General features: G+C 67.0%; 45 protein-coding genes and 1 pseudogene. 35 read left to right on the forward strand and 11 right to left on the reverse strand.

Annotation, left to right across the window (positions count from 1 at the left end):
* From C1876_RS18020 to C1876_RS13745, 5 genes and pseudogenes are all read left to right on the forward strand, one after another.
* A pseudogene (locus tag C1876_RS18020) lies at positions 1–143 on the forward strand (electron transfer flavoprotein subunit alpha/FixB family protein); the annotation flags it as partial.
* Positions 144–155: 12 nt separating this feature from the next.
* On the forward strand, positions 156–1451 hold the full coding sequence (locus tag C1876_RS13730; protein WP_114547292.1) for an FAD-dependent oxidoreductase: 1296 nt from the start codon (positions 156–158) through the stop codon (positions 1449–1451).
* A complete protein-coding gene (locus tag C1876_RS13735; RefSeq protein WP_114547293.1) occupies positions 1448–1744 on the forward strand; it encodes a ferredoxin family protein in 297 nt (98 codons plus the stop codon). The genes C1876_RS13730 and C1876_RS13735 overlap by 4 nt, the downstream gene beginning before the upstream one ends.
* A 176-nt stretch (positions 1745–1920) precedes the next feature.
* A complete protein-coding gene (locus tag C1876_RS13740; protein WP_114547294.1) occupies positions 1921–2409 on the forward strand; it encodes a DUF1269 domain-containing protein in 489 nt (162 codons plus the stop codon).
* Positions 2410–2651: 242 nt separating this feature from the next.
* Positions 2652–4358, forward strand: coding sequence for an FAD-dependent oxidoreductase (locus C1876_RS13745; RefSeq protein WP_114547295.1), 1707 nt, complete (start codon positions 2652–2654; stop codon positions 4356–4358).
* Between the two features lie 18 nt (positions 4359–4376).
* On the opposite strand, the gene C1876_RS13750 is transcribed toward C1876_RS13745, so the two are convergent.
* Positions 4377–4667, reverse strand: coding sequence for a hypothetical protein (locus C1876_RS13750; RefSeq protein WP_114547296.1), 291 nt, complete (start codon positions 4665–4667; stop codon positions 4377–4379).
* A 45-nt stretch (positions 4668–4712) separates the two neighbouring features.
* Positions 4713–5288, reverse strand: coding sequence for a LysR family transcriptional regulator (locus C1876_RS13755; RefSeq protein WP_114547297.1), 576 nt, complete (start codon positions 5286–5288; stop codon positions 4713–4715).
* Between the two features lie 202 nt (positions 5289–5490).
* Between C1876_RS13755 and C1876_RS13760 the strand changes: the two genes are divergently transcribed.
* The 4 genes from C1876_RS13760 to C1876_RS13775 all read left to right on the forward strand — a co-directional run bounded on the left by C1876_RS13760 (position 5491) and on the right by C1876_RS13775 (position 8558).
* Complete coding sequence (locus tag C1876_RS13760) at positions 5491–6066, forward strand: helix-turn-helix domain-containing protein (protein ID WP_114547298.1); 576 nt, start codon at positions 5491–5493, stop codon at positions 6064–6066.
* Between the two features lie 11 nt (positions 6067–6077).
* Entirely contained in the window at positions 6078–7823 is a 1746-nt protein-coding gene (locus C1876_RS13765) for an AMP-binding protein (protein WP_244910159.1), read from the forward strand.
* A gap of 101 nt (positions 7824–7924) precedes the next feature.
* Entirely contained in the window at positions 7925–8215 is a 291-nt protein-coding gene (locus C1876_RS13770; RefSeq protein WP_114547299.1) for a type II toxin-antitoxin system RelB/DinJ family antitoxin, read from the forward strand.
* Positions 8199–8558, forward strand: a complete 360-nt coding sequence (locus C1876_RS13775) for a PIN domain-containing protein (RefSeq protein WP_158544698.1) — start codon at positions 8199–8201, stop codon at positions 8556–8558. The genes C1876_RS13770 and C1876_RS13775 overlap by 17 nt, the downstream gene beginning before the upstream one ends.
* A 16-nt stretch (positions 8559–8574) precedes the next feature.
* Here the strand turns inward: C1876_RS13775 and C1876_RS13780 are convergent, their stop codons facing one another.
* Positions 8575–9357 (reverse strand): EFR1 family ferrodoxin, encoded by a 783-nt coding sequence (locus C1876_RS13780; RefSeq protein WP_114547301.1) that lies wholly within the window; start codon positions 9355–9357, stop codon positions 8575–8577.
* A 110-nt stretch (positions 9358–9467) separates the two neighbouring features.
* Between C1876_RS13780 and C1876_RS13785 the strand changes: the two genes are divergently transcribed.
* The 3 genes from C1876_RS13785 (at position 9468) to C1876_RS13795 (ending at position 16249) form a co-directional block, all read left to right on the forward strand.
* Complete coding sequence (locus C1876_RS13785) at positions 9468–10001, forward strand: TetR/AcrR family transcriptional regulator (protein WP_114547302.1); 534 nt, start codon at positions 9468–9470, stop codon at positions 9999–10001.
* An 87-nt stretch (positions 10002–10088) separates the two neighbouring features.
* Positions 10089–15356: a discoidin domain-containing protein gene (locus C1876_RS13790; RefSeq protein ID WP_114547303.1), complete on the forward strand. Its 5268-nt coding sequence runs from the start codon at positions 10089–10091 to the stop codon at positions 15354–15356.
* Positions 15357–15412: 56 nt separating this feature from the next.
* Entirely contained in the window at positions 15413–16249 is an 837-nt protein-coding gene (locus C1876_RS13795; RefSeq protein ID WP_114547304.1) for a hypothetical protein, read from the forward strand.
* Between the two features lie 3 nt (positions 16250–16252).
* Here the strand turns inward: C1876_RS13795 and C1876_RS13800 are convergent, their stop codons facing one another.
* Positions 16253–17314: a hypothetical protein gene (locus tag C1876_RS13800; RefSeq protein WP_114547305.1), complete on the reverse strand. Its 1062-nt coding sequence runs from the start codon at positions 17312–17314 to the stop codon at positions 16253–16255.
* Positions 17315–17345: 31 nt separating this feature from the next.
* On the opposite strand from C1876_RS13800, the gene C1876_RS13805 reads away from it, so the two are divergent.
* Entirely contained in the window at positions 17346–19184 is a 1839-nt protein-coding gene (locus C1876_RS13805) for a GHKL domain-containing protein (protein WP_114547306.1), read from the forward strand.
* Between the two features lie 70 nt (positions 19185–19254).
* Here the strand turns inward: C1876_RS13805 and C1876_RS13810 are convergent, their stop codons facing one another.
* From C1876_RS13810 to C1876_RS13825, 4 genes are all read right to left on the reverse strand, one after another.
* Positions 19255–19812, reverse strand: coding sequence for a hypothetical protein (locus C1876_RS13810; protein ID WP_148044542.1), 558 nt, complete (start codon positions 19810–19812; stop codon positions 19255–19257).
* Between the two features lie 135 nt (positions 19813–19947).
* Positions 19948–20838 carry an NrfD/PsrC family molybdoenzyme membrane anchor subunit gene (nrfD, locus tag C1876_RS13815; protein WP_114547308.1) on the reverse strand — a complete coding sequence of 297 codons (891 nt, stop codon included), beginning with the start codon at positions 20836–20838 and terminating at the stop codon, positions 19948–19950.
* A gap of 5 nt (positions 20839–20843) precedes the next feature.
* Positions 20844–21467: a 4Fe-4S dicluster domain-containing protein gene (locus C1876_RS13820; protein ID WP_114547309.1), complete on the reverse strand. Its 624-nt coding sequence runs from the start codon at positions 21465–21467 to the stop codon at positions 20844–20846.
* Between the two features lie 11 nt (positions 21468–21478).
* On the reverse strand, positions 21479–24607 hold the full coding sequence (locus C1876_RS13825; protein ID WP_148044543.1) for a molybdopterin dinucleotide binding domain-containing protein: 3129 nt from the start codon (positions 24605–24607) through the stop codon (positions 21479–21481).
* A 235-nt stretch (positions 24608–24842) separates the two neighbouring features.
* On the opposite strand from C1876_RS13825, the gene C1876_RS13830 reads away from it, so the two are divergent.
* The 9 genes from C1876_RS13830 to ribF all read left to right on the forward strand — a co-directional run bounded on the left by C1876_RS13830 (position 24843) and on the right by ribF (position 35061).
* Positions 24843–26477 (forward strand): helix-turn-helix transcriptional regulator, encoded by a 1635-nt coding sequence (locus C1876_RS13830; RefSeq protein ID WP_158544699.1) that lies wholly within the window; start codon positions 24843–24845, stop codon positions 26475–26477.
* A gap of 280 nt (positions 26478–26757) precedes the next feature.
* The gene (locus C1876_RS13835) at positions 26758–27237 is read left to right on the forward strand and encodes a ribosome maturation factor RimP (protein ID WP_114547312.1); all 480 of its coding nucleotides are present in this window, start codon (positions 26758–26760) and stop codon (positions 27235–27237) included.
* 17 nt (positions 27238–27254) lie between these two features.
* On the forward strand, positions 27255–28472 hold the full coding sequence (gene nusA, locus C1876_RS13840; RefSeq protein ID WP_114547313.1) for a transcription termination factor NusA: 1218 nt from the start codon (positions 27255–27257) through the stop codon (positions 28470–28472).
* 35 nt (positions 28473–28507) lie between these two features.
* Positions 28508–28783, forward strand: coding sequence for an RNase P modulator RnpM (gene rnpM / locus C1876_RS13845; protein ID WP_114547314.1), 276 nt, complete (start codon positions 28508–28510; stop codon positions 28781–28783).
* 17 nt (positions 28784–28800) lie between these two features.
* On the forward strand, positions 28801–31572 hold the full coding sequence (infB, locus tag C1876_RS18155; protein ID WP_114547315.1) for a translation initiation factor IF-2: 2772 nt from the start codon (positions 28801–28803) through the stop codon (positions 31570–31572).
* A 108-nt stretch (positions 31573–31680) separates the two neighbouring features.
* Complete coding sequence (rbfA, locus tag C1876_RS13855) at positions 31681–32121, forward strand: 30S ribosome-binding factor RbfA (protein WP_114547316.1); 441 nt, start codon at positions 31681–31683, stop codon at positions 32119–32121.
* A gap of 9 nt (positions 32122–32130) precedes the next feature.
* Positions 32131–33144 (forward strand): DHH family phosphoesterase, encoded by a 1014-nt coding sequence (locus C1876_RS13860; protein ID WP_114547317.1) that lies wholly within the window; start codon positions 32131–32133, stop codon positions 33142–33144.
* Complete coding sequence (gene truB, locus C1876_RS13865; RefSeq protein WP_114547318.1) at positions 33132–34154, forward strand: tRNA pseudouridine(55) synthase TruB; 1023 nt, start codon at positions 33132–33134, stop codon at positions 34152–34154. The genes C1876_RS13860 and truB overlap by 13 nt, the downstream gene beginning before the upstream one ends.
* Entirely contained in the window at positions 34138–35061 is a 924-nt protein-coding gene (gene ribF, locus C1876_RS13870) for a riboflavin biosynthesis protein RibF (RefSeq protein WP_114547319.1), read from the forward strand. Before truB ends, ribF begins: the two co-directional genes overlap by 17 nt.
* A 211-nt stretch (positions 35062–35272) precedes the next feature.
* Here ribF and C1876_RS13875 read toward each other — a convergent pair whose 3' ends face one another.
* Positions 35273–37345, reverse strand: coding sequence for an LTA synthase family protein (locus C1876_RS13875; RefSeq protein ID WP_114547320.1), 2073 nt, complete (start codon positions 37343–37345; stop codon positions 35273–35275).
* Between the two features lie 300 nt (positions 37346–37645).
* Here C1876_RS13875 and C1876_RS13880 point away from each other — a divergent pair, with 300 nt between their 5' ends.
* From C1876_RS13880 to C1876_RS13890, 3 genes are all read left to right on the forward strand, one after another.
* Entirely contained in the window at positions 37646–39745 is a 2100-nt protein-coding gene (locus C1876_RS13880; protein ID WP_211309553.1) for a sodium-translocating pyrophosphatase, read from the forward strand.
* Positions 39746–40052: 307 nt separating this feature from the next.
* The gene (locus C1876_RS13885; protein WP_244910161.1) at positions 40053–41543 is read left to right on the forward strand and encodes a diguanylate cyclase domain-containing protein; all 1491 of its coding nucleotides are present in this window, start codon (positions 40053–40055) and stop codon (positions 41541–41543) included.
* Entirely contained in the window at positions 41540–42844 is a 1305-nt protein-coding gene (locus C1876_RS13890) for a GGDEF domain-containing protein (protein WP_114547323.1), read from the forward strand. The genes C1876_RS13885 and C1876_RS13890 overlap by 4 nt, the downstream gene beginning before the upstream one ends.
* 72 nt (positions 42845–42916) lie before the next feature.
* On the opposite strand, the gene gdhA is transcribed toward C1876_RS13890, so the two are convergent.
* Positions 42917–44248, reverse strand: a complete 1332-nt coding sequence (gene gdhA / locus C1876_RS13895; protein WP_114547324.1) for an NADP-specific glutamate dehydrogenase — start codon at positions 44246–44248, stop codon at positions 42917–42919.
* A gap of 210 nt (positions 44249–44458) precedes the next feature.
* Between gdhA and C1876_RS13900 the strand changes: the two genes are divergently transcribed.
* The 3 genes from C1876_RS13900 to C1876_RS13910 are packed head-to-tail and all read left to right on the forward strand — an operon-like array spanning position 44459 to position 47991.
* A complete protein-coding gene (locus C1876_RS13900; protein WP_114547325.1) occupies positions 44459–45805 on the forward strand; it encodes a DUF2130 domain-containing protein in 1347 nt (448 codons plus the stop codon).
* A complete protein-coding gene (locus C1876_RS13905; protein WP_114547326.1) occupies positions 45798–47543 on the forward strand; it encodes a hypothetical protein in 1746 nt (581 codons plus the stop codon). The genes C1876_RS13900 and C1876_RS13905 overlap by 8 nt, the downstream gene beginning before the upstream one ends.
* A gap of 10 nt (positions 47544–47553) precedes the next feature.
* On the forward strand, positions 47554–47991 hold the full coding sequence (locus tag C1876_RS13910; RefSeq protein ID WP_114547327.1) for a hypothetical protein: 438 nt from the start codon (positions 47554–47556) through the stop codon (positions 47989–47991).
* 12 nt (positions 47992–48003) lie between these two features.
* Here C1876_RS13910 and C1876_RS13915 read toward each other — a convergent pair whose 3' ends face one another.
* Positions 48004–48498: a YaiI/YqxD family protein gene (locus C1876_RS13915; protein WP_114547328.1), complete on the reverse strand. Its 495-nt coding sequence runs from the start codon at positions 48496–48498 to the stop codon at positions 48004–48006.
* 227 nt (positions 48499–48725) lie between these two features.
* Between C1876_RS13915 and dltA the strand changes: the two genes are divergently transcribed.
* From dltA to C1876_RS13945, 7 genes are all read left to right on the forward strand, one after another.
* The gene (dltA, locus tag C1876_RS13920; RefSeq protein ID WP_114547329.1) at positions 48726–50273 is read left to right on the forward strand and encodes a D-alanine--poly(phosphoribitol) ligase subunit DltA; all 1548 of its coding nucleotides are present in this window, start codon (positions 48726–48728) and stop codon (positions 50271–50273) included.
* Positions 50274–50289: 16 nt separating this feature from the next.
* Entirely contained in the window at positions 50290–51462 is a 1173-nt protein-coding gene (gene dltB, locus C1876_RS13925; protein WP_114547330.1) for a D-alanyl-lipoteichoic acid biosynthesis protein DltB, read from the forward strand.
* The gene (gene dltC / locus C1876_RS13930) at positions 51455–51709 is read left to right on the forward strand and encodes a D-alanine--poly(phosphoribitol) ligase subunit DltC (RefSeq protein WP_114547331.1); all 255 of its coding nucleotides are present in this window, start codon (positions 51455–51457) and stop codon (positions 51707–51709) included. Before dltB ends, dltC begins: the two co-directional genes overlap by 8 nt.
* 1 nt (position 51710) lies before the next feature.
* Positions 51711–52991, forward strand: coding sequence for a D-alanyl-lipoteichoic acid biosynthesis protein DltD (gene dltD / locus C1876_RS13935; protein WP_114547332.1), 1281 nt, complete (start codon positions 51711–51713; stop codon positions 52989–52991).
* Positions 52988–53164 carry a hypothetical protein gene (locus tag C1876_RS17650; protein WP_158544700.1) on the forward strand — a complete coding sequence of 59 codons (177 nt, stop codon included), beginning with the start codon at positions 52988–52990 and terminating at the stop codon, positions 53162–53164. The genes dltD and C1876_RS17650 overlap by 4 nt, the downstream gene beginning before the upstream one ends.
* Positions 53164–54804, forward strand: coding sequence for a serine hydrolase domain-containing protein (locus tag C1876_RS13940; RefSeq protein ID WP_114547333.1), 1641 nt, complete (start codon positions 53164–53166; stop codon positions 54802–54804). Before C1876_RS17650 ends, C1876_RS13940 begins: the two co-directional genes overlap by 1 nt.
* Before the next feature lie 66 nt (positions 54805–54870).
* Entirely contained in the window at positions 54871–55818 is a 948-nt protein-coding gene (locus C1876_RS13945) for a LysO family transporter (RefSeq protein ID WP_114547334.1), read from the forward strand.
* Positions 55819–55877: the final 59 nt, after the last annotated feature.

Below are 55877 nucleotides of genomic sequence, written 5' to 3' on the forward strand. Positions count from 1 at the left end.
TGCAGCACATGGTGGGCTGCAACCGTTCTGGCATGGTTTTTGCTATCAACAAGGACAAGAACGCCCCGGTGTTCAAGCAGTGCGACTACGGCCTGATCGGCGACGTCAAGGATGTCTTGCCGGCGCTCGTCGCGGCGCTGTAGGGGAGGGGACGCATGGCGGACTTCGATGCGATCGTCGTCGGCTCGGGCTGCGCGGGCTCCGTGGCCGCCTACGAGCTGGCGCGCGCCGGCAAGAGCGTGCTCGTCGTCGAGCGCGGCACCTTCGCCGGAGCCAAGAACATGACGGGCGGGCGCATCTACTCACACGCGCTCAAGGAGGTGTTTCCGAACTTCGAGCAGGAGGCCCCGCTCGAGCGCAAGATCACCCACGAGCGCATCTCAATGATCTCCGAGGATGCGAACTTCACCGTGGACTTCACATCCGAAGACATGAAGAAGGAGTCCCAGGACTCCTACGCGGTGCTGCGCGCTCCCTTCGACCAGTGGCTGGCCGAGAAGGCCGAGGACGCCGGCGCCGAGTACATCTGCGGCATCGCCGTGGAGAAGCTTCTGAAGGACGAAGCTGGCAAGGTCTGCGGCGTATGTGCAGGACAGGACGAGATCACGGCCGACGTCGTGCTGCTGTGCGACGGCGTGAACTCGCTTTTGACGGAACAGGCCGTGGGAGCGAAAAGGCCTCCCGCATCCGCCATTGCCGTCGGCATCAAGCAGACGATCGAGCTGCCTGCCTCCGTCATCACTGACCGTGTGCTTGCGAACTCCGACGATGAGGGTGCCGCCTGGCTTTTCAGCGGATACTCCACGCAGGGCACCTTTGGCGGTGGCTTCATGTACACGAACAAAGAATCCGTCTCGCTCGGCATCGTAGCGGGCATCGAGGCCACCATGAATCATGGCAAAGTGCCCGTGTACCAGATGCTCGAGGACTTGAAAGCGCATCCGGCCGTCGCTCCCTTGATCAGAGGAGGTAAGGTCGTGGAGCATTCGGGCCACATGGTGCCGGAAGGCGGCCTGAACATCATGCCGGAGCTCGTTGGCGACGGTGTGCTGCTTGCCGGGGAAAGCGCCATGATGTGCGTGAACCTCGGCTACCAGGTGCGCGGCATGGACTACGCCGTGGCGGCTGGGCAGATGGCGGGCCGGTCCGCAGCTAAGGCGCTCGATACCGGCGACACTACGAAAGCGGGCCTTCAGGGTTATGTCGCAGCACTCGAGAACAGTTTCGTCCTTAAAGACCTGAGGCGGTTCCAGAAGGTGCCGGCATTCATGGAAGGCTTCTCCCGCATGTTCGATGGCTATCCGGAGATGGTGCGCGACATGATGAACGCGATGTTCGTGGTCGACGGCAGCCCCGTTCAGCCTATGAAGAAAAGCATGATGCCTATCGTAAAGCAGATTGGCGTGTTAAACCTGCTTAAAGATGCGAGAGGAGCGATGAAGGCCCTATGAACGAGACGAAGATCACGGTCAGCGTCGACGAGTTCCTGGCGCTCGACAAGTACGAGGTGGACGAGGAGAACGCCCACATCGAGCTGGTGGAGGACCCCGACGACGAGGAGTTCCTCAAGCTCGTGCGCGTGTGCCCGGCGGCCCTGTACAAGATCGACGAGGACGGAAAGAAGTCCTTCGACTACGCGGGCTGCCTCGAGTGCGGCACCTGCCGCATCGCCTGCGAGGGCACCATCGTCAAGAAGTGGGAGAACCCCCAGCCCACCATGGGCGTGGAGTACCGCTTCGGCTAAGCCGCAACCCCCTGAAGCGCCCCGGCACCCCGGGGCGCTTTTGCGTGCGCGACTGCTCGACAACCGGGGGCTTACGCGACGGTGTCGGGCGGGAGCCAGATGCGGGCTGCTCTCCCCGGTGCTCCTGAGGGAGGCTAAGGTGGGTTCTTGACGAAACCATCCGAAAGGAGCACTGCATGAGTACGCTCGTTGTGCTCGGGTATCCGAGCGAAGAGGAAGCGACATCCGCTTACCAGAAGATTCTGGACCTCGACAAGAACCTGATCGTGAGCCTGCAATCCATCGCCGTCGTGGCGAAGCGCGCCGACGGCAAGTACGACGTCGTCACGCCTGGCTCGAGAGTGGGCAGCTCGACCGTGTGGGGCCTGTTCTGGGGCGTCCTGTTCGGCCTGCTGTTCTTCATCCCGGTCATCGGCGCGGCGCTCGGCGCCGGCATCGGCGCGCTGACGGGCGTCATCGTCAAGCACGGCGTTGACAAGGACTTCCAGGATCGCGTGCGCGACCTGCTCAACGGCAAGGACGACGCGGCCGTGTTCATGGTCATCGACGAGATGACCACCGACAAGTTCGTCGACGCCATCCGTCCCTTCGGCGGCGACGTGCTGCAGACCTCGCTGTCCATCAAGGACGAGGACGAGCTCAAGCACGAGCTGTTCAAGGGCTAACAACCCGCCCGCAAGGCACCGCCCCTGCGAAGGCCACCGAGGCCACCCCTGCGAAGGCCACCGAGGCCACCCCTGCGAAGCCGCCGAGAGGCGGCTTCGCTTTTCCGCGCCCGAGGTATCGCCGATCCTTATACCCCTATCGCGTTCGGGCATGCGGGGCTGGGAACTTCCGATTTCCGGTATCGTTCGCGCGCGTCCTATACTCGTGACCCGTAGGCAGTTCGATCGAAGGAGGGGTTGGTATGAACAGGGGAGACGAAACGATGGGGACGGGCAGCGCTCTGCCGCTGAGCAGGCGCGACGCGTTGAAGGGCGCCGCCGTCATGGGTCTGGGTCTGCTGGGGGCCTCCGCGCTTTCCGGCTGCGCGCCGAGCGCGGGCGGCGGAGACGCCGCCGTCGGCTCGACCGAGGCGGCCGTGCAGTGGGACAAGGAGGTGCAGGTGCTCGTGGCGGGTTCGGGCACGGCCGTGCATGCGGCCATCGCGTGCGCCGAGCGCGGGGCCAAATCGGTGCTCGTCGTGGAGAAGGACCCGGCCATGTTCGGCGGCACGTCCGCCACGTCCGGCGGCGGCTATGCGCTCGCGCTGCTCGACTTCAACGCCGACGAGGGCATCGACGACTCGCGGGAGAAGGTGCTCGAGTACATGAAGCAGGTGGGCGACGGTCGCATGGACGAGAACGTGCAGGAGGCCTTCGTCGACAACGCGAACGAGTTCTGCGAGTTCGTGCTGGCCACGCACGGCTGGTCGAAGTGGGGCCACACGAGCAAGGCCTTCGGCGATTACTACGAGCTGTACGCGGGATCGCTCGACGACGCGTACGGCCGCGGCAGCTGGTACCCCTTCGACGCGACGGGCGCGCCGCTCATGGCGCCTGCGCAGTGGGAAGCCTACCGCGCCTACGTCGACGCCCATGACAACGTCGAGCTTGCGATGGGCACGGCGGTCGAGTCGCTCGTCACCGACGAGGCCGGCGCCGTGGTGGGCGCGAAGCTGTCCGACGGCACGGCCGTCAAGGCGAACGCCGTCATCTTGGGAACGGGCGGCTTCGAGCACAACGAGGACATGCGCCGCTTCTACCTGCCGTTTCCGTACTACCGCTCCAACGGCAGCGCGAACAACACGGGCGATGCGCAGCGCATGGGCGCCCGCATCGGCGCGCAGCTGGCCTACATGGACACGACGTTCGGCAACCCCTACTTCGACACGCATAAGGAGTGGGAGCCCGGCGCTTTCCGCTACGACAAGGCGGGCAGCGACGCCTTCGCCCCGCGCGGCTTCCCGCACAGCGTCATGGTGAACCGCAAGGGCCGGCGCTTCTGCGACGAGTCCACCATGTACGACACCATGAACCGCGCGTTCGGCACCTATGACACGGGCACGCTCGAGTACGTGAACATTCCGGGCTATTGGATCTGCGACGCGACGCACACCGAGACGTTCCTGCTGCCGGGCTACAAGACGCCCGCCGAGCTGCCCGAGTTCGTGTTCAAGTTCGATACGCTCGACGAGCTGGCCGACGGCATGGGCATCGACAAGGCGTCCCTCGCCGAGGAGCTGGCCGCGTTCAACGAGCACGCTGCGCAGGGAGAGGACCCCGTATGGCACCGCGGCGAGAAGGCCGTGAGCGCGAACACGCTCGCCATGATGGCCCCGCTCATGTCGCTGCCCGACGCAACACCGCCCACGAGCGTGCTGGGAACCGTTGACACGCCGCCGTACTACTGCTGCCGCTACGTGCCCGGCATGATGGGCGGCACGCGGGGCGGCCTGCACATCGACGAGCACGCGCAGGTGCTCGATGTGGACGGGAAGGCCGTGCCGGGGCTGTACGCCACGGGAAACTGCTCGTCGGGCGTGGCGGGCTACTGGGCCGGCGGCGCCACGCTCGGCCAGGGCAGCGTGATGGGCTACGTGGCCGCGAAGCACATCATGGACGCCGCACAGTAGGCGAAGGGGAACGCGCCGCTACGCCGAGCGCAGGCGCTCCAAGAACGCGTCGATGAAGCGGCGCACGGGGCCGTCTTCATGCTTGTCCTCCGTTCGGCACACGAGCGCGATGGGCAGCGTGAGGGCGGCCCCGTCTATCCGGTCGAACAGCACCACGTCGTCGCGCTGAGCGAGCAGCGCCTGGGATGCCTTGTCGCCGCAGATGTAGAGCGAAGTCCCCAGGTCGACGAACGACAGGTTGCTGATGCTGTTGAGCGCGTTCATGCGGAACCCCAGCTTGATATCGTCGCCCAGCAGCTGCTGCACCATCTTGCTCCATCGGTCGAAGTGAAAGCCGCTGTTGATGATGACCGTTTAGCCGTCGAGGTCGCGGCGGGCGAGGCGCTTCCTCGACGCGAGCGGGTGGTCGGCCATGAGGGCGATGAAGCAGGTGTCCTCGCCGATGCGCTCGTAGGAGATGCCGATCTCGTCGCCCTCGGCGCGCAGCGCTTCCACGGCCGAGTAATCGGACTCGACCGCGAGGTCGATGAGGTCCTGCTGCAACGCGTCGATGGCCGTGGTGTTCAGGCCGAGGTCCACGAAGGAGTAGGGCAGCGCCTCGTATTCGGGAAGGGCGCCGCGGTAGGGCGACGTCGGGGGCAGGGCCGCCACCTTCACCGACGGCGACAGCCGCGCGGCGCGTGCGCTTTTCGCGAGCGCCTCGTCGTACAGCTCGATGATGCGCTGCGCGTAGTCGAGCAGCACGGTGCCGGCCGGCGTGAGCGCGATGCGGTTGCGCGAACGGTCGAGCACCGGGTAGCCCAGTTCCTTCTCAAGCGCGCTCATGCGGCCGCTCAGCGACGGTTGCGACAGATACAGCTCCTGCGCCGCTCGCGTGATGTTCAGATGCTTCGCCACCATCACGAACTCGCGCATCGTTTCGAGTTTCATACGCCCTCCTTATCCCCTGGTCATCAATTATATACGCTCGCGTCCGCGCGCGTGGGTGCAACGCGGGATTGAGGGTGGATCGGCGTCGGGGCGGCGGCCGTGCGGAATGGTGCCGCTGGCGCGAATTCCGAACGAAACGCTTGCAAACCGGAGATAATGATGCGTATGGCATTTTCGGCAACGAGCACGAGGAGCTGGCATCATGACGCAGGAAAACAAGCTGGGGAACAAGATCGTCACGCTCCGCACGGCCCACCATCTATCGAGCCAAGATCTGGCGGATCGCTGCGGATGCGACGTTTCGGTCATCGAGGGGCTCGAGGCCGGCGAGCTACCGCCCTCGCTCGCGCCGCTCATCAAGATCACGCGCGCCCTCGGCGTGCGCCTCGGCACGCTCATGGACGACGACGAGAACCTGGGGCCCGCCTACATCGACCAGGAGCAGATGCAGGAAGTGGCCAAGGTCAAAACGCTCGAAACCACCTCGGGCGGCGACCTGAGCTACTTCAGCCTGGCCGCGGGCCGTCCCTCGCGCCACATGGACCCGTTCGTCATCACGGTCGACCCGACGGGCGAGACCGACCACGAGCTGGTCAGCCACGAGGGCGAGGAATGGCTCTACGGCATGGAAGGCTGCATCGAGATCGAGTACGGCAAGGACCTCTACGTCCTCCATCCCGGCGAGAGCATCTACTACGATTCCATCGTGCCGCATCAAGTGCGCGCCCACGACGGCCAGACCGCGAAGTTCTTGGCCGTGGTGTACACGCCTATTTAGGGGGAGCTGCCATGACTTGTCGTCATCCTGAGCGAAGCGCGCAGCGCGAAGTCGAAGGATCCCGTGCGGCGTCAGCCGCCTCGGCCGGCCCCGTCCCGGGCTCGCCCGACTACCCGCTCCACTCCGAGAAGACCATCGGGCGCTACTTCCGCGATCAGGTGGCCATCGATCCCGATCACGAGTTCGTCGTGTATCCCGACCGCGCGCTGCGCTGGACGTACCGCGACTTCGACGAGCGCACCGACAACCTGGCGCGCGGCCTGCTGGCCATCGGCATGCGCCCCGGCGACCACCTGGGCGTGTGGGCGCGCAACATCCCCGACTGGCTCACGTTCATGTACGCCACGGCCAAGATCGGCGTGGTCATGGTCACGGTGAACCCCGTGTACAAGAGCCATGAGCTGGACTACGTACTCAAGCAGTCGGACATGAAGGCACTCTGCGTCATCGACGCCTACCGCGACGTGGACTACCTGCAGATCATCCGCGACCTCGTGCCCGAGACGCTCACCCAGCAGCGCGGCCATCTGGAAACCGAGAACTACCCGTTCCTCAAGCACATCATCTACATGGGGCCGGAGAAGCATCGCGGCTGCTACAGCGTGCCCGAGCTCATCCTGCTCGGCAGCCACATGCCCGAAGACGCGCTCGCGGAAGCGGAGACGCACTTCGACAACAACAGCGTGGTCATGATGCAGTACACGTCCGGCACGACGGGCTTCCCGAAGGGCGTCATGCTCACGCACCGCAACATCCTCAACAACGGCTTCTACATCGGCGAGGGTCAGAAGCTGGGACCCGACGACCGCGTCACGCTGCCGGTGCCGTTCTTCCACTGCTTCGGCTGCGTGCTGGGCGTCATGGCGAACCTCACGCACCGCTCCACCATGATCATCGTGGAGGATTTCGACGCGGGCCTCGTGCTGCAGGCCATCCACAAGGAGCGCGCCACCAGCGTCTACGGCGTGCCCACCATGTTCATCGCCGAGCTCAACCACCCCGATTTCGCCACGTTCGACCTGTCCAGCCTGCGCACGGGCATCATGGCCGGAAGCCCCTGCCCGCCGGCGGCCATGCGCGAGGTCATGGACAAGATGTTCATGAAGGAGATCACCATCTGCTACGGCCTCACCGAGACGAGCCCCGTGTTCACGCAGACGAGTGCCGACGACGACATCGAGCACAAGTGCGAGACGGTGGGGCGCAAGCACCCGCCCGTGGACGTGCGCGTCATCGACCCGTCCGACGGGCATATCTGCGGAGTGGGGGAGCCCGGCGAGCTGTGCTGCAAGGGCTACAACGTGATGAAGGGCTACTACAAGATGCCCGAGGAGACGGCGAAGGCCATCGACGCCGACGGCTACCTGCATTCGGGCGACCTCGGCACGGTGGACGAGGACGGCTACTACCGCGTGACCGGGCGCATCAAGGACATGATCATCCGCGGCGGCGAGAACGTGTACCCGCTTGAGGTGGAGAACTTCCTGCTGAGCATGCCCGGCGTGCTCGACGCGCAGGTGGTGGGCATCCCCGACGAGAAGCTCGGCGAGCTCGTGGGCGCGTTCATCCGCACGCGGCCCGGCCACGAGGACATGACCGAAGCCGACGTGCGCGCCTACGCCATCCCGCGCATCGCGCGCTACAAGGTGCCCAAGCGCGTGTTCTTCGTGGACGACTTCCCCATGACGCCGTCCATGAAGATCCAGAAGTTCAAGCTGCGCGAGATGGCCGAAGAGCTGGTCAAAGCCGGGAAGTAGGGCGCTGCAGACGTTTTCGCATGCTTGGCTGCCGTGGCTTTCGCGGTTCTGGGAATTGTAGTACAATGTACTACAATTCCCGGTGCAAAGGAGGATCGGCCGTGGCGAAAGAAGCGGTTTTGCAGGTGCGCATGGAGCACGCGCTGAAGGATCGCGCGGAGGAGCTGTACCGTGCACACGGGACGACGCTTTCGGAAGCGGTTCGCCTGTTCGTTCGGGAAAGCGTCGAGCGCAACGCGTTTCCGTTGCCGACCCGTCGTGCGCCGTCAACGGTGCCCGACGGGCTGCACGCGGCGGGAATTCTCGCGCATAGAACCGATCCGGCCCTGCGTGCGCAGGAATCGAATGCGTGGAAAAAGGCTGCGGAGGCGAAGCATGCTGAGCGCGCTTGACGCCAATGCGGCGCTGCGTTATCTGCTTTGGGGTGTCGAAGATCAGGCGGAACAGGTACGCGAAGCCGTTCTCGAGGGGGCGTCGATCGACGTCGTCGTGCTTGCGGAAGTGGTGTACGTGCTAGCGGGAGTGTATCGGTTCTCCCGCACCGAGATCGATATGGCGCTGGAGAACCTGATCGACGACGTGTCGATGTTCGACGAGCATATCGTCCGCAGCGCTTTGCGGATGTATGCCATGAGCAGGCTTGATTTCGTCGATTGCTGGCTGATAGCGCGCAACGTTCTGACAGGCGAACACGTGCTGACGTTCGACAAGGCGATGCTGAAGCTGCTACGATGAGCAGCTCATGCAGGCTTCATCGGCTGCGCCCTCCGTCCGTCCGGCACCGGGCGTCGTCCATGATGTAGTGGCGATGGAGGCCCTGCGAGGCCTGCTTGTACTCGATCGCCTCGGCGGGGCAGCCGGAGATGCAGGCCATGCAGTGGGTGCACGTCCCGTTCCACGTGGGCTTCCCGTCCACGAGGCGCACGTTGTTCAGCGGGCAGCGCGCCGCGCACATGCCGCACGACGTGCACCGCTCCGACACGGCGAAGCCCTTGTCGCTCACGCAGAACGCGTAGAACAGAGGATTCAGCGGCCCGCTGTGCAGCTTGTCGTCGAGCGTCGCCGGTTGCTCGGACAGCTGCTCGCGCGCCCGTATGCGCGCGGCGATGCGGTCGATGCGCGGCAGGGCGGCGTCGATGAGGGGCTGGCATTCCTCCGCGGGGGAGGTGGGTCCCATGGCCAGGTAGTTCTTCGTCATCACCACGTCGGCCGCGCCGCGAAAGACGAGTCCCGTGCGCTCGCACAGCCGCTTGACGTACGCGCCGGCGTTGCGCGAGCAGCCGCCGCACGTGAACACGAAGTAGGCGTCGCGGCCACCCTCGAACGTGCTCCCCTCGATCCACCGCTCCACCACCGGCGGCAGGCGCCAGGCGTAGACGGGCGCCACGAACACCCACGGCTCCGCGGCGGAGAACGAGCCGGTTTCGCCGGCTTTGAGGTAGCGGTTGATGGAGACGGCCTCGTCTCCCAGCTGCTCGGCTATGCGATGGGCGGCCAGCTGGCTGTTGCCCGTGCCGCTGAAGTAGAAAATCATGCATCTCTCGCTTTGCTCGTATCCGGATGATCCAATGTGAGACATAATGTATCATGTTGGAGCGGGCGCCGGAACCCGGCAACGTGAGACAAAAGGGAGCGAACTGTATCATGGACAAGCGCAAAGAGGCGAACCAGCAGGTGAAGGACCGCCTGCTCGACGCGTTGCTGGAATTCGCGGGCGAGAAGGACTTCTCGCAGCTCAAGGTGACCGAGCTCGTCGAGCGCTCGGGCGTGGCGCGCGCGTCGTTCTACCGCAACTTCGATTCCGTGGAGGACATCGTCGACTACGGCATCAAGCGCATGGCCCGGCTCTACCACGAGGGCATGCCCGCCGCCTGCGGCGACGCGCACAGCCGCGAGGCCATGCGCCACAAGTTCCGCTTCTACCGCGACCACGCCGCCATCGTGCTCGCGTTCCATCGCGCGCACCTGTCCACCACGCTGCTCGACGTCATCACCGATTGCGAGATCAGCGAGGGCGGTGACATGCCGGCAAGCTCCATCGCGCGCTTCGAGCTGTACTACTATGCGGGCGCGTTCTACAACATGCTCGTCTGCTGGCTTGAGGGCGGCATGCGCGAAACCCCCGAGGCCCTGGCCGACGAGTTCCTGCGCATCGCGCGGGGAGAAACGAGAACATGAGGGAGTTTCCCCTCTGCTGCATACCCTTGTTTTATGCTATAGTTTCACTCACAAATAAGGGGTACCTTCATAGGAGCGAACACGAACATGAATCACAGCACTCGTCTTCTTTCGACGGCGCTCGCCGTCGTCCTGGCATCCTCGCTGTTCGGCATTCCGGCATTCGCTGCGGAAGCCGACGATGCGGGCGCGCCGACCGAACCGCGAACCGAGCCGATGGACGAACCTGCAGCGGTCGTCCCGGCAGTCGAAGACTCGTCCGAATCGCCGGAAGCGCCTGAGGCGCCGGAAGCGCATGCGCCGCTTGCCGACGCCGATGATGCGGCTATGCGGCAGGACGCCGCGGCTCCTGCGGCTGCGGGAGCGGTGCGCGTGACGCTGACCGAGGGCCGGCCCGACGCCGTCGGCTCCTCCTACGACGTGTCCCTTGCGGGCCCCGACGGCTTCGCCGCGCGCGATGCGCTCTCCCTGTCCGCCGAGCACGCAACCGGCACCGTCCGGTTCGACGGTCTGGCCGACGGCACCTACGTGCTGACGGTCTCGACGCCCGGCGTTGCCGCGTACGCGCAGCAGCTCGACGTGCACGGCGATGCGAGCACCCTCGAACTGGTCACGGGCGATGCAGCCGTCGATACATCCCTCGCGCATCCGGGCGTGCTCGTGTCGGGCGATGCGACCGCCGACGGCGTGGTGAACGACGACGACGCGCAGGCCATCATCGACGCGCTCGAGCTCGGGCTGTCCGGCTCCGACGCGCCGGCCTGCGACATCGATGGCGACGGTGCCATCTCGCTCGCCGACCTGCAAACGGCGGTCGCGAACTTCGGCGCGACGCAGGTCGATGCCACGGTGGCGCGCACGGTTTCCGCTGCGGCCGTCAAGGCCACGGTGGAGGGCGGCACGGTGGAGGGCGACCTTGCGGCCCTCGTGGGCGGCGGCTCGGCGGTGACGCTCGAGGCCGCGGACACGATTTCGGACGCCAAACCCGTGGAAGTGGGCTTCGACCTCGCAGCATCCTCCGCCGAGGCTCCGGTCATCGGCGGCCTCACCATCCAGTCGCCGCAGGGCGATAGCGCCATCGCCGCGGGCGCGGTGACGGTCGAGCTCGTCGACGGCGACCCGCTCGTCATCCCGCTCGGCACGTCCGACGCGGCTCCGGCAAGCTTCTTCCGCGCGGCTTCGACGTCTCCCACGGCCGTCGTCGACGCCGACGGCACCATCGTGATCGACCTGCAGGGCCAGGTGGCGGTGAAGAAGGTCACGCTGCGCATCACGAAGACGGCGGGCAACACGAGCCTCGCCGAGATATCCCAGGTGGAGTTCCTGGGCGACATGGCAAGCCGCATCCCCGAGCCGGAGATGAACGTGCCGCAGAACCTTGCCGCCACGCCGGGCAGCAAGACGTTCGACGTGTCGTGGGACGTCGCGCGCAACGTGACGGGCTACGAGCTTTCCATCAGCGCGAACGGCGTCGAGGAAATCACGCGCACCACGGCCACCAAGCTCACCGTGTCGTCCTTCAAGGGTAAGAAGATCGAGAACGGCACCGTGTTCACCGTGAAGGTGCAGTCCACGAACGGCGCATGGCGCAGCGGCTGGTCCGACCCCGTGGAAGCGCGTCCGAAGGCCGACAAGGTTCCCGACGCGCCCGAGGGCGTCACGGTGAAGGGCCTCTACCGCGGCCTTGCCGTCAGCTGGAAGAACATGAAGGACACCGATTCCTACAACCTGTTCTACCGTGCGAAGGGCGACGAGGGTGCTGCGTATGCGAAAGTGGAGGGCATCTCCGCGACGTCGTACGAGGTGAGCGGCCTTCAGGACGATACCGACTACCAGGTGTACCTAACCGGCGTGAACGAGCTGGGCGAAGGCGGTCCGTCGCTCGTGGCCGTGGGGCGCACCGTGAACGTGAAGCCGGCGCAGCTGCCGGGCTATCAGCTGGTCAACACGAAGAACGCCGACGGGGCCTACCTCGACCACATCGTGGCGGCATCCTACGGCCGTGGTTCCATGACGGACAGCCCGCTCGACGCGGCAAGCGGCATCGCGAAGAGCGCGCTCGGCCTGTTCGACGGCAGCTACGGCTCGTATTTGCAGGTGAACGACTGGGACGAAGGCGGGGCCTATCCCGGGCCGGGCAAGGGCGTTACCGTGGAGTTCGACGAGCCGCAGACGTTCGGCATGATCACGTTCGCCGAGGTGCAGAACGGTGCCGCCTTCGGCCATTCGAACGTCACGTATCGCGACGAGAGCGGCGCGTGGAAAACGGTGGCTTCGTCCGTGCAAATGCGCACGGGCGAGAACGGGCGCACGTACGCGCTCGTGAAGCTTGCCGCGCCCATCACCGCGTCCACGGTGAAGCTGGGCGTCGGCCGCGCGTACTGGGCGCCCACCGTCGTCATCGCCGAGATGCGCTTCCACGCCTACGACAGCATCGAAGACGACATCATGGCGCTGTACGCCGACGACCTGCACCTCGAGCTGCGCGACACCGTGGACGCCGCAATCGTCGACGCGCTGCAGCGGCGTCTCGACACCCCCGACGCGGCAAGCGGGGAGTACCACCCGCTACGCGCCGCGCTTCAGCGCGAGCTCGACAACGCGCGCGGCCTGTTGGAGGCGACGGGCCTCGACGACACGGTGCGCGTGCATAACGGCATGTCCGCCGCGCGCGACGATCGCAACCTCGGCATCGGCGGCCTGAACGCCTGGCAGCCGCTTGGCGCGGTGGCCGGTGCGGGCGACCAGATCGTCGTCTACGTGGGCGCGCCCGGCAAGACGACAGGTTCGAGCGCGCCGCTGCGTTTGGTGGTGTCCCAGCAGCACCCCGAATCGAGCGCGGTGGCCAAGGTGGCAACCTCCCTCAAGGTGGGCCGCAACGAGATCACCATCCCGTCGCTCACCTCGTCCGACGTCGAGCATGGCGGCCAGCTGTACGTGGAGTACACCGGCTCGAACGACGCCGACGCATGGGGCGTGCGCGTGAGCGGCGCCCAAGCTGTGCCGTCGCTCGACCTGTACCAGGTGACCGATCCCGCCGAGCGCCTTGCGCGCACGACGGCTTACGTGGAGGCGCTCGAGTCCTTCGTGCCCGAGCTGAACGCGTCGCACGAGACGCTGCACGCGCAGGGCGACAATCGGGCGCTTGCGTACGCCTACGACGAGAGGAACTGCATCGGCAACGCCACCGACGTCATGCTCGACCAGATGCTGTACTCGGCGCCTGCCCAGCAGCTGCTTGCGGCCGCGGGGTCGGGTTCCACCGCCGAGCGCGCGACGAAGCTGTTGGCCGCCCTCGACGGCATGGATCAGATGATGGAGCTGTTCTACCAGCACAAGGGCCTGACGAGCACCTTCGACGAGGGCACCGACGCCGCCGTGGTGAAGGCGAACACGCTGCCGTCGCGCCACCTCAACATCCGCTACACGAGGATGTTCGCCGGCGCGTTCATGTACGCCGCAGGCAACCATATCGGCATCGAGTGGGGTTCGGTGCCCGGTTTGGGCAACGCGACGCCCGTCGTGGTGGACGAGAACGGCGCGCGCGTGTCGGGCGGCTACTTCGGTTGGGGCATCGCCCACGAGATCGGCCACAACATCAACCAGTCCCAGTACGCCTACGCCGAGGTGACGAACAACTACTTCGCGCAGTTGACCCGCACCGACGAGACGAGCGCATCGGCGCGCTTCTCCTACGACGACGTGTACGATCGCGTGACCTCGGGCGAGATGGGCCGCACGCGCAGCGTGTTCGTGCAGTTGGCCATGTACTGGCAGCTGCGCCTTGCCTACGACGCGGGCGGCGCCTATGAGCTGTACGGCACCTACCAGGAAGCGTTCGCGAACCGCTTCTTCGCCCGCGTGGACAGCTACGCCCGCGCGCCGCAGACGGCGCCCGCGCCCGGCGGCACGGCGCTCACGCTGGGAGGCGGGGAGAGCCAGACCGTCATGCGCCTGGCCAGCGCGGCGGCCGAGCGCGACCTGACGGACTTCTTCGCACGGTGGGGCATGGTGCCCGATGAGACCACGGCCGCCTATCTCAAGCAGTTCAGCCCCGAGACGCGGGCGCTGTGCTACGCCAACGACGATGCGCGCGCCTATGCGCGCACCCATGCCGACAGCGGCGCGGTGGCGGGCAAAGACGTGGTGCGCGCGAGCGCCGCGGCGCAGGGCAGCCAGGTGACGCTCACGTTGGGGGCTGACGTTTCGACGGGCGACTCCGTGCTGGGCTACGAGGTCACGCGCGTGACCGTGGCCGACGGCCAGCCTCAGCGCGAGGTGGTGGGCTTCTCCACGAGCGGCACGTACGTGGACAACGCTTCCGCCCTTGGCAACCGCACGGTGAGCTACGACGTGGTTGCCGTCGACAAGTTCCTCAACCGCTCCGCCGTGCGCACGGTGAGCCCGCTGAAGCTCGACGGCGACGGGATGCAGGACAAAGACGGCTGGACGGTGAGCACGAACATGGTCTCGCCGCAGGATACGGTACCGGACGCCACGGAGGACGACCCCGACGCTCCCGCGCCCCAGTCGGCCGCGGCGCGCATCGTCGACGGCGACGCGGCCACCGCGTTCACCGGCACAGCGGACGCAGGCGACCCGTACATCACCATCGACCTGGGCACGCCCACCGAGGTGACCGCCGTGCGCTACGTGCTGGCGGACGCGAGCGAGGGCGCGGCGTTCGGGGCCTACCGCATCGAGACGAGCCTCGACGGCGCGACGTTCACCCCGATCAAAGAGGGAGAGCTCGCACTGTCCGACGGCGCGGCCACCCTGTACTTCGACAACGGCAAAGACCCATGGATCTGCACCTACGATGCGCGCTACCTGCGCATCACGGCGCCGGGCCAGGCGGGTCGGTCCCTCTCGATCGGCGAGATCGACGTGTTCGGCCCCTCGGGCGACGACGTCAGCTTGCTGGCGGACGGCGTCGGCCTGCTCAAGAGCGATTTCACCTTCCAGCAGGGCGAGGGCCAGGATCGTCAGTTCGTGCCGCAGGGCTCGCTCGTGTTCACGGGCGCGTACAAGGGCAATCCGGCATACAACGTGGTGGTGCTCTACGATGCCGAAGGCAACGTCGTGGGCGGTGTGGACGATGACGGCGCCATCGTGGCCCGTCAGGTGATCTTCGCCCCCGATCCGGGCGACGCGATGCTCGGCGAAACGTCCGAAGGCACGTGGCTGTACTGGATCGAACCCGCGGAGCTTGCGAAGATGGAACTGCCTTCCAGCGTGCGCGCCGAGCTCTATCGCGTGGACAACGCGCTGACGAACGAGGGGCAGCGCCTGGTGAGCGACTCGCTGCTCATCTCGCTGCCCGATGCGCTGCCCGAGATAGAGCTGCACCGATGAGCGCCCGCATCCGCGTAGGACGAACGATACGAGCCGAGAGGGAAACGGTTTTTGCCATGAGCATGACGATGAAGAAGGTTTTGGCCGCAACGATGGGCGCGCTCGCGCTGTGCCTGGCGCTCGCGCCGGGCGTCGCCTGGGGTGCGACGGACCCCGACGTGGTGTTGACGCCGGTTGACGGGGTGAGCGACGTGGCCGTGGCCATCGAGTTGCCCGAAGGCGCGCGCGACGACGTGCGCACCCTGCGCCTCACGCTCGAGGTGACCGCCGACGATCTGGATGCGGTGAACGTGGGCTTCGCGTTCGGCGACGGGGCGGGCGCGTCCGCCGTCAAGGAGGCGCGGTATCGCGTGCAGGATGATGGCACGGGCCGACTCAACCTGTATCTCGCCGGCAACGACAACCTGTTCGAGAGCGACGTGCTCGCGCTCGGCCGCGTCACCGCGGTGCCGGCCGACGGTTCCGACGGTGCGGTGCGGGTCACCGTGGCCGTGGCCGCCGACGGCTTGTCGGTGGTGAACGCCGCGCATACGGCTTCCGCGCTTGCGGCGACCTCGTCCGACCCGGTGACGGTGGAGGTGGGGAAGGGCTCGACGCCGAACCCGCCGACGCCTCCCGACGGCTCGGACGACGGCAACGATGACGGCAACGGCTTGGGCAATGGCGACGGCGACGGCAATGGCAATGGGTCCGGTGCGGGCGGCGGTACCGGGGACGGTGCCGTTAAGGATCTCGGCACGAACACGAGTCCCGGGGCGCCCTTCGGCATGGATCGCTCGCTCGTCTCCACCGGCGACGTTCTCGTGCCGGTCGTGGGCGTGCTCGCCGCTCTCGTTGCGGCCGCTGCGATCGTCCTTGCGGTGGTTGTCGTACGACGCCGGTCCCGTCGCTAAGCGCTAGCGCCTTGCGCGGCGCGCGAGCGCGATGACGAGGCCGAGGCCCACCACCGCGCATGCGGTGACGCCCGCCGCCCAGAGGAAGCCGGGAACCTGCTCCTCGGCCACGGTCGGCTGCGCCGACGACGCGTCCGCGGACGCGTCGTCGTGCGCGACGCCGTCGTGCGCGGCCGCAGCCGACGCCGACGCCGACGCCTGCGTGCCTTCCTCGCCCTCCGCCCCGTCCGCGGCCTTGCCGTCGGTCGCTCCGTCTGCGGCCTCGTTGCCGTTCGACGAGCCCGATCCCCCGCCCGCTTCGGAGCCCTCGATCGCGTAGGCGACGTCGGGCGCGGAGGGCAGGGGGCGCACCGTGCCCTCGGGGTCGATGCGCTCGCTCTCGCCCTGTCCGACGCCGCCGCGGTTGCCGTCGTTGTCGCCGGCATCGACCTCGGGCGGGTTCACGACGTTCGGGGGCTCGGGATTCGGCTCGTCGGGGTCGGGCGAAGGGCTGGGAAGCCATTCCTCTTCGTATTTGAAAAGCGCCGGCTCGAACGCGGTGGTCGTCAGGACGCCGTCCTCGAGCGTCACCGCGGTTGCGCGCAGGTAGAAGTCGCGATAGTCGACGGTGGGCGAGGAGTAGCTCACCGTGCAGTACAGGATGGTCTGATCCTCGTAGTTGTCGTCGTAGACGGGCCGGATGCTGTCGATGTCGAACGCGTACTCCTGCCAATCCTCGACCCATTCGAACGTGCCCCAGCGTTCCCACTCGCCGGGCTCGTCCGCGTATGCGCGGTCGACGTAGAGAACCTGCAAGGCAGGATGCCCGGATTCCCCGTCGCGGTGGTACGGGTCGACCGGCAGCGAGGGCAGGAACAGCAGCGCGCTCATGCCGCGGTCGGGAATGATGCGAACGATCTGCCCGAACGGCTTGTCCACGTGGTCGATGGCGTCTTCGCCTCCCATGCTTCCGCCGCCGACGAACGCGAACGCTGCGCCGCCCGGCAGGGCAAGCGCGGCTGCAAGGGCGAATCCGAGCGAGCATGCGAGCGTGCGACGGGCGTGTTTTCTGGTACGATGCAACACGGAGGCTCCTTGTCGTCGCGGAAGGCGGTTCATGTCGGTTCGTGCTCTGTATCGCGCCGTTGCGCCCGCGGTGGCCATCTTCCTGGTGGCGGGGTGCGTGTTCGCGCTCGCGTACTACCATGATAGCAAATACCTTGCCGGCCCGCCCTACGGCGCGCACGGCTCGCTCGCGCTCGTCGACGCCGATTTCGACCACCCCATCCCGCTCGTGGACGGATGGCGGCTCTCCGTGGAGGGCGGCGACGAGATCGACACGTTCATCGGCCAATACTCCGATTTCTCCTACGCGCCGGGCGATGCGCGCGCCTTCGGCAGCGCCACGTACCGGCTCGCGCTGCACTACGACGGCGCCGAGGCCGAGCGGGCCGTGGTCCTGCTCATCCCCGAGGTGTTCACCGACTACACCCTGTACGTGAACGGTCGCGCCGTGTCGGCGCAAGGCGACGGCGCCGAAGTGGCGTTCACGGTGGGCGCCGACACCCAGCTCGTGTTCGAGGTGGAGAACCGCACGCACTACTACGGCGGGCTCGTGTACCCGCCCGTGCTCGGCTCGGCCGAGGCCATCGCCGACGTGGACCTCGCCAACACGTTCGCCACGAGCGTGCTCGTGCTCGTGCCCGCGGCGGCGGCCCTGTTCGCGCTCGCCGTGCGCCGGCGCGGCGACGGCGATGCGCTCGTGCGCGATTTCGGCGTGCTGTGCGCCGCGCTCGCGGTGGCGGGCTTCCACGCGTTCGCATGGCGGCTCGGCTGGACGGGGCCGTGGTGGTACGCGGTGGAGGACGCCGCGTGGGCCCTCGTGCTCGTGTGCGCCCTCGCGCTCGCCGCGCGGGCGGCGGGCGCACTTCGCCAGCGCGCGCTGCGCATGGCCCTGCGCGCGCTCGTGATCGTGCCCGTCGTGCTGTTCGTCTGGGTGGCGCTCGTCATCCCCGCGGCTCCCGCCACCATCCAGGCGTACGGGGCCTTCCAGAGCGTCTTCCGCGTGGCGTGCTGGTCGCTGTTCGTCGCGTGCGCGGCCCTCGGCCTGATCAACCGCAGCGCCGAGGCGCGCTTCGTGCTGTACGGCTGCGCGGTGCTCGGGGCGTCGCTCATCGCGAACCTCTTGGACAACAACGTGTACGAGCCGTTGTACGGCCTGTGGCAGAACGAGTACGCGGCGCTGTTCCTCGTGGCCGTCTTCGGCTGGATGCTCGTCGAGCGCGTGCGCCGGCTGCGCGCGGCGAGCGAGCAGGTGCGCGACCTCGAGGTGCAGGTGCGCGCGGCCGAGACGAGCCTCACGCACGTGCGCCGCGGCGAGGAGGCCACGCGCGCCGCGCGCCACGACCTGCGCCATCACGTGGGCGCGCTGCGCCAGATGGCCGATGCGGGGGAGTGGGACCGCTGCCGCGCCTACCTCGACGAGCTGAGCGAGCAGCAGCAGGCCGAGGCGCCGCTGCGCTACGCCGACAACCTCGAGGTGAACGCCGTCATGGCGGCCTACCTGTCGCCGGCGCAGGCGGCGGGCGTCCGCGTGTCGTGGGACGTGCAGGTGCCCGCCGCGCTCAACATCAAGAGCACCGAGCTCGTCGTGCTCCTGTCGAACCTCCTGTCGAACGCCGTGGAGGCCTGCGAGCGCGCCCGCGCCGCAACCGGCGATGCGCCCGCGCTGACGTTGTCCATGCACGAGCGCGCCGGCCGCCTGGCCATCCGCTGCGAGAACACCGTGGCCCCCGACGCCGCGTTCGGCGCCACCACCAAACCCGACGCCGAGCACCACGGCCTCGGCCTGCCCACGATGCGCCAGGTGGCGGAGCGCCACCACGGCGCGCTCTACGCCGACATCGAGGAAAACCGCGCCATCGTGCGCATCGTGCTCATGCTCGATTCCCTCTGAGGGGGCGCCCGTGGGAACCGAGAGCAACCGGGGGCGTTCCTCGTCGGAGCCGTCGTGGCGGCACCGTCGCTCACGTCCGGCAGCCCGCATGCGCCGCGATCGTTGTCTCGCGGTCGGCGGCGAGGATCTGCGCGGCAAGGCGCACGAGGCGTGCGTAGAAGTCGTCGTCCTGGCCCTCCATGATGGAAGCGGCCTTTTCAACCCAGGCGGTATGGCGGTCGAGCAGGACGGCGGCGAATCTCTCGTATGCGCACGAACCCGTGGCGAACCGCATCCTCAGGAAGGCGAGGAAGGCGAGCTCCGCGGCGAGCGAGTCGCTCGAAAGGCGTTGAACCGCCGAATCGAAACCCTCAAGGGCGCGGAAATCGAATCCCGTTTGCCCGCAGAGCGCCTCCACGTGCCTGCTCGCCTCCGTGGCCGTGGGGCCGAAAGAGCGTTTTCCGCCGATGATGCGGCACCCTTCGATGCGGCTTTCTGACAGCGGGACGAAAACCGGGCTGATCGGTATGAAAAAGCGATCGTAGAAACGCTGTTCGAGCTGAGCGGAGGCACCGATGCCCTCGAAGGCATCGGTGCCGAACAAGCGCGCGACCTGGCGCACGTCCCCGACGATGGAGGCGCTCGGCACGTTGATGAGCGCTTCGCATAGGACCTCGTAGACGGTGCTCAGCCCGAGGGCTGTTTCTGCGGACGTCCCTCGGGGGGCGTAGACGGCTTTGCTGATAGGCAAGGTGCTCCTCCTTTCGTGAACGATGACATCCGCTCAGGCTGCTGCGCCGACGGCGACCGCCGCCATGACCACGAGGTAGCGGAGCGTGAATCCTCCTATGAGAACGCCTACTTCGCCCGCCAGCGCCAACGGCCGGCGTTTCGCCGCCGAGCCGTCCTCGGGCGCCGCTGCAACGCGATGCGAACCAAGCTCGATGCCCAAGGGCAGCACGAGCCCCACGACCACCAGGCATATCCAGAACGCGGGGGCGTACGAGCCGGACAAAAGCGCCTCGACCGAAGCCGATCCCGCCACGGCGGCCGATCCTTCCGCATGCGCCGTGACGATGAGCAGCACCGCGATGAGCACGGCCTCCAGCACCGGCAGGACGATACCCGCTTTGGAGGCAAGCGGGTATGCCCTCGTCTCCTCGGGGGCGACGAGGCCCGTTGCCAGCAGCACGGCGGCGAAGCCGGTGGAGGCCGCCGAAACGACGAACAGGGCGGGCAAGACGGCCATGTTCCAGAGGGGGAATGCGATATCGGCGTCTCCGAGCAGCACGCCTGTGTACGCCGCGACGCACAGGGCCAGCACCATGCCGACGACGTCGAGCGCCTTCGGCGTGCTCTTCTTCGCAAGCAAGAGGATGAGGCTCGCGCTGCTTACGATAATGAACAGGGACAATATGATGACGCCCCAAGCCATGACCGAAGAGAGGTTCGAGACGAGGTGCAGGAATCGCAGCGGGGCATGCAACCCCGCCCTCGCATCCACCACCAGCAGCAGCGTGCCCACGATCACCGCAACGGGCGCGATGAGGTACGCGGCTTTCTTCAGGTGGGGCTTCGACGTCTTCGACCATGAGCTCAGCGCGCCGAGCACGAACGCCCCGGCTCCGAGTCCCGCCAGGAACAAATAGCATGCGATCAGTTCATCCCAAACCATCGTTATCACCCCTCGTAGCGTTTGTAAACGTTGCCGCCGCGATGGATGGCGGACAAAACGGGCATCTTCTCAAGGTCGGAGAGACCGACGTAGCCGAGCGCGGGATCCAAGCCGAGATCGGGGTAGAGCGTCTCGTGTCCTTCCCGGGCTATGCTCTTCGCGATATCGCTTTCGGGGTCGTTCATATCTCCGAACAGGCGGGCCTTGGTGACGCAGGTTCCGACGCAAGCCGGCATGAGTCCCTTCTCCACGCGATGGTGGCAGAACGTGCATTTCTCCACCTCGCCGGTATCGAGCTGGTAGCGTACCTGGTAGGGGCAGGCCGCCATGCAGTACTTGCAGCCGATGCACGTGTCGGGGTCCACCATCACCACTCCGTCGTCCAGCTTGTGGCTCGCGCCGGTTGGACAGACCTTCACGCAGGGCGCATCGCTGCAGTGGTTGCACTGCTTGGGCACGTTCGCGCGCCGGATGCGCCCGGCGGATTCCACGTCGAAGCTCTCGATCCAGGTGTTGAAACGCTCGCGCGGGGTGCCGTTCTCCAGCTTGCAGGCGACCGTGCAGGCGTTGCAGCCGATGCACAGGGACAGGTCGACGAGCATGCCGTAGCGGGTTCTCGGTTCTTCCATAGCAGGCCTCCTCACATCTTCTCGATCTTGTACATGCCGCCGTTGCGGCCGGGCGAGGACCACTCCAGGTCCGCGACGGGGAAGGAGGCTTCTTTGACCACGATGTCGTCCATCACCTCGACGGCCACGCCGCTTCCGCAACGCGGGTTCCCCGGCCGCTTTCCCACGCCCTCTATCTCGACGTCTTGGGCGCCGTAGGCCCGGTGCCCGTAGCCGAAGGCCAGCGCGAACGTGCCGCGCGCAACGCCGGCGCGCACCATGGCCTCGCCGGTCATGGGCGTTCCCGTGGGGGCGCTGATCCGTATGCGGTCGCCGTCCTCGATGCCGAGGGAGCGGGCGTCCTCGAGGTTGATCTCCAGGAAGTTGTGATCGCATATATCCTGCATGATGGGGCTGTTCGCCAGCATCGACACCGAACGGAAGCGCGGCTTGTAGTTCGTCAGCTTGAAGGGGTACTCCTCTTCCGGGTAATGGTTGGAGTAGGGCGTGCCGTCGACGAACGTCTGCGGGGTGGTTCTCACCACGGGGGAAGCATGCGCTCCCGTGTAGAAGTTGGTGGAGAGGTAGCGCGGCTCGCTGTAGACGTAGGATTGCATCTCCATCGTCGAGACGCTTCGCCCGTCCTCGCCGCGCATCGCCTCGAGCGGCAGGTATCGGCCGCCGCGCGAGAGGACTTTGAGGACTTTGGGCCACTCCTCGGCGGTGACGGCCTTCTTCCATTCCTCGGGCAGCTCGTCGAGGCGCTGCATCTTGATTTCGGCTTCGTCGATATCGGCAACGGGTTCCTGGTCGTAGGCGATGTTGGCCACCGCCTTCAAGAAGTAGTCGGGCGCGTCGTTGAACGGGAGGGCCGTGCCGTCGGCGGACACGATGGCGCCCTCGCCGAAGCCCGGCATGCCGCACGCCTTCGCCACGTCCACCACGAACGCCTCGTAGCTGGCATAGCGGCCGTCGTCGAGCCTTAAGCTCTCGGGCGTTTTCACGCGCCAGCGCACGGTGGTGCCGAAACCGCTCCAAATGCCGGGATCGCCGGTGCATCCGAAGCTCTCGAACGGGTTCGTGTCGGGGACGATGTAGTCTGCCAGGTGCGCATGTTCTCCAACCACCACGTCGCAGGCTATGTGCAGGGGCACGATGTCGGGGTCTTTCAATCGGTCGCGCAGCTCGTCGCGAAAGGCGCCCGGCGTTGCCTGGAGGGTGTTCGCCATCCAAGAGACGAGGATCTTCGCCTGGTAGGGATAGGCGTGCAGGATGGAGATGAGCGCCTGGTTGTCGGACCTGTTCGAGGCCTGGAACCAGGGAAGTTTCGGCTGCGGGTCCTTCTCCCCGGCAGCCACGCGGTTCGCGTACTCGTCGGTGGCGTCGAAGGCCTTCCCGGTGCGGCAGATGGGGGTGGCGTTCTCGGCGGTGACGTCGGGCAGCCCTTCGACGGTTCCCAGGAGGTAGCGCTCGCCGTCGTAGTCGGCGGTGAAGGAACCGCCGATGGCGTTGCAGCCTCCGATCATCTGGTGAGACCCCACCAGGGCGTTGATCATGCGCATGCCGAAGGCGGTGTCCACTCCGTTGGACATGACGGTGGAGCCGTTGCCGTACATGGCGACTTTGGTGCCGTGCGAGGTGAACTCGCGCGCCATGCGCTCAATCTCGCTCGCCGGCACAGAGGTGATCTGCTCGTACTCGTCCATCGTGTGCTCGAAGGCGCTGTCTTCCAGGAACAGCAGCGACGAGCGCACCTTGACGCCGTTCACGGTGCCCTCGAAATCCGTCTTTGCCGAAGGGCAGAGCGTGTTGACCGTCGGCTCGCCGGTTGCCGCGTCGACGACGGCGTAGTATTCGGGAGCGGGCAGCCCCTCTTCCGTAGCTGCTGCGGCGGCGTCGGCGGCGCCCGGCGGGTCCTCGAGCCCCGCATCGCCCGCGCGCAGGAGCGTCCCGTAGCCCGGGTGGTCCTCGTCGTCTATGACGAGGAAGCCCGCATTGGTGTAGCAGCCGAAGCCCTTCGCGTAAGCCGCATCCCAGTTGGGAATCGAAAGGTAGTCGGGATCGAGCGCATCGTTTTCGAACATCCAGCGAATCATGCCGAGGATGACCGACGAGGTGCTGGCGGTTTTGAGGGGGACCCAGTTGATGCCGTCCATGGTGGGGGTGATGCATCCGTTCAAAAGAGCGGGGTCGAGAACGTCCACCGAGCACGCGCCGCGCTTGAGGCGCTCGGCAACCCGCTTGCCGATGCCCTGGAAGTTGAACCCGTTTCCGCCGGGGAAGTACCCTGAGAAGATGACGTACTCGCAGTCGTCGAGGTCGGGGGCGGTCCAGCCCATGAAGCTCTCGCACAGCGAACTCGCTGCAGCGGTGCCGCCGCAAGAAGAGCTGTGGTAGTAGAAGTTGAGGGTGCCGAAGCAGTTCGTGAAGCGGCTCGATATGTTCGTGCGTCCGTCGCTGCGCCCTCCGAGCGCAACGAGCTGGTTGGAGACGGGCCCGAGGCTCGGCTCGCGGGGGTTCAGGGGCGTTTCCGTGTCATGCAGCGCCTTGAAGCCTTCGATCTCGCGATCTTCCCCGATGTCGGCGAACAGCCTCCCGCCCTCGGTCACTTCTTCGATGAGGGCATCCCAGCCGATGGGCTTCCATTTCCCCTCCCCCCGAGCGCCGGCCCGTTTGAGCGGCGTGGTTATGCGATCCGGCTGCGTGTAGCCGTCCAACGAGGCGTTGCCGCGACCGCACACGGACCCGCGGAGCATATTGCCCTTGCCGTTGGCGAAGCTCAGCGAGCGGTATTCCTCTTCAAGGGGAGCGTCGAAATCGAGGTAGGGATAGGCGCAGCTCGGATGGTAGGGGTTCCCTCCTGTCGTCAAAATGCGGCTGCCGTCCTTCGTAAGCCTCACGCGGTTTCCGCACGAACTGTAGCACCCGAGGCACGCGCTGTTGCGCACGATCACCTCGTCGTTCACCTCCACCTCCCCGGTTTTCGGGTCGACCGTCGCCTCGACGGGCAGGGTGTGCGCCCCGTCGGGCGCCGCGGGACTTGCATCGTCGGCGAGCGCTGCGGCCTGCTGGCCGGGCAGCCCCACGCCCACCACCGAAAGCGCGCTCGCACATCCGGCGGCTGCGAGAAAGCTGCGCCTGCTGATGTTCTCTGGTGCCATGAATCCTCCTTTTGACCTTGCCTTGGTGCACCTTCGGGCACAGTGTGATGGCGCGCGGTGCCTGACGCATCGCCACAACGCGGGGAGGATCGTCGGGTGCCTCGGCATCGTGCCTGATCGCATCTACCTACGATGTGGGTATTTTTCCGAGCGGTCGCGAACGCCCCTGCCGGCTTCCCCGCCCGACGGGTGCGGTGTGGTATCCTGCGACCCGATAGGGAGGTGGCCGGATCGAATGCCGTATCTGAAGAACATGCTTCGCTGCTGGGAAGAGGACGGGTGCTTGTCGACGGCCGGTTCCCGCCTCAAGACGACTCGACAGAAGGCCAAGCTCCTCGGCTTCACCTTCTTCATGGCGTGGTGCTACCACACCCTGTTCCTCTCTGCCTTTGGAATAGCGCGCGAGCCTCTTTGGTGCGCGGCCTGGGTATGGGCTTGCCTCGAAGGGCCTCTCGCGGTTGCGGGCATCGCCTCTGCGCTGCTGCTGGGCCGCTTCCCCCGACTCGGGGGCGCTCCTGCGGGCGTGGCGGCCGGCTTGTGCGCAACCGTCGGTTCGGCGCTCGTGGGGGTGGGCCATCTCTTCGGCGAAGGGCTCTCTGCGTTCACCGCCATCGGCGAGGCGTTGTGCGGCGTGGCCATCGCCGTCATGACGGCGACGTGGGGAGCTTGGATCAGCGCCCGCGAGGAAGACGAGTCCGAAGCGACGATGGTGGTCTCGTTCGGGTTGGCGTCGGTCGTGTGCGTTGCGCTCCTTTGCACGGGCGGCTACCTGCGGGTCGTCCTGAACATCCTGCTCGCGCTTGCGGCCGCCGTTTTGACCTTCGCCGACTTCGGACGGCCGCGCGCCGCAGACGATGCGCTCGCCGACGCGACGCCCCCGGTCTGCGCCGAACGGGGGAGGGCTGTCGTCGGCGACCGCAGGCCGCTCGCGAACGTGGCCTCGGTGTTCGCGCTGTACGGGCTTCTGTGGTTTTTGTTCTCGTACTTCCGGATCCTCGCCGCGCCCAGCATGACGGGCGGCGACGAGCTGTTCCCGCCTTTCGCCCTCGCCTTCGTGTTCGCCGGCGCCGGGCTGGGGCTGTGCATCGTGTTGAGCGGGCACGTCAATTTCACCCTTATCTACCGATGGGCGTTGCCGCTCGTGGTGCTGAGCTGCGGCGTCCTGTACGTCGTCGACGCCGAATTCGGGCGTTCCCTGGCCTACTTGGTGAACTTCGTCGCGATGTTCGGCGCCCAAGCCTGCTGCTGGATCGCCGGCGCCAAGTACGTCCATCGCGTGAAGGCGAGCCCCTCCGCGTTCTTCGGCGGCCTCGTGGCGGCCGAGGGGGTTGGCGTCACCGTCGGCGTGGCGGCGGGCCTGTCGGTGGTCGGCCAGGCGGGGTATGGCCAGACGGCGGGCGTATCGCTATTGCTTGTCGGCGCGGTGCTGCTTGCGACGATGCTCGTGGGGTTCAAGCCTTGCTGGATACTCCCGGCTTCGAGGATGCATGTGGGCGACAAGGCAAGCGCCGCGGCGAAAACGCAGGAGCGGCCCGCCTGCCCGGCTCGGGGGCGATCGGCTTCCGACGCGGGGGCGGCGTCGACGGGCGGGGGAGCGTTCTACGACCTTCTGGGAAGGGAGGCGCGGTTTGTCCGCGACGAGTACGGTCTCACGAAGCGCGAGACGGAGGTGGCGTTCCTGCTGCTCGAGGGGCGCAATCGTCCCTACATCCGCGACGAGCTCATCATCTCGCTGCATACGGTTCACGCCCATGCGCGCAGCATCTTCGCGAAATGCGGCGTGCATTCGCAGCAGGAGCTCATCGACCTCGTGCGCCCGCGCGCTATCGACGACGTTCTGGAGGGGCTCGAGGAGCCGCGGCTTGCATAGCGCCGCGACGCTTCCGTGCTCGGATCGCCGTTGCGCCGCCGACGCGAAAAATGTGGGGAACTTGCGACTGCGCTGATGGGCGCTCTAGGCAAAGCGCAGTTGATATGGTATAAATGCAGGGTACGACAAAGAAGCAAGCGCGTTTTCGCGCACCATACTTTCGACACACCGAGAAAGTGGGCTTGTTCCCGCTTTCTTTGTTTGTAAGGACTCGCACCCGTCCGACGGGCGGAGGCGAACGTGGGGTACGAAGCGCAACCGGACGGGAAGGAGGAAGCGCGTGCTGAGCAAGAAGGAACAACAACTGCTGGACGCGTTGGCTCCCCGGGCGGAGCAGGAGGGCGTCGAAATCGTCACGGTGGACGTCGTGGGCGCGAAGAAGGCGCCGACGATTCGCGTGTTTATAGACACGCCCGACGGCGTGAGCTTCGACGAGCTGTCCTCCGCACAGGTGTGGATCAACGACATCATGGACGAGCTCGACCCGTTCCCCGGAGCGTACACGCTCGAGGTTTCGTCGCCGGGCATCGACCGGCCGCTGCGCACGCCGGAGCATTTCGCGCGGTTCGCGGGCGACACGGCCGTGCTCAAGACGCAGCCGGTGGACGGCCGCAGCGCGTGGACGGGCACCATCGTGAGCGCCGACGAGCAGGCCGTCACGCTCGACGTCGACGGCACGGAGGCGGTCATCCCCTTTGACACCATCAAGCGCGCCCATCTCAAGGGCACGATCGATTTCAGCTCTAAAGCGAGCATCTGAGGAAAGGAAGCGAAGACGTGGCAAGTTCAGAACTGATTGAGGCGTTGCAGGCGTTAGCCCACGAGCGCAAGATCGACGAGTTCTACCTCATCGAGCGTTTGGAGCAGTCTCTCGCCAAAAGCTACGAGCGCATCCTCGATCTCGAGTGGGATGCTCGCGTGACCATCGACCGCCAGACCGGTCACATCTACGTGTACGAGCTCGTGCCCGTCGGCGAGCCCGACGAGGAAACGGGCGAGTACGACGAGTTCGAGGAGCGCGACGTCACCCCCGACGACGTGAGCCGCATCGCCGCGCAGAACGCCAAGGGCGTCATCGCGTCCATCGTGCGCGAAGCCGGCCGCCAGTCCATCTACGAGGAGTTCTCCGATCGCGTGGGCGACCTCGTCACGGGCACGGTGCTGCAGGGCACGCCGGACTTCACCATCATCAAGATCCGCGACGGCGTGGAGGCCGAGCTGCCCCATTACGACGTGAAGCGCAACCCGAACGAGCGCAACGAGCGCCCGGCCAACGAGCACTACCGCCACAACCAGCGCCTCAAGGTGCTCATCATCGAGGTGCGCGACCCGAACTCCGACGCGCCGAAGATGCGCGGCGAGCAGGCCCGCCCGGCCATCGTCGTGTCCCGCACGCATCCGGACCTCATCCGCCGCCTGTTCGAGATCGAAGTTCCCGAGATCTACGACGGCATGGTGGAGATCAAGTCCATCGCCCGCGAGCCCGGCGCGCGTTCCAAGATCGCCGTCTCGTCGCGCGAGGCGAACCTCGATCCCGTGGGCGCCTGCGTCGGCCCGAAGGGTAGCCGCGTGCGCATGGTGGTCGAAGAGCTGCGCAACGAGCGCGTCGACGTCATCCAGTGGGCCGAGGACCCGGCGGTGTACGTGGCCAACGCGCTGTCGCCGGCCAAGGTCACGCGCGTCATGATCGACGAGGACAACCACTACGCCACCGTCGTGGTGCCCGACGACCAGCTGTCGCTGGCCATCGGCAAGGAGGGCCAGAACGCCCGCCTCGCCGCGCGTCTGACGGGGTGGCACATCGACATCAAGAGCGCCAGCTTCACGGGCGAATCGCTGGCCCCGATGGACAACATGCTGATCGACGAAGACGAAGTGGTCGACGACGAGGCGGGTCTGTGCGCCTACGTCAACGAGGACGGCGCCCGCTGCCGCAACCATGCCCGCCCGGGCAGCCGGTACTGCGGCGTGCACGCCGACCTCGACGAAGCGTAAGAACGTACGAGGGTTTCGAGAGAGGGCGGCCTGGGATGACGGCGACGAAGGGGCAGCGCAGCTGCATCATGTGCGGAAAGCTGGCGGGTAAAGCCGAGCTCATGCGCATCGTGCGCGAGCCGTCCGGCGTCGTGTCGTTCGACAAGACCGGCCGTGCGCCGGGCAGGGGGGCGTACGTCTGCTCCGAGGAGTGCTTCGCCGCCGCATGCAAGAAGAAAAAGCTCGACCGGGCGCTCAAGGCGACGCTCGGCAGCGATGGGTACGACAGGATCGCCGCCGACGTCGCTTCGGCTGCGCGCGAAGCGAGATAGAAGTAGAGGAGTGGTATATGGCCAGCATGCGAGTACATGAGTTGGCGAAGGAATTCGACATATCGAGCAAAGAGCTGCTCGACAAGCTGCAACAGATGAAGATCCCCGCGAAGAGCCATGCGAGCATGCTCGCGGACGCCTACGTCGAGAAGATCCGCAAGAACCTCGAGCCCGAGATCAAGCAACGTGCCGGGCAGCTCGAGGACGAGGAAGCCGCGAAGCTCGCCCAGGAGCGCGCCGAAGCCGAGGCCCGCAAGGCCGAGGAGGAGCGTGCGCGCCGCGAGGCCGTCGAGCAGGAACGCGCCGCCCGCGAGGCCGAGCGCGCTCTGCGCGCCGAGGGCTCGTCCGACGACGAGCAGGCGGTCGGCGCCGACGGCGCTCCCGCGCCGAAGAAGGCCCCTGCGTCCTCTCCGTTCGAAAGCCTGGCCAGCCAGATCGAGAGCGAGAAGGAACGCGTTGCCCGCGAGGCCGCCGAGGCCCGCGCCCGCGCCCGCCAGGCCAAGATGGCCGCCGAGGTGGCCAAGAAGCAGGCGGTGGAAGAGGCCCTGCGCAATCGCAACAGCAAGGGCGGCGCCAAGAACGCGGCCCCCGCGCCGGCTGCCAAGAAGCCCGCGCCCGTGCTCGGCGCCAAGAAGCCCGCGTTCGACTCGCTGCTGTCGCAGATCGAGGCCGAGAAGCAGCGCATCGAAGCCCAGAAGCAGGCGGCTCCGGCCGCACGCGACGCTGCGCGCAAGGGCTCCAAGCCCGAGCGTCCGGCGAAGAAGGGCAAGAAGGGCGGCCATGTCGAGCAGGTCGTGCCCGAACTCGAGCTCGGGCAGCAGCCCGCGCAGCCCGAGGACCGCTACGCGCAGATGGCCGTGCAGGCCGAGAAGCTGCAGCGCGACAAAGTGCTCGCCGAGGCGCGCGCGGCCGTTGCCGCCGCCACCTCGCACGAGGGCGAAGGCCGCCGCAAGAAGCGCAAGGAGAAGCGCGAGGCCGAGACCCGCGACCGCATGGAACTCGAGGCCATCGAGAAGGGCCTCGATCCCACGCTCGTGCTCGACGACTCCGTCGTGGAGATCCCGCAGGGCGCCACGGTGGCGAAGTTCGCCGAGCTTCTGGGCGTGCCGTCCAACGACATCATCAAGCGTCTGTTCATGCTCGGCCAGGTGCTGACGCTCACGCAGTCCATGGGCGACGATCTCGTCGAGCTCATCGCCGACGACATGGGCCGCAAGGTGCGCGTCGTGTCGCCGGAGGAGAAGTACGCCGTGGTGTACCACGACAAGGACGAGGACCTCATGCCCCGTCCGCCCGTGGTCACCGTCATGGGCCACGTCGACCACGGCAAGACGTCGCTGCTCGACGCCATCCGCGACACGGGCGTCGTGGCCAGCGAGGCCGGCGGCATCACGCAGCACATCGGCGCGTCGGTCGTCGAGATCGACGGTCAGCAGATCACGTTCATCGACACGCCGGGCCACGAGGCGTTCACGGCCATGCGCGCCCGCGGTGCCCAGGTCACCGACGTTATCGTGCTCGTGGTGGCCGCCGACGACGGCGTCATGCCGCAGACCGTCGAGGCCATCAACCACGCGAAGGCCGCCAACGTGCCCATCGTGGTGGCGGTCAACAAGATCGACAAGCCGGGCGCGAACCCCGACCGCGTGCGTCAGGAGCTCGTGGAGTACGGCGTCATCCCCGAGGAGTGGGGCGGCACGAACATGTTCGTGGAGGTGTCGGCCAAGCAGCGCCTGCACATCGACGACGTGCTGGAAACCATCATCCTGCAGGCCGACGTGCTCGAGCTCAAGGCCAACCCCAACGCCGAGGCGTCCGGCTTCGTCATCGAGGCGAACCTCGACAAGGGCCGCGGCCCCGTGGCCACGGTGCTCGTCCAGCGCGGTACGCTCCATCCGGGCGATATCGTGGTGGCCGGCACGTCGTACGGCCGCGTGCGCGCCCTCGTCGACCCGCACGGCAAGCATGTCGACCAGGCTCTGCCGGCAGACCCGGTGGAGATCCTCGGCCTCAACAGCGTGCCGACGGCCGGCGACGAGTTCCGCGTGTTCGAGGACGAGCGCGACGCCCGCAAGCTGGCCGAGGAGCGTGCGCTGCGCGCCCGTCTGGCCGAGCAGGAGTCCAAGAGCCACATGAGCCTGGACGACCTGTTCAACCGCATCGAAGAGGGCAAGCAGACCGACCTGAACCTCATCGTGAAGGCCGACGTGCAGGGCTCCATCGAGGCGCTGCGCGACGCGTTCGAGAAGATGGACCAGTCCGAGGTGCGCATCAACATCGTGCACTCGGCCGTGGGCGGCATCACCGAGACCGACGTCACGCTGGCCTCCGCCTCCGACGCCATCATCATCGGCTTCAACGTGCGCCCCACGGGCAAGTCGAAGCAGCAGGCCGAGAAGGAGAAGGTGGACATCCGCCTGTACCGCATCATCTACCAGGCCATCGAGGAGATCAACGCCGCGCGCGTGGGCCTGCTGTCTCCCGATATCGTGGAAGAGGACACCGGCATCGCCGAGGTGCGCGAGACGTTCAAGGTGCCGAAGGTGGGCACGATCGCCGGCTGCTACATCATCGACGGCGAGATCCACCGCGACGACAAGGTGCGCATCGTCCGCGACGGCACCATCATCTTCGAGGGCTCCATGGAGTCGCTGCGCCGCTTCAAGGACGACGTGAAGTCCGTGAAGCAGGGCTACGAATGCGGCATCGGCATCAAGGGCTACCAGGACCTCAAGGTGGGCGACCACATCGAAGGCTACACCGTGAAGGAAGTCGAGCGCACGGAGTAACCGTTCGTTATCACTGCGTATGCCTGCGCGCTCGCCGGTACATCCACGCTACACTGGATGCGGCGGGCGCGTTTCGCGCAGACACCTTTATCGGTAAGGAGACGCATCATGAAACAGAGTTCATCCAACCGCAAGGTTAACGAGCAAGCACGCGAGATCATCGCGGGTATCCTGCTGTTTGAAATATCGGACCCGCGCTTGGAGCTGGTCACCGTCACGGGCTGCGAAGTGAGCTACGACCGCAGCGTGTGCAACGTGTTCTACACCACCGAGCCCGATCGCTACGAGGACGTGGCCGCGGCCTTCCAGAAGGCATCGGGCCGCATCCGCTCGCTCATGGCGAAGCAGCTGTCGTGGCGTATCGCCCCCGAGCTGCGCTTCTTGCTGGACAAGAGCGTGGACGAAGCCGAACGCATCGCGTCGGCGCTCGAGCGCGATGCCGCACGCAACAAGGTGGTCGCACCCACGGACAGCGACGTGCCGGCGGATGCCGACATCATGGCCGACCGCGAGGCGGAAGCCGAGCTGGCGGCGCATCACGACGAGTAGGGAGATTCCATGGCGGTCACGCCCCAGACCAACACCGACCTCGCATCCATTGCCGAGGCCCTGCAAGCGCACGACGACTTCATCATCTGCGGGCATGTGAGCCCCGACGGCGACTGCCTGGGCTCGCAGCTTGGCCTGGCCGCGGCGCTCAAAGCGCTCGGCAAGCGCGTGACCTGCCTTTTGGCGAAAGACGAGCCCATCGACGAGCGGCTCGTCTTTCTGCCGGGCGCCGCGGACCTCGTTCCGGCGGCGTCCTTCGACGGCGTCGCCCGCACGTTCGTGGCGGTGGACGTTCCCACCAGCGAGCGCATCGGGGAGGCGGCCGCCGCGCTGCGCGACGCCTGCGAGCTCTCGGTGACCGTCGACCACCATGCGGTGGATACCGCCATGACCGACCTCGTGTACGTCGACCCCGCCGCCGCATCCACGACGATGCTCGTGTGGGAGCTCGCCGGCCTGCTCGGCGTCGACCGGGCGGGCGACGTGGCGCTGAGCTGCTACACGGGCCTCGTCACCGACACGGGCCGCTTCCAGTACCAGAACACCGACGCGGCCGCCATGCGCGCCGCATCCGAGATGGTGGAAGCGGGGGCCGATCCGGCCACCGTATCGCGCGACATCTTCCAGAACCGCTCGCTGCCGTCCGTGCGCCTCGAAGGCATCGCCGTCGAGCGCATGGCGTTCGGTTGCGAGGGCGCCTTCGCCATGAGCTGGCTCACCCGCGAGGACTTCGAGGCCACCGGCGCGGTGAAGGCCGACGCCGAGCCCATCATCGACGCGCTGCGCTCGGTGTCGGGCGTGCGCGTGGCCTGCATGCTGCGCGAACAGGGCGATGCCGTGCGCGGCAGCCTGCGCGCCAAGGACGCCACCGACGTGGCGGCCATCGCGCGCTCCTTCGGCGGGGGCGGCCACGTGGCCGCGGCCGGCTTCACGCTGCACTGCTCCATCGACGAGGCGAGGGACCTGGTTCATCGCACGCTTGCCGCGACGTTTGCCGCGAGCGGGGAGGCGTGCGGCGCGTGAAACGGGGACTCTCGGGGTTGTCGCTGGTCGTTGGGGTGAACAAGCCGGCCGGCATGAGCTCTCATGACGTGGTGAACCGCTGTCGCTTCATCTTCGGCGAGCGGCGTGTGGGGCATACCGGCACGCTCGATCCCATGGCCACGGGCGTGCTGCCCATCTGTATCGGCCCGGCCACGCGGCTGGGGAACTACCTGACGGGGCACGACAAGCGCTATCGCGTGTCCATCGCGTTCGGCGCCGGCACCGACACCGACGACGCGGCCGGCCAGGTGGTGCGCACGGGCGAGGTGCCCGCGCGGGTGCTCGACCCCGAATTCGCCGCCGCGTTCGTGGCGAGCCTCGTGGGCAGGCGCAAGCAGATGCCGCCGGCGTACTCGGCCATCAAGGTGAACGGGAAGAAATCCTACGAAGCCGCGCGCGCTGGCAACATCATCGATCTTGCGCCGCGCGACATCGAGGTGTACGATGCCCGGTTGTTGGGTGTGCACGAGGGCGACGAGGCGACGCTACCCGCCTGGGACGTGTCGTTCGAGGTGTCGAAGGGCACCTACATCCGCGCGCTCGCGCGCGACGCGGGCGTGGCGCTGGGATGCCCGGCGCACGTGGCCGCGCTCGAGCGGACTGAGCTGGGGCTGCTCACGCTCGAGGAGTGCGTGAGCCTCGAGACGCTGGCCGAGCTCAAAGATCGCGCGGCGCTCGACCCGGTGCGCCTGCTGGGCGTGCGCTTCGCCTACGTGCAGGAGGACCTGGCCGCGAAGGTGGCGAACGGGGCGCAGCTGGGCGTCGAGGCGTTGCCGCTGTTCGAGCGGCGGCGGTCGACGGCGGCGCTCGAGTTGTGCGCCTGCACGGCGGGCGTGCGCGAGAGCTGCGAGCCGCCGCGCGACGGCGAGCTGGTGGCCGTGCTCGCCGACAACAAGCTGGTTGCGTTGTATGCGTTCAACGAGAAGCGCGCTCGCTACGAGACGCGCTGTGTGTTTCAAACGGGGGTGTCTCGTGGCAGAGATCTATAGAGTTGACGAGTCGTTCGACCATGCGTTCTTCAAGGGCACGTCGTGCGCCTTCGGCGTGTTCGACGGCGTGCATCGGGGGCATCGCTTCCTGCTGGACTGCGCGCGCACGACGGCGCGGGAAACCGGCGGCAGAAGCGTGGCGCTCACGTTCGACATCGATCCCGACGAGGTGTTCCATCCGGCGCGGCTCAAGAAGCTCATGACGAACGAGGAGCGCGTCGCCATGCTGGCGGAAAGCGGCGTCGACGCCGTGGTGGTGCTGCCGTTCACCCGCGATTTCGCGGCCTCCTCGCCCGAGGAGTTCCTGCTGCAGACCTTCGACGGCACCGTGCCGTCCTGCCTGCACGTGGGCTACGACTTCAAGTTCGGCGCGCGCGCGTCGGGCACCGTGCGCGACCTCGACTCCTGGGCCATGACGGGCGGCACGAACGTGCAGGCCCACGACCTGAAGAGCGACGACGGCGCGCCCATCACGGCCACGCGCATCCGCCTGCTCCTGGCCGACGGCGATATCCACGAGGCGAACCATCTGCTGGGACGCCCGTACTTCATGACCGGCACGGTCGAACCCGGCCGTGGCGAAGGCGCCGACCTGGGCTTCCGCACCGCGAACCTCGTGGTGCCCGACCAGATGCGCCCCCTCGGCGACGGCGTGTACGCCGCCTGGGCCACGGTGGACGGCGCGCGCTACAAAGCCGCCGTCAACGTGGGCGTGGCCGCCACCTTCGCCGACCGCGCCACCGCCACCTGCGAAGTCCATCTCCTCGATTTCGAGGGCGACCTCTACGGCAAGCGCATCAAGGTGGAGTTCCTCCACTGGCTCAGGGCCATGCGCAAGTTCGACAGCGTAGACGAGCTCATCGCAACCGTGAAGAGCAACATAGCCTGGGTAAGGGAGCATCTGTAACCCCGCAGCCTCTTTCTCTCTTTTTGGCGCGACCCTCTCGCTTTTTATGGCGCGACGAGTGTCTACCGGTCCTCGCTCGACCCTTCGCGCCGATCGCACGCCGCACCCAGGTGCGCTCGGCGCGGACGCGGTCCCCAGCCCGCAATTCCCACCCCGCGCCAAAAAAAGAAGGGGCGCTTCCATCCCGCACCAGCAAAGGGGAGGAAGCCCCTTACCTCACGCTCCAGACCGAATCTCGGTTGAACAGGTTGTCGTACTGCACGTCGGCGTAGGCGCGCAGGGCTTCCCAGACGTCCGATTCCTCCTCGTCGGCGAAGCCGTGCCAGACGCCGTCGTTCGTGAGGTAGCCGTTGAGGTTGATGGCGGGGACGGCTTCGCGCACGGCCAGCAGGAAGCGCTGGTAGCTCGTGGTGGGCAGCCCTGCGGCGTCCACGAGCTTCGCTCCCAGGTAGTTGAGGCTCGTGCGCTCGTGGTCGTTGGCTTCCGCATGCTCGCCATCGCCCGCGCCCTGCGCCCGGGCCGCGTCGTTCGCCCAGATCATGTACGGCACGGTGTAGCGCTCCTGCACGGCGTCGAGGCCCAGGTCGTCGGCGTTCGCGCCGTCGTGGGTGACCTCGAACAGCCAATCGCTGAAGCCGGGCTGATGATCGCCGAAGAAGCACAGCACCACGGGCCGGTCGAGCGCGTTCAGCTGCTCCACGAGGTAGGCGAGGTCGCGGTCGGCCTGGCGGATGACGCTCGCGTACTCGTCGAGCTCCGAGGACGTGGTGCCGTCGCCCAGCGGCACGGTGACGGTCATGTCGTCGTCGAGGCCGCCCACGTCGTAGCCGCCGTGGTTCTGCAGCGTGACGTCGAACACGAACTGCGGGTTCTCGTCGGCGGCCAGCAGGTCGAGCACGTAGTCGTACGTCGCGCGGTCGGTGGTGAGGCCGCGCAGCGTGTCGGCGTCGGCGAAGGCGCTCTGGTCGGTGAACGCGTCGAACCCGAGCTGGTCGTACACGCGGTCGCGCCGCCAGTTCGTGCTCTCGGCGGGGTGGATGGCGTGCGTGGCGTAGCCGAGCGCGTCGAAGTACGACACGAGGCTCTCGGTGCCGTCGAGGTCGTACAGCACGTAGGGGTACACGCCGCCGCCGAGGTGCCCCATGCTCGATCCGGTGAGGAACTCGAACTCGCTGTTGCACGTGCCGCCGCCGAGCGCCGAGACGTACGCGTCGCCCGACTCGAGCGCCGAGGCGGCGATATCGTAGTAGTACGCGGGGCGCGCGTCGGTGTCGGCCAGGCCGGGGTAGCGCGAGAGGTCGGAGAACGTCTCGTTCATGATGGCGATGACGGTGGGCGCCTCGGTCTCGGCCGCCGTTTCGACGGCGCCGCCGTCGAGCCCGCCGAGCAGCGCCGCAACGGCGTCGGCGTCGTAGCCGTCGGGCTGGGCGGGGCTCAGATCCTGCACGCGCTTGAGGAAGCACAGCGTCGATCCCTGCTCGGCGTACGACTCCTTCACGCCCCAGACGTCCACGGTGACGGCGTAGGCCTTCTCCATGTCGTACGACCCGATCCACCAGCCGAAACAGCCGGCCAGCGCCAGCGCGCACACGCTGTTCGCCACGAGGCGCCGCGGCGTGGCCGCCACCTTCGGCACGTAGGCGACGGCGGTGGAGGCGGCGGCGAACACGACGATGGTCTCGAGGAGCCGCGCGTCGAGCGAAAACGTGTAGCCCGCGCCCACCGAGGCCGCCGTGGACAGGGCGAACAGGTCGGCCGGAACGACGGGCTGCCCCTTGAACAGGATGACGAAGTGGTTGGCCACGCCCGCCACGAGGCAGGCCAGCAGGAAGGCCATGACGGCTCCGCGCGTGCGCTGTCCGGCCGCATACACGATGGCGAACAGCACGCCGAGCACGCACAGGTTCGCCAGCACGTAGTACGGCTCCATGAGCAGCAGCTGGTCGTTCCAGGGGCGCTCGAGCAGGTAGAACCCAACCGGGATGGCAAGCAGCACGACCACCGGCCGGGCGAGCGCCCATCGGCGCAGGGCGGTTTCCGTGCGCTTCGCGCGCACGAGGAAGGCCACGCTGCAGGCGACGAGCAGCACGGCGGCGCCCGTCACGACGAACCAGGGCGCGTCGGAAAAGCCGCAGGCGGCGTAGACGATGATGAACAGGGCGGCAAGCGCGCAAAGACACGCTCCCACCAGGTCGCCGCGGGAGGGCGTCAGGTGGGTGCGCAGGTCGGAACAGGACGCGACGGCCGCGGAGAGCGCTGCGTCGCAGCGCTGACGTACGGTCATAGGGAAACTCCTACTATAGTAAACAGATGTGTGAACACCGATAAGTATAAGGGGTGCATGATAGCGGTTGGGTTGCGACTGCGCAGGGGGCGTTTCCGGACGGTTCGACGTTTCATGGCGCTGACCGGGCTATTCAGCCAAACTGGCAAAAAACTGTGATTCCGACTTCACATTATCTGCAAATATCCTACAATAAGACAGCTGAATGCGACTTTCCCGCTTAGAATGCCCGGCGAAAAGGTCGCATAGTTGTATTGGAAGAGGACAAGGAGGATTCAAGTGACGGTTCAAGTCGCATGGATGGCTCCCATCTGTGCCTTAATTGGCATCTGCATGGCGGGCTACCTCGGATCGTGGGTGCTCAAGCAGGACCCGGGTCCGGACAAGATGAACAACATTTCGCTGAAGATTCAGCAGGGCGCGAAGGCGTTCCTCATGAGCGAGTACAAGCTGCTCGTCATCTTCATGGTCGTGGTGGCCGTGGTGATGGCGGTGGCGCTGTCCCCGATCACGGCCATCGCGTTCGTGACCGGCGGCATTCTGTCGGCGCTCGCCGGCTACATCGGCATGCACGTGGCCACGCGCGCCAACACGCGCACCGCCTACGCCGCCGAGAAGTCCGTGGCCGCCGCGCTGAACGTCAGCTTCAAGTCGGGCCTCACCATGGGCCTGTCCGTCGCTTCGTTCGCGCTGCTGGGCCTGAGCCTCTGGCTCATCCTGCTCGTGTTCGGCGTCGACTCGTTCGACCTCATGCACGAGCATGTGGGCATGGTCGAGGGCTTCGCCACCGGCGCATCGGCTGTCGCGCTGTTCGCCCGTGTGGGCGGCGGCATCTACACGAAGGCGGCCGACGTGGGCGCCGACCTCGTGGGCAAGGTCGAAGCGGGCATTCCGGAGGACGATCCGCGCAACCCGGCCACCATCGCCGACAACGTGGGCGACAACGTGGGCGACGTCGCGGGCATGGGCGCCGACCTGTTCGAGTCCTACACCGGCGCCATCCTGGCGCCCACCATCCTGGCCACGACGTTCGCCGCGCTCGGCTACTTCGGCGCGTTCGGCAGCATCGACGCCACGTGGGCCATCGTCGTCCCGGTGCTCATCGCCGGCTGCGGCATCATCACCTCGATCATCGGCCTGCTGGCCGTGCGCACGAAGGAAGGCGCCGAGCTGCACAAGGCCCTCAACCGCGGCACGTACCTCGCCGCCATCATCGAGGTCGTCGCCATCCTCGTGATCTTCATCATGTGGAACAACCAGACCGTCGACGCGCAGCCCATCTGGCTGTTCGGTTCGGTGCTGTGCGGTCTCGTGGCGGGTCTCCTCATCGGCAAGACCACCGAGTACTTCTGCTCCGACTCCTACAAGCCGGTGCATCAGATCGCCGAGGCGTCCGAGACGGGCCCCGGCACGAACGTCATCCAGGGTCTGTCGACGGGCATGCTGTCCACCATCATCCCCATCCTGCTCGTGGCGTTCGCCATCATCGGCGCGTACACGTTCGGCAACATGGCGTTCCCGAACGTTGACGACATGGGCGGCATCGCCGTCGGCCTGTTCGGCGTGGCGCTTGCCGCGACGGGCATGCTGTCGAACACGGCCATCACCATCGGCGTCGACGCGTACGGCCCCGTGGCCGACAACGCCGGCGGCATCGCCGAAATGGCCGGTCTGCCCGAAGAGGTGCGCGAGCGCACCGACGAGCTGGACTCCGTGGGCAACACCACGGCCGCCATCGCGAAGGGCTTCGCCATCGCGTCCGCGGGCCTGTCCGCCATCTCGCTGTTCGTGTCCTACCAGGCCACGATGCACCATGCCATCCCCGAGTTCGAGCTGACGCTCACCGACCCGCTCATCATCGCCGGCATCTTCATCGGCGCCATGATCCCGTTCATGTTCGCGGCCCTCACCATGGGCGCCGTGTCGCGTGCGGCCCATGCCATGGTGGCCGAGGTTCGTCGTCAGTTCCGCGAGATCAAGGGCATCATGACCTACGAGGCCGAGCCCGAGTACGACAAGTGCATCGCCATCTCCACCTCGTCCGCGCTGCGCGAAATGATGCTGCCGGGTATCCTGGCCGTCGTCATCCCCGTGGTCATCGGCTGCTTCAACCCGGCCATGCTGGGCGGCTTCCTCGCGGGCGCCGTGTCCACCGGCATGCTGCTGGCCATCTTCATGTCGAACGCGGGCGGCGCGTGGGACAACGCGAAGAAGTACATCGAGAAGGGCGCGCATGGCGGCAAGGGCTCTGAGGCCCACAAGGCTGCCGTCGTGGGCGACACGGTGGGCGACCCGTTCAAGGACACCTCCGGTCCGTCCATGAACATCCTCATCAACCTTATGACCATCGTCTCGCTGACGTTCTCGCCGCTGTTCATCTTGGTGCAGTCGCTGTTCTAAGCGTTTCGAGCAAGCGCAGGTTCGCATCGAGGGCCCCGGCACCGCCGGGGCCCTCGTGCGCTACGTGGAAGATGCGGTCTATGAGATCGACGAGGCGGACGCCGATGCGTCGTCCTGCGAAGGGGTCTCCCTACGCTTGTCCGAAAAAAGTTCAAGGCATCCAATCCTTCCGGGGGGGGGGGTAGTATGCTATATTGAAAGCACTGTACGTGTCCGGTTACGCAAGAAACGAGAGTGCATGGCGAACGAAGCGATAACGGCATTTCATCGTTCGCGCTTTTCGTTTAAGCGTTTGGCCTGGTGCGGAGTGCTCTTGGCAGCGCTTTCCGTGCTGGCGGTATGCGCCATCGGCGTGGCGCTTGCCGTGCACGACATGCGGCACGAGACCACCGTCTCGCTGACGAGCGCCCGGCCTCAAATCGAGCAGCGCATCGACGAATCGTTCAAGCTGCTCGAATCCCTTGCCGTGCAACCCGTCCTGTGCGATCCCGATGTTCCCGTCATGGACAAAGTGAGCCTGCTCGATCAAGTCAACGAACGTTATCAATACTTCCTCTTGTGCTACGTGGACGAGGACATCAACGTGTGGGATGCCACGGGCCCCGCGAGCCTTGCCAGCCGCGATTTCATGCAGAAGCTGTACGCCACGGGCGAGCGAACGGTTACCGACAGCTTCGCTGCCGGAGCCGATGGGGTGACGCTCAATTACGTCGTGCTCGTCCCGCTGCACGACGAGGGCGTCATGACGGGATCGCTGTTCGTGTCGCTGTACTTCGACGATGTGGATGAGCTGCTCAACGAGAGCACGGCGAGTGCCGAGGTCGAGTCCGTGCTCGTCGGCAGTCGAGGGCAGGTCATGTCGGCGACGTCGGGCTACGTATACGACGACTTCTTTCTCGACCCGCTGCGCGACCGCATCGCATTCGGCGTGACGGCCGACGGCATCGAAGCCGAGCTGCTCGCGTCGAACGAGGTGGATTTCTGGACGGTCGAAGGGCTTGACCTGCGCTACTATGTCGCGGCGCCCATCGACGGCACCTCGTGGGATCTGGTGTGCTCGAGCGACTTTTGGAGTGCGTATGCAAAGATCATGAGCAACCTGCTGCCCGTCATATTCGTGATTCTCGCGCTCATAGCGGGTATGTTCGCGCTGATGTGGCGCTGGTTCTCGCAGCAGATGGAGAGCGCTTCGGCGCTTGAGAAGTCCGTCGAGCAGCTGCAGAAGAAGCTCTACAGCGATGACGGCGCATCCGATGCCGACATCTCCGACATCCTCGAGCTCACGTCGTCGGGATTGTCCGACGGGCTGACCGGCACGTTCACGCGGTCGGTGTTCGCAAGCCGCCTGACGAGCGCGCTCGAACATGCGGGGAGCACCGAGAAACTGTACGCGCTCTGCTTCGTCGACGTGGACGATTTCAAGCTGATCAACGACACCTACGGGCATGCGATGGGCGATGTCGCGCTCAAGAGCATCGGCTATCTTCTGCGTGAGTTCGAACGACGCTACGACGGCTTGGTGGGTCGGTACGGCGGCGACGAATTCGTGCTGCTCATGACCGATCTCGACAACGACGACGAATTGCGCGACGTGCTCGACGAGATGACGGCGGGCTTGCACGTGGACATCCAATCGGGAGATGCGGCGTTCTCGGTGCATTGCAGCGTGGGCGTGTCGGTATGGGATGGGCGAATCGACGCCGACGTCCTCATGGAGCAGGCCGACCAGGCGTTGTACATCGTCAAGCAGCAAGGCAAGGAAAACTACTGCGTGTACCAAGACCGGGATGCGTCGTGAAGTCGCGCAAAGCGTTGGAGGTTTTCGGATTCGGCGTGTTCTCCCTCGCGGTCTGCGTGGCGGTGACAGCGGTGGGCTTGTTCCTCTTCGACGAGGTGAACGTCACGCGCCAACGCGATGCCGATACCGTGCTCGCCTATTTCCAGCAGACGATGACGCAGAAGCTGCGCAGCGATCTGAGCCAAGGCGACGCGCTTGCGGCGGCGATTGCGGTGGACCCGACCGACGACGGATGGTTTCCGGCCGCAGCCGAGCGCCTGCTCGAGCAGGATGGGGCGGCCTACGTCGCCTATCTGCAGGGCGAGACGATGCGCTACGCCCTTCCGGAAAGCTCGTTCGGCGACACGGTGGGCCGCGATCTGGTCACGTTCTCGTACGTGTACACGTTGGGCAAGGTGACGGACGACTTCGTGGTCGAAGGGCCCGTCGAGCTGACCGAGGGCAACGAAGTGTTCCTGTTCGTGCGGCCCTTCGATGTCGATGGCGTGTACTACGGCGAAGTGATCGTGGGTCTCGATGCGGCGTACGTGATCGAGCAGCTTGATTTCGCCTCGCTCGAAGAGCAGGGCTACCGCTACGAGCTGTGGGCGGTGAGTCCGCAGGACGGCAGCAAGGACGTCATCGCCGTTTCGGAGGGCGCGACCGACTTCTCGCAGGCGGTGAAGCTGTCGTTCAACATGCCCACCCTGTGGACGCTGTCCCTCGTGCCCGTTGACGGATGGGTTCCGCGCACCTGGGCATTCGATATCGTGGGCGGATGCACGCTGGTCGCCCTGCTGGTGATCGCGCTGACGGGCACGGCGTTGATCCTGCGCCGGACGCGTCGGCAGGCTGCGCAGGAGCGGTTGCTCGATCCCGAGACGGGGCTTTTGACGTATGCGGGATTCTTGGAAGCGCTCGAGCGCAACGGACGCCGTCGGAAGGGTCCGCTGCCGCTCACGCTCATCTGCCTGTCGGTGGACGACTTCGAACGCACGGCGCTCGCGCTCGGATGGGCCGCGCGCAACAGCTACCTGGAATCGGTGAAGGGCGAGATTGCGGCCGTGGTGCAGGGGAGCTACGATGCCGCGCGCGTGAGCGGCGGCAGCTTCGTGGTGTGCGTGTACGAACGCATCGACCGGCGAACGCTCGGCGACATGATGCGCGCGTTGGAGCTGGCGCTGCTGTGGAAGGCGCGCATCGACGGGAAGAAGGTGTTCTGCCGCGTGCGCTCCGCAGCGGTGAGCTGGCCCGAAGACGGCGCCGATGCGGCGGCGCTCGTCGAGCGCACGGTGTCGCTGCTCGAGCGCGATCGGACGTAAACGAAAAGGCCCCGTCCGAAGACAGGGCCTTGCGCATGATGCGGGAGTTCCGCGCGGTGCGTCAGACGTTGCTTACACGATGCCCTGGGCCATCATGGCGTCGGCGAGCTTCTTGAAGCCGGCGATGTTGGCGCCCATGACGTAGTTGCCCTCGTGGCCGTATTCCTTGGCCGCGTCGTCGGCAGCATGGTAGATGTTCTTCATGATGCCCTGCAGCTTGCTGTCCACTTCTTCGAACGTCCAGGACAGGCGCTCGGAGTTCTGCGACATCTCGAGGCCGGAGGTGGCCACGCCGCCGGCGTTCGCCGCTTTGCCGGGGCAGAACACCACGCCGTTCTCCATGAGGTAGTCGGTGGCGTCCATCGTGGTGGGCATGTTCGCGCCCTCGGCCACGATCTTGCAGCCGTTGGCCACCAGCTGCTTCGCGTCGTCGATGAGCAGCTCGTTCTGCGTGGCGCACGGCAGCGCGATGTCCACGGGCACGCTCCACACGCCGCGGCCCTCATGGTACTCGACGCCGTCCTTGCGCTGGGCGTATTCGGAGATGCGGGCGCGCTCGACTTCCTTGATCTGCTTGACGAGGTCGAGGTCGATGCCCGCCGGGTCGTGAATCCAGCCGGTGGAGTCGGACATGGTGACCACCTTCGCGCCGAGCTGCTGCGCCTTCTCGGTGGCGTAGATGGCCACGTTGCCCGAGCCGGACACGGCGACGGTCTTGCCCTCGAAGGAGTCGTCGTGGCAGTTCAGGTACTCCTGCACGAAGTAGATGAGGCCGTAGCCCGTGGCCTGCGTGCGGGCGAGCGAGCCGCCATAGGACAGGCCCTTGCCGGTGAGCACGCCTTCCCACACGTTCTTGATGCGCTTGTACTGGCCGAACATGAAGCCCACCTCGCGGGCGCCCGTGCCGATGTCGCCGGCCGGCACGTCGGTGTCGGCGCCGATGTGGCGGAACAGCTCGGTCATGAAGCTCTGGCAGAAGCGCATGATCTCCATGTCCGACTTGCCCTTCGGGTCGAAGTCGCAGCCGCCCTTGCCGCCGCCCATGGGCAGGGTGGTCAGGCTGTTCTTGAAGATCTGCTCGAAGCCGAGGAACTTGATGATGCCGAGGTTCACCGACGGGTGCAGGCGCAGGCCGCCCTTGTAGGGCCCGATGCAGCTGTTGAACTGCACGCGGTAGCCGCGGTTCACATGCACGTTGTTCTCGTCGTCGACCCAGGGCACGCGGAACATGACGACGCGCTCCGGCTCCACGAGACGCTCGAGCAGACCGGCCTTCTCGTAGGCGGGGTTGGACTCGATGACCGGCTTCAGCGACGACAGCACTTCGGTGACGGCCTGGATGAACTCCGGCTCGTTCGGGTTCTTTTCCTTGACCTGCTCGATGACGTTATCAACGTAACCCATCTTGGCGGACCTCCCATTCATGCGGGTACTCTTACGGGCTTCATTATAGACAGCGTTGCGCGCCGACCGCGCTTTGTTAAACGATTCGAAACAAAACAGCACGCCGAAAGGACGAAATGCATGCCGAAGAAGCGCGGCTGTCCCGAACATGGGGCCGTGAAGCGCGCGGCGATGGGGTAGAATCGGAGGATGAGATGAGAAGGAGCTTGCATGAACGAGATCAAATGCCCTCGGTGCGGGGAAGTGTTCACCATCGACGAAGCCGGGTTCGCCGCCATCGTGAAGCAGGTGCGCGATGCCGAATTCGACAAGGAGATTCGCCGCCATGCCGAGCTGCTCGAAACCGAGAAGCGGCAGGCGGTGGAGCTGGCCGTGGCGCAGGCGCTCGGCAAAGCCCAGGGAGCGGTGACGGAGAAGGAAGCCCGCATCGCCGAGCTGGAAACGCGCCTGGAAGCCGCCGCGCGCGACCGCGAGCAGGAGGCGCGCCTGGCGCAGGCCAACCTCGAGCGCGCCATGGCCGACGCCGTGGCGAACCGCGACGCCCGCATCGCCGAGCTCGAGCAGCGCGTGGCCGCGCAGACCGCCGCGTTCGAAACCGAGAAGCAGCTGGCCGTGCAGGAGGTGCGCTCGACGCTCGAGCGCGAGCGCGACGCGCTGGCCGCGCAGACGGCCCTCAAGGAGGCCGAGAAGCGCCAATGCGAGAGCGCCCTCAAGGAGCAGCTGGCCATCGAGCTCAAGGCGAAGGACGACATCATCGCGTACAAGGAAGGCGAGATCGAGCGCTACAAGGACATGAAGGCGCGCCTGTCCACGAAGATGGTGGGCGAGTCGCTCGAGCAGCACTGCGAGACGGAGTTCAACAAGCTGCGCGCCACGGCGTTCCCCCGCGCGTACTTCGAGAAGGACAACGATGCGTCCGAGGGCAGCAAGGGCGACTTCATCTTCCGCGAATGCGACGAGGACGGCACCGAGATCGTGTCCATCATGTTCGAGATGAAGAACGAGTCCGACGACTCGTCGCATCGCCACAAGAACGAGGACTTCTTCAAGAAGCTCGACGCCGACCGCGCGAAGAAGGGCTGCGAGTACGCCGTGCTCGTGACGCTGCTCGAACCCGAGAGCGAGCTGTACAACCAGGGAATTGTGGACGTGTCGTACCGCTACGAGAAGATGTACGTCATCCGCCCGCAGTTCTTCATCCCGATGATCTCCATCCTGCGCAACGCGTCCATGGGCGCGCTCGCCTACAAGTCCGAACTGGCCGTCGTGCGCAACCAGAACATCGACATCACGAACTTCGAGGAGCAGATGGAGACGTTCAAGGCGGGCTTCGGCCGCAACTTCGACCTGGCAAGCCGCCGCTTCCAGACGGCCATCGACGAGATCGACAAGACCATCACGCATCTGCAGAAGACGAAGGACGCGCTGCTGTCGTCCGAGAACAACCTGCGCCTGGCGAACAACAAGGCGCAGGACCTCACCATCAAGCGCCTCACCCGTAACAACCCCACCATGCAAGCCGCCTTCGAAGCCCTGAAGGCCGAGCGGGATGAGTAGAGCGAGCGGCTCGATGCTCGCTCGGGCGGGCTACGCGCTGGCGGGGACGCTCGTCGCGGTGCTCGTGGCGTGGCTGATGTCGCTCGTCGTGCCTTCGTCGCACCCCGGCTTCCTCGAACTCTTCGCGTTCGCCGCCGCCATGGGGGCCACGCTAATGGTGTGGGCGGCGTTCAAGCCCTCGTGCGGCCCTTCGCGTGCGGTCGCGTTCGAAGCGCTCGTCGTGTTCGTCACGATGATGTGCGTCCAGATGGGCAGCGACGCCCTGCGATTGCCGAGCATGCTCGGCTATAGCCCGAGCCCTCTTTTGTGGGTATGGAACTACACGATGTTCATGCTGTACACCGGCCTCGGCCTGGTGCTGCCGGCGGCTTGGGCGCTCGGAAGCAACGAGCGATGGCTGCGCCGCTCCCCGAAGCTGGTCGTCGGCGAGTTCGCGTTCGTCCTGGTCTCGTGGGCGCTGGCGGCAAACGGCATGCTCGATTTTTCCTCGACCTTGCTCGGTTTCGCGATCCAGGGTCTCGTTTTCGTGGCGGCCGCGCTGGCTGCGGCGGCCGTGTTCCAGCGGGCGGTCTGCGAGATCGTATGGCGCTCGCGCGGTGAGCGCGAAGATGAGCCCGCAACGCCGCGGCACGCGCCCGCCGCGTGCCCGGACCCTGCGCCGCGGCAACCCCTGCGCACGGCCTGCATCATCGTGCTGGTTGCGTCGGCGGGTCTCAGTGCGCTCGCGCTCGCATTCTTCTTCGTATGCGCAGCCTACGCGCGGGCGCACGGCCTCGAGGTGCGCAACGTCGTGTACGACGTGCCGACCTTCTGCGTGCTGGCCACGTGCTTCGTCGCGATCCCGTTCTCCGCCATAGGCGCGGCAGCGGGGCCGAGCAAAGACTACCGCGTTGCGGGATACGCCGTGCTCTGCGCGCTCGTGCTGCTTCCGACCATGCTGTTCAGCACGGCCCGGCTGGACGTTCCCGAGGAAACCGTGCAGGACGACGGCACCGTCAAGGTGGTCACGCCCGTATGGCTCGACAAGGATCGCGTGTCGTACGCCACGCCCGAAGGCCCGCTGTTCATGCGCATGCTGCCCGATGCGCCTGCCGCTTCGGTTCCTGAAGACGAAGAACCGCTTCCGCGTGAGCAGTCGGGATATTCCTACCATACCACGGGCACTATCGCATCCATCGACGCGGCGGCGCAAACGCTTGAGCTGGCGGTGACGGATTCGACCGAGTACCTTGCGACCGGCGAGCACGTGACCGTCGAATGCGCAGCGGCCGAGCATTTCGACGTCCCGTTCGACGAGCTCGCGGTGGGGGAGACCGTGCAAATACGCTCGACCGAGGCCTGCGCGGACGGGGTCATCGTCGCGCAGAAGGTGTTCGTCGAGATCAGCGATTACTACCGTCCCGAAGGCGGCCCCGAGCGAAGCCTCGACGACATCCTCGCGTCGTACGATTGCCCCTACGCGATCACCGGCACGGTGATCTCGGCCGTCGGCGAAAACGGATTCGAGTTTCGCATCGACGACGGCGGCGGCGCGATTGAGAACGGCACGGAACTGTACGTGTCCACCCTGTTCGTGGAGCGCCGCCTGTACGGCATGAAGGGCTTGCAGTGGGGCATGGACGGCGTGATCATCGGGTTCTCGGCCCTGCCGTCCGAGGACGTCCTGCGCGCGAAGGTGATCGTGGGCAACGACGACACCTCGTCTGCGTACTGGGAAAACATGCAGATCGCGAATTAGGAGGAACGCCATGGGTGCAAGGAACCGCGTATCGATCGGGCTCGCGCTGTGCGCCGTGCTGACGGGAGGCGTCCTGGTCGCGGGCTGCTCGGCGGCGCCTGCGGAGACGTACGAGACGCCGTACTATACGCTGCAGCTGCCCACCGACCTCGCGGCGTCCTGCGTGATCGAGTACGACGACTACGCGCGTATGATGAACGACGGCTCGGGCGAGATCGGCCATACGACGAGCGTGCTCGATCGGGAGACGGGCGCTCCACTGTTCTTCGTCGTGTGCGGCCCGGATTCGTTCGGGCCCGACGAGGGCGACCCGCGGAGCGTGAAGCTGGGAGAGCCCTCGCAGCTGCCGGGTGCGAACGTCTACGTGGGGCAGCTCATGTTCGGCCTCGACGGGGAGACCACCGACCCGCACGCGGAGGAGTACGCCTCCTTCGTCACGGTGCGCTAGCGTTCCTTCGCGCTACGCCTCTTCGCGGCGCACCTCGTCGACGAGACGTTGGAGGTTCGCGGCGAAGCGCTCGCGGTCGTCGTCTTCGAAGGCGGCGGGCCCCTTCGTGCGCCCGCCTTGACGGCGCACCTTCTTCTCCTCGTGGCGGATGTGCATGTCGAGGTCGATGGTGGCCAGCGTGTAGACGCGCCCGCGCACGCCGATGGCCCGCGCGCGCCGCCCCAGCACCATGGCGGCCAGGCCGATGTCCTGCGTCACCACGATGTCGCCCGGCTCGAGCTCCTGCACGATGGCGAAGTCGGCCGCGTCGGCGCCGATGCCCACGGCCAGCGTGTCCACCCAGAACCCCGGCCCGGGCTGCCGCGGGTCGTCGCGCCGGATGTGGCGCGCCAGGTTCTGCGTCGCGTTGCCCGCGATGACGACGGGCACCTTGTTCTTGCGTGCCACGGCGAGGGCGGCGGAGGTGACGGGGCAGGCGTCAGCGTCGATGTAGATGGTGGGCTGCATGGGCTCGCTTTCTCTTCGTTCCGTCCAGTATACGGCACGCGCCCCGCGCCCCGCGGCGGCTTGTTTGGCAGCGCGGCTGAAAACGTCGAAACGGTGATCGAAATGTGCGCAAAACGTGACCGGCGCCCGCCGTAGATATTCTGTCGATATTTGCGGCTTAGGTTCTCCCGAGAGCAGTCGAAGCTGTCGCAACGACAGCGGTATGCGAGAGACGGGGTGGAACAACCATGGCGAAGAACGACGAATGGCTTGATGCCGTTGAACGACAGGTGCGCGCGCACGCGGACGCACCGGCCTTCGAGGCCGCAGACGGCCGAACGATGACGTACGGCGAGCTGTGGGCCGCCTCCGACCGCATCGCCGCCGCCGTGGCGGCGCGCACGGACGGGCGCGAACCGGTTGTGGTACTCGGCCACAAATCGGCGCTCATGTGCGCGGGCTTCCTCGGCTGCCTCAAGAGCGGCCACGCCTTCGTTCCCGTGGATGTGGAAATGCCGCCGTCGCGCCTCGTGGACATCATGTCCCAGCTCGGCGACCCGCTCGTGCTGACGACCGTGCCCGTGCCGGCTCCCCTTGCCGCGGCGCTCCCTCCCGCTCGCGTGCTCGACGCGCGCGCGGTCGTCGGCTCCTCCCATCCCGTCGCCGTGCCCGACCGCGGCACATGGGTGACGGGCGACCAGACGCAGTACCTCATCTTCACGTCCGGCTCCACCGGCCGGCCGAAGGGCATCGAGGTGAGCGCCCGCAACGTGGCCTGCTTCATGGCGTGGGTGCGCACGTTTCCCGTGATAGCGGAGGGCGGCCGGGTGTTCCTCGATCAGCCGCCGTACTCCTTCGACCTGTCCGAATACGAAGTGGTGGGCGCGCTGTCCACCGGCGGCTGCCTGCACGCCGTCGCGCGCGAGGAGACGGAGGACCTGCGCGCCCTGTTCGCCGACCTGCGCTCGTCGGGCGTGGAGGTGTGGACGTCCACGCCGTCGTTCGCCGATCTGTGCCTGGCCGACAAGAGCTTCTCCCAGGAAATGCTGCCCGACGTGCGCCTGTTCCTGTTCTGCGGCGAGGCCCTGCGCCATTCCACGGCTGCGGCCCTGCGCGAGCGCTTCCCGCGCGCCCGCATCGCGAACACGTACGGCCCCACCGAATCGACCGTGGCCGTCACCTACGTCGAGATCGGCTCGGCGCAGCTGGCCGACGCGCGCCCGCTGCCCGTGGGCACGGCCCGTCCCGGCACCGAGCTGCGCATCGTCGATCCCGAGACGGGCGCACCCTGCGCCGCCGGGCAGACGGGCGAGATCGTCATCGTGGGCGACACGGTGGCCAAGGGCTATTTCCGCAACCCCGAGAAGACGGCGGCGGCGTTCTTCGACACGCGCCTCTCCGACGGCGCGCCGTCGCGCGGCTACCGCACGGGCGACGCGGGCCACCTCGACGAAAACGGCATGCTGTACTGCGACGGGCGCTTCGATTCGCTCGTGAAGGTGAACGGCTTCCGCATCGAGCTCGAGGACGTGGAGGAGAACCTCGGCGCGCTGCCGCTCGTGAAGCAGGCGGCCGTCGTGCCCGTGCGCCGCAAGGAGCGCGTCGTGTACCTCAAGGCATGCGTCGTGCTGCACGACCGCCCCGCCGGCACCGACTTCGAAATCGGCCGCCTCATCAAGGCGCGGCTTGCCGAGCGCGTGCCCGGCTACATGGTGCCGCGCGCCGTGTCGTTCGTAGGCGAGCTGCCGCTCACCTGCAACGGCAAGGTGGATCGCAAGGCGTTGGCCGAGGCGTGAGGCATGGGGTCCGTCGATGACGTTCTACGCCGATCCGAGCTTCTTCGTGCTGCTTGCGCTGGCTGTGGCGGGCGCCGCCTTCCTCGGCCTGCGCGAGAAGCCGCTTGCGCGCTACGGCATGGCGGCCTCGGTCGCGTTTTTGGCATGCCTGTTCTGCAAAGACGTCGGGGGCCTGATCACCGCCGCGGGCTTCGTGGTCGTGGCCACGCTGTCGATGCGCTGGGTGCTGGCCGCGCCGCATTCCAACCGGCGGTTCGCCGTCGCGTTCGCGCTCACGCTGCTGCCGCTCGTGTCGGCGAAGGCGGGCGCGGTGTTCGATCAGAACCTGTTGGGCTTCATGGGCGTGTCCTACATCACGTTCAAGGCGCTGCAGGTGCTGTTCGAGGTGCGCGACGGCGTGATCAAGGAGTGCGGGTTGTTCGACTACCTGTACTTTCTGCTGTTCTTCCCCGTGTTCACGTCGGGCCCCATCGACCGGTCGCGGCGCTTCGCCGAGGACGCCCGAGCGCGGCGCTCGCGCGACGAGTACGCGGGCCTCTTGGCGCGCGGCATCCTGCTGCTGCTCGTCGGGCTCGTGTACACGCTGGTGGTGGCTGCGTGGCTGCACCGCTTCTACGTCCCCGCAACGTGGGGCTCGGGGCCGTTTTTGACCGAGCTGGCCGCGCAGGTGCAGACGGCGTACGTCTACGGGCTGTACCTGTTCTTCGACTTCGCGGGCTACAGTCTCATGGCGATGGGCGCGAGCTACTGCTTCGGCATCCGCACGCCGCGCAACTTCCGCGCCCCGTTCGCCGCGCTCGACATCAAGGACTTCTGGAACCGGTGGAACATCACGCTGTCGTTCTGGCTGCGCGACTTCGTGTTCATGCGCTTCTCGCGGTTCGCGCTCAAGAAGCGCTGGTTCGCGAGCCGCCTGACCACGGCGTGCTGGGGCTTCGTGTTCGACATGGCCCTCATGGGCGCCTGGCACGGCCTGACGGCGAACTACCTGCTGTACGGCCTGTTCCACGGCCTGCTGCTGGCCGGCACGGAAGCGTTCCAGAAGAAATCGAAGTTTTACAAGAGGCATAAGAACAGCCCCGCGTTCAAGGCGCTGTCCTGGTTCGTCACCTTGCAGCTGGTGATGTTCGGGTTCGCGCTGTTCTCGGGGCAGATAACGATGCTCGTGAAAGGAGCGTTCCATGGCTGAGACGGATCATGCGTACCTCGAGGAGAAGATGCTCGACATTCTGGAAGAGGTGTGCGGCGACGACGAGGTGCGCGTCCGCCGCGACGAGGACCTGTTCGCCCTCGGGCTGCTCGACTCGATGGGCGCCATCGAGCTTTTGGTGGACATCGAGGACGCCTTCGACGTGTGCATCGCGCCCACCGAGGTGGAGCGCGACGAGATGAACACGGTGAACCTCATCATCCACCAGGTGGAGATCAGGCTCTAGGATGACGAAGCCGTCGAACAACCGGGGCGCGGCGCCAACGGGCACGGCGCTTCTGCGCAGCGTGCTCGTCGGGCTGCTCGTGGCCGCGCTCGTGCTGACGGGCGCGTACTTCGTGCTGCCGGCGCAGGACGCGCACGACCCCGCGCGCCTGTACGACTACGTGTACTCGGGCGTGAAGTCCGAGAGCACGGCGTTCACGCTGTCCACCATGAGCGACGACGGGCATCTGGCGTTCGGGTCGTCGGAGTTCTTCATCTCGAAGGACAAGGTGGCGCAGTGTCCGCAGGCGGTGTTCGGCGAGCAGGTGGGCGGCGTAGATCTCACGTACGTGGGCGAGGCCTACGATCAGAGCCTGTGGCAGGCCATCGCGGCCGGCGCGTACGGCAGCGCGGTGCAGAACAAGAAGGTGATGCTGGTCGTGTCGCCGCAGTGGTTCTTCAAGAACAACGGCGACCAGGACAAGTTCGCCTCGAAGTTCTCGTCGACGCTGTACCGGCAGTTCGTCGACAATCCGAACATCTCGGACGAGACGAAGGCGTACGTGCGCTCGCGCGTCGAGCAGCTGGGCGTGGACGCGAAGACGACGGCCGCCGCGCACCGCGACACCGTGCTCGACGCGGTCAACAACGTGGCGGGCATGCTCGCCGACGACCTGAGCCTGCGCGCCCAGCTGCCGGGCGTCGTGGAGAAGGCGCCGCTCAAAAGCCCCGTGCGCGCCGCCGGGACATCCACGGGCGAGCCCGATTGGAACGCGCTGCTCGCGCAGGCCGACGCATCGGGCGACGAGGCGTGCACGACGAACGACTACGGCATCTACGACGCGTACTGGGAGAAGAACTCCGCCTACGACGTGGAGCGCGGTCAGAACTTCTCGGAGGCCGACGACGAGTACGCCGACTTCTCGTGCTTCCTCGACGTGTGCCGCGAGGTGGGCCTCGAGCCGCTCGTGGTGGTCCTGCCCGTGCACGGCGCCTGGTACGACCGCGAGGGCGTGCCCGCGAGCGAGCGGCAGGCGTACTACGAGCGCATCCGCAGCCTGTGCGACGAGGCCGGCGCCGCCTACGCCGACTTCTCGTCCTGCGAGTACGAGAAGTACTTCCTGTGCGACACCGTGCACCCCGGCTGGCGCGGATGGGTGCGCATCGAGCAGGCCTTCTACGACTTCGTGCACGATCGCGACGACGCCTTCCTCGGCGGCGGCTCCTTCGGTGCGGCCGAGGGGCTCGACGCGGCCGGCAATGCGGGCGCGATGCTTGCGGGCGCGGGGGAGGCGGCCTCGTGACGGCGCGGGTGAAGCAGGTTGCGGAAACCGTGCGCACGGCCGTGGCGACGCGCCCCTGCGTGCCGGGCGTTCTCGTGGCGGCGTCCGTCGTGGCGATGGCGGTGCTGGCGGGGTGGTTCCTCGTGTTCTCGGGCATGAACGAGCCGGTGCAGTTCGTGTACAGCAGCTTCTGATGGCGCGGACGGGACGGATAGCCCTCGCGGCCGCCGCGCTTCTGGCGTGCGCGTTGCTGCTTCCCGCGTGCGCGGCGCGGGCGACGGCGGAGCCGCCGCTGGCCGGGGGCGGAGGCGTGGCGCTCGAGGGCGAAAGCGAGCGCGAGGACGCCGATGCGGCGGCCGCCCCCGACGACGCCGACGACGCCGACGACCCGGAGGCCGACGATGCCGATGCGGCCATCGACCTCGACGCTCTCGACGAGACCGCGCCGCCCGAAGGGTTCGAGCCGACAGGCGCGGCGCTCGAGGTGCGCTTGGACGCCTACCTGCGTGAAAACGCGCCCCTCACGGGCGTGCCCGGCGTGGCCGTGGCCGTGGTGGACGCCTACGGCGTGCGCTACCTCGACACGTTCGGCGACTGCCCCGGCGCGGACGCTCCCTTCATCATCGGCTCGCTGAGCAAGTCGTTCACCGCGGTGGCCGTCATGCAGCTGGTGGAGCAGGGGCTCGTCGACCTCGACGCGCCCGCCTCGTCCTACGCGCCCGGCTACGACGTGCCCGACGACGTGACGGTGCGGAGCCTGCTCAACCAGACGAGCGGCTTCGGGTACGACGAATCCCTCGCCGAGGCGCAGGTGGGCGACGCCTTCGGCACCTTCTCCTACGCGAACGCGAACTACGATCTGCTCGGCCGCGTCATCGAGGGCGCGACGGGCGAGGCGTACGCAACCTACCTCTCTCAGCACGTGCTCGAGCCGCTCGGCATGACCGCTTCGACGGCCGATGCGGACGAGGCGGCGGCGCTCGGCATGGCTCCCGGGCATCGCGATTGGTTCGGCCTGCACCTCGCCGACGGGTTCCGGCATGCGGAAGGCGACGACGCGTGGGGCGGCCCCGCGTCGGGGTACGTGGCCGCAAGCGTCGAGGACATGGCGCGCTACCTGCAGATGTACCTGAACGACGGCGCGGCTGCGGACGGCACGTCCCTGCTGAGCGCCGAAAGCGTGGGCGAGCTGTTCTTCGACCGCGTGCCCGACCCTGCGAGCGACACGTACTACGGCATGGGGTGGACGTCGTTTTACTGGGACGACGGCGAGCTCGTGCTGTCGCACGACGGGCAGGTGGAGAACTACGTGGCCAGCATGTGCCTGCTGCCCGAGCGCGGCATCGGCGTGGTGGTGCTCGGCGACGCCAACGACAACGCCGGCGGCAACAACCGCTTCTTCGACCTGGCCGGGGGCGTGGTGAGCGTGGCCATCGGAGGTGCGGGCGAGCCGGTGGACAGCTCGTGGACGGCGCTGTGGCGGCAGCGCACCGACGTGCTGTACGCCGTTGCGTTGCTGGCGAGCGGCGCGCCCCTGCTGCTCGTCGGCCGCTGGAACCGTCGGCGCGCGGAAGCGGCGCGACGGTCGCGGCCGCGGTCGCGCCGAGCGCTCGCGGCGGGCCTCGCGCTCCACGGCGCGCTGCCGGCCGGCATCCTGCTGCTGCCCCTCGCGTGGGGCACGCCCTGGCGCGACCTGCTCGCCTTCGCTCCCGACGTCGCGCTCGTGCTCGCGGCCTGCGCAGGGCTGCTCGTCCTCGCGGGTGCGGCGAAGCTCGTGCTGCGCGCGGCCGCGCGGGCGGGAAAACCCCCTCCCGGAAGCGCTCGGATGCGCTAAGATGACTCCTTCACCGAAGATCGACCCGCTCGGCGCGCGTGCGCCGAGCGGCGGGGGAGGGACGTCGTGGAAATTCTGGCAGTGATGGTTGCAGGCGTGCTCGTGGGGGCGACGGTGTTCCCCGCGCGGCTCAAGGGACTCAACGAGAAGCTGACGCTGGCGGCCACCGCGCTGCTCATCTTCTCGATGGGCGTGCTGCTGGCCGGACGCGACGCGTTCCTCGAGGAGCTGGGAACCGTGGGGTGGGCGAGCGTGCTGTTCTGCCTCGTGCCCGTGGCCTTCTCCACCATCGCCGTGTACGGGCTGACGAACCTGTTCCTCTCCGACATCGCCCGCCGTCCCGCCGGCCCGCGCGTGGCCGCGGCTCAGGACGCCGACGCGCCGGCCGAGCCCGCGTCGCGCGGCGAGGCCGCCATGATCGCCGTCGCCGTGGGCGCGCTCGCGCTCGGCGTGGCGTACGGCCTGGCGGGCGTGCCGCTCGCCCCGGTGGACTTCGTGGCCGGGCACTCCGAGGCCGTTCTCTTCGCGCTCATGTTCTTCGTCGGCATCAGCGTGGGCGGCAGCCGCGGCCTCGTGGGCAAGCTGCGGCAGTACCACGTGCGCGTGCTCATCATCCCCGCGGGCATCGTCGCGGGCTCGGTGGCGGGCGGCCTCGTGTGCGCGCCGCTCGCGGGCATGTCGCTGCCCGAGGGCGCGGCCGTCGCGTCGGGCCTGGGGTGGTACAGCCTCGCGGGCGTCATGATGACCGACATCGCGGGCGCGCAGGTGGGCTCCATCACCTTTCTGGCGAACCTGCTGCGCGAGCTCGTCTCGTTCTTCAGCATCCCGTGGATCGCGAAGCACCTCAACTATCCCACGTGCATCGCGCCCGCCGGCGCCACGAGCGAGGACACCACGCTGCCCATGCTCATCCGCTGCACGAACGGCGAGACCGTCGTGCTCTCGGTGCTCAACGGCGTCATCTGCTCGGCGCTCGTGCCGGTGCTCATCGAAGGCTTCCACCAGCTGATGTAGAGCGTTGCAGCGGAGCCGCGCGCCGCGCCCCTCGCCCCCGCGCAATTCCCCCGCAAGCC

Origin of the sequence: Eggerthella sinensis, from assembly GCF_003339815.1 — a bacterium.
GTDB classification, from domain to species: Bacteria; Actinomycetota; Coriobacteriia; order Coriobacteriales; family Eggerthellaceae; genus Eggerthella; species Eggerthella sinensis.

Excerpts from the sequence above, each read along its gene's own strand:
- C1876_RS13745 (WP_114547295.1), top strand. The coding sequence starts at position 2,652 with ATGAACAGGGGAGACGAAACGATGGGGACGGGCAGCGCTCTGCCGCTG.
- C1876_RS13830 (WP_158544699.1), top strand. The coding sequence starts at position 24,843 with ATGCCGTATCTGAAGAACATGCTTCGCTGCTGGGAAGAGGACGGGTGC.
- dltD (WP_114547332.1), top strand. The coding sequence starts at position 51,711 with ATGACGAAGCCGTCGAACAACCGGGGCGCGGCGCCAACGGGCACGGCG.
- C1876_RS13910 (WP_114547327.1), top strand. The coding sequence starts at position 47,554 with ATGGGTGCAAGGAACCGCGTATCGATCGGGCTCGCGCTGTGCGCCGTG.
- C1876_RS13755 (WP_114547297.1), bottom strand. The coding sequence starts at position 5,288 with ATGAAACTCGAAACGATGCGCGAGTTCGTGATGGTGGCGAAGCATCTG.
- C1876_RS13860 (WP_114547317.1), top strand. The coding sequence starts at position 32,131 with ATGGCGGTCACGCCCCAGACCAACACCGACCTCGCATCCATTGCCGAG.
- C1876_RS13915 (WP_114547328.1), bottom strand. The coding sequence starts at position 48,498 with ATGCAGCCCACCATCTACATCGACGCTGACGCCTGCCCCGTCACCTCC.
- C1876_RS13765 (WP_244910159.1), top strand. The coding sequence starts at position 6,078 with ATGACTTGTCGTCATCCTGAGCGAAGCGCGCAGCGCGAAGTCGAAGGA.
- infB (WP_114547315.1), top strand. The coding sequence starts at position 28,801 with ATGGCCAGCATGCGAGTACATGAGTTGGCGAAGGAATTCGACATATCG.
- C1876_RS13875 (WP_114547320.1), bottom strand. The coding sequence starts at position 37,345 with ATGACCGTACGTCAGCGCTGCGACGCAGCGCTCTCCGCGGCCGTCGCG.
- C1876_RS13880 (WP_211309553.1), top strand. The coding sequence starts at position 37,646 with ATGGCTCCCATCTGTGCCTTAATTGGCATCTGCATGGCGGGCTACCTC.
- C1876_RS13750 (WP_114547296.1), bottom strand. The coding sequence starts at position 4,667 with ATGGTGCAGCAGCTGCTGGGCGACGATATCAAGCTGGGGTTCCGCATG.
- gdhA (WP_114547324.1), bottom strand. The coding sequence starts at position 44,248 with ATGGGTTACGTTGATAACGTCATCGAGCAGGTCAAGGAAAAGAACCCG.
- dltB (WP_114547330.1), top strand. The coding sequence starts at position 50,290 with ATGACGTTCTACGCCGATCCGAGCTTCTTCGTGCTGCTTGCGCTGGCT.
- dltC (WP_114547331.1), top strand. The coding sequence starts at position 51,455 with ATGGCTGAGACGGATCATGCGTACCTCGAGGAGAAGATGCTCGACATT.
- dltA (WP_114547329.1), top strand. The coding sequence starts at position 48,726 with ATGGCGAAGAACGACGAATGGCTTGATGCCGTTGAACGACAGGTGCGC.
- nrfD (WP_114547308.1), bottom strand. The coding sequence starts at position 20,838 with ATGGTTTGGGATGAACTGATCGCATGCTATTTGTTCCTGGCGGGACTC.
- C1876_RS13820 (WP_114547309.1), bottom strand. The coding sequence starts at position 21,467 with ATGGAAGAACCGAGAACCCGCTACGGCATGCTCGTCGACCTGTCCCTG.
- C1876_RS13795 (WP_114547304.1), top strand. The coding sequence starts at position 15,413 with ATGAGCATGACGATGAAGAAGGTTTTGGCCGCAACGATGGGCGCGCTC.
- C1876_RS13790 (WP_114547303.1), top strand. The coding sequence starts at position 10,089 with ATGAATCACAGCACTCGTCTTCTTTCGACGGCGCTCGCCGTCGTCCTG.
- C1876_RS13805 (WP_114547306.1), top strand. The coding sequence starts at position 17,346 with ATGTCGGTTCGTGCTCTGTATCGCGCCGTTGCGCCCGCGGTGGCCATC.
- rbfA (WP_114547316.1), top strand. The coding sequence starts at position 31,681 with ATGAAACAGAGTTCATCCAACCGCAAGGTTAACGAGCAAGCACGCGAG.
- C1876_RS13760 (WP_114547298.1), top strand. The coding sequence starts at position 5,491 with ATGACGCAGGAAAACAAGCTGGGGAACAAGATCGTCACGCTCCGCACG.
- C1876_RS13780 (WP_114547301.1), bottom strand. The coding sequence starts at position 9,357 with ATGATTTTCTACTTCAGCGGCACGGGCAACAGCCAGCTGGCCGCCCAT.
- C1876_RS13730 (WP_114547292.1), top strand. The coding sequence starts at position 156 with ATGGCGGACTTCGATGCGATCGTCGTCGGCTCGGGCTGCGCGGGCTCC.
- C1876_RS13940 (WP_114547333.1), top strand. The coding sequence starts at position 53,164 with ATGGCGCGGACGGGACGGATAGCCCTCGCGGCCGCCGCGCTTCTGGCG.
- rnpM (WP_114547314.1), top strand. The coding sequence starts at position 28,508 with ATGACGGCGACGAAGGGGCAGCGCAGCTGCATCATGTGCGGAAAGCTG.
- C1876_RS13735 (WP_114547293.1), top strand. The coding sequence starts at position 1,448 with ATGAACGAGACGAAGATCACGGTCAGCGTCGACGAGTTCCTGGCGCTC.
- C1876_RS13825 (WP_148044543.1), bottom strand. The coding sequence starts at position 24,607 with ATGGCACCAGAGAACATCAGCAGGCGCAGCTTTCTCGCAGCCGCCGGA.
- C1876_RS13740 (WP_114547294.1), top strand. The coding sequence starts at position 1,921 with ATGAGTACGCTCGTTGTGCTCGGGTATCCGAGCGAAGAGGAAGCGACA.
- C1876_RS13785 (WP_114547302.1), top strand. The coding sequence starts at position 9,468 with ATGGACAAGCGCAAAGAGGCGAACCAGCAGGTGAAGGACCGCCTGCTC.
- C1876_RS13900 (WP_114547325.1), top strand. The coding sequence starts at position 44,459 with ATGAACGAGATCAAATGCCCTCGGTGCGGGGAAGTGTTCACCATCGAC.
- C1876_RS13905 (WP_114547326.1), top strand. The coding sequence starts at position 45,798 with ATGAGTAGAGCGAGCGGCTCGATGCTCGCTCGGGCGGGCTACGCGCTG.
- C1876_RS13775 (WP_158544698.1), top strand. The coding sequence starts at position 8,199 with ATGCTGAGCGCGCTTGACGCCAATGCGGCGCTGCGTTATCTGCTTTGG.